Origin of the sequence: Streptomyces wedmorensis, from assembly GCF_000716445.1 — a bacterium.
Lineage (GTDB): Bacteria > Actinomycetota > Actinomycetes > Streptomycetales > Streptomycetaceae > Streptomyces > Streptomyces wedmorensis.
In genome coordinates, this window is record NZ_JNWK01000030.1 from 1 (window position 1) to 57,263 (window position 57,263).

Below are 57,263 nucleotides of genomic sequence, written 5' to 3' on the forward strand. Positions count from 1 at the left end.
CGTACGGTCGGGGGAGGGTTGATCGGGTCGATGGGAGGGGTGGGGGCTGTGGGGCGTGGGGTGCGGGTGTGGGTGGCGGGTGTGGGGGCGTTGGTGGCGGTGGTGGCGGTCGGGGGGTGTGGGGCGGGGGATGTCGAGGGGGCGCCGGTGGAGAGGAGGGTGTTCGAGTTCGCGGGGGAGGCGTTGACGGTGGATTCGGATGACTCGGAGTTGGTGATCACGGCGGCGGATGTGACGGGGGTGAGGGTGGAGAGGCAGGTGGACGGGTGGGTGTTCATGGGGTCGGGGCCGGAGGCGAGCTGGAAGTTGGTGGACGGGCGGCTGACGTTGCGGGTGGAGTGTGACGGGGTGGCGGCGAGCTGTGGGGCGGTGCACCGGATCCAGGTGCCGCGGGGGGTCGCGGTGACGGTGGAGGACGGCAACGGGGATGTGACGGCGGAGGGGTTCGACACGCCGTTGAAGGTGCGGTCGGACAACGGGGAGGTGCGGGTGCGGAGGGGCGGCGGGGCGCTCGACCTGGGGAGCGGGAACGGGGACGTGGTGGTCGAGGACGGGGTCACCGCGCCCGAGCTGGTCGCCCGGTCCGACAACGGGGACGTGAAGATCACGCTCGGGGCCGTACCGCGCAAGGTCGACGTCGTCACGGACAACGGTGATGTGAGCGTGTCGGTGCCGAGGGGCGAGTACGAGGTCGCCGGCGGCAGTGACAACGGGGACGTCCGGTTCGACGTGCCGCGTCGGGACGGAAGCGGACATGTCGTGAGCGTGCGCACGGACAACGGCGATGTCGTGGTGCGGACGGTGAACTGATCGGCCCGTGTGTTCGTCCTTACCGGGTGGGAGAATGAACCCGGACCGGGCACGGCGGACACAGCACGGGAGAGGTACGTGGCGGCGAGCGGGATGAGGGGTGGCGCGGCGCCTGGGGGGATGTCGACGTTGAGGTTGGCCCTCGCCTTGCCGTTGCTGGTGGGGGCGCTGCTGCCGCAGGCGTTCGCAAGTGGGGGGACGCGGCGGTGGTTCGGGGGGCGGGGGGAGAGTCAGCGGGCGGAGGCGCAGGCGGCGAAGGACGCTGCTGCGGCGGCGTTCTACGAGCTGGACACCGCTCAGCGTGGGCTGCGGATCTCCATCGAGACGATCACGGCGGTGGACAGTTCTCCGGAGGCACACCGGGCCGTCGAGGGGTTCGAGGCGCTGGGGCGCCGTATCGACGAGGTGAGTCACGCCTATATCGGTGCGGTCGACGCCCATGATCTCGACCGGGACGAGTTGGACGCGGCGACCGCGAACCGGGCCCGTGAGGAGCTGAACCGCGCCAAGGAGGAGCTGGAGCGGGTCAAGGGAGAGCTGGATCGGTTCGAGGAGGGGCTCGCGCCGCTTCTCGGGCGGGCCGAGACGCAGCTGGCGCGGCTCGCGCCGGCGGTCGAGCGGGCCCGGCAGGCGTTGCGCGGTGCGAGCGGCGCGCTCGACGCCGTGCGGGAGAAGGGCCTGCGTGCCGACGACCTCGCGCTGCGGCTCGCCCAGCTCGGACCCGAGCTGACCCGGCTCAACGAGGGTGCGGGGCGGCACGGCGTGCCCGAGACCCTCCAGCGGGCCGACCGGGTGTCGCGGGACGCCGAGGCGGTACGGGCCGAGGCCGAGCGGCTGCCAGAGCGGGCCGCCGAGATCGACCGGCGCCTGGTGTCCCTCCGTACCCGCACCGAGGCGCTCACCACTCGTACCGGCGGTGTCGAACCGGTCCTGTCCGAGCTGCGGCGGCGGTTCTCCGCGGCCTGCTGGCAGGACCTCCAGCACGTTCCCGAGCAGGCGGGCGAAACGCTCCGGCAGGCCGCGGAGCGGCTCGCCGAGGCCGGGAAGGCGCGGACCGAGCAGCGCTGGCCGGACGCGACCTCGCTGCTGTCCACGGTCCGCGCGCTGCTCGAATCGACAGACGAGGCCGTCTCGGCCGCCGGGGAGCGGCTGCGTCGTGTGGACGCCGTCGCGAAGGACCCGACGGCGGAGGTCGACCGCACCCGGTTCGCGGTGCGGGACGCCCAGCGGCTGGCGATGGCGGGCCGGAACACGCCCGACCCGCGCCATGCCCGGCCCCTCGACGAGGCCGTCGCCCGGCTCGACCGGGCCGTCGGCTCCCTGGAGGGCCGCCACCCGGACTACTGGCACTTCCTGACCGAGCTGGAAGCCGTCCGCGCCTCGGCCGCGCACGTCGTCGGCCTGATCCGGGAGGAGCGGGGCGCGGGCCACTGATGCCGGGCGCGTCCCGCCGTTAGCCTGTCTCCATGCCTCGTTACGAATTCCGCTGCCGCACCTGCGGCGACACCTTCGAGCTCAGCCGTCCGATGGCCGAGTCCTCCGCTCCTGCCTCCTGCCCCGCCGGGCACGACGACACCGTGAAGCTGCTCTCGGCCGTGGCCGTCGGCGGCAGCAGCACCGCCGCCCCCGCCCCGAGCGCGGGTGGCGGCGGTGGCGGTGGCGGCTGCTGTGGTGGGGGCTGCTGCGGCTGACCCCGGCGGAGCGGGCCGGATCCGAGCGGGCCGGATGCCCGGGAGTTCGTCTCCCGGGGATCCGGCCCGTTGTCTGTCGCCCGTTGCCTGTCGCCCGTTGCCGGAGTCCGTTGCCGGAGTCCGTTCCGTGCGGCTTCTCGTCTGCCGCGGGCGCGGGCGTGCCCCCGAGGGTCAGTACGTGGCTGCTGCGCGGAAGCGGCGGAGGATCTCCTCGCCGGCCGCGACGCCGCGTTCCGCGAGGACGTCGAGGTGGGGGGCGGTCCAGTCGCTGTCGGCCAGTTCACCGTGGCCGGGGCGCCAGGCCCGGTCCGCGGCGAGCAGCAGGTCGGCGTCGAGGAGGGAGTCCCCGGCGGCGAGGGTGAGGGTGGCGCCGGTGCGGCGGGCCACCTCGCGGACGGCCGCGCTCTTGGTGAGCGGCTTGGGGACGGCGTACACCTTGCGGCCCTGGAGCGAGACGGTCCAGCCGCGCTCGCCGGCCCAGTCGCCGAAGCGTCCCAGCCAGTCCTCGGGGAGCCGCTCCCGCTCGACGACGAGGTAGGCGAACAGGTCCTCGGCCACCCGGTGCTTACGCACCCAGGACAGGTCGGTGGTGGCGGTGAGGTAGGCGCGGATCTCGGAGAGCGGCGCGCACTCGTCGGCGAGCCGGCCCAGTACGGAGGCGTGCCAGTCGCGGTCGGTGACGCCGTCGACGAGGATGTGCCCGCCGTTGGCGCAGATCGCGTACTTCGGCGCCGTGCCCGGGAGTTGGATGCGCTGGTACTGCTTGCGCGTCCGGGTGGTGGTGGGGACGAAGACGGTCTCGGCGGTGAGCCGGGCGAGGAGGTCGGCCGCGTCCTCGGTCATGTAGGAGAGCGGCTTGGACTCGTGGACCTCGACGCAGAGCAGCCGGGGCGCCTGGGCGTCGGGCATGCCGAGGGAGAGGGCCGCCGTCGAGTAGATGAGGGTGCGGTCGAGGTCGCTCGCGACCAGCGTCGTGGTCGGCGTCGCGTCCGGCTTCGTGGTCGCCTTCGTGCTCACGGGGGTGCTCGCAGGCGTGCTCACTGGGACACCACCGCCTTGCCGTCGGCGCCCGTGGCGCCCCGTGTGTACTGGGGGTGGATCAGGCCCACGCAGCTGTACGGGAGTCCGTCGACCTCTTCGACCGGTACGCCGCGCTGTTCGGCGAGCAGGCGGACGTGTGCCAGGTCGGCGTCGGCGCCGCGCTTGGCGAGGATCTTCCAGGGGACGCGCCGGAGGAGGACCCGGGTGGTCTCGCCGACGCCCGGCTTGACGAGGTTGACGTCGTGGATGCCGTACTCCTCGCTGATCCGCTCGACGGCGGCCCAGCCTTCCCAGGTGGGGGTGCGGTCGGTGGCGAGGAGTTCCTTGACGTCGGTGTCGACGGTCTCGGCGACTTCGTCGAAGCGGGCGGCGACGGCGTCGAGGAAGTCCGCGGAGACGTCGGCGCCGGCCAGCTCGCGGTAGAACTTGGCGCCGTGGAAGTCGTCCGGTCCGACGAGGTCGGAGCGGAGCACGGTGCGCGATATCAGGCCGGAGACCGTGGAGTTGAGGCAGGCGGAGGGGATGAGGAAGTCCTCGCGGGTGCCGTGGACGCGGACGCAGGAACCGGGGTCGGCGAGGACCGCGATCTCCGGGTCGAAGCCGGTGATCCCCTCGGTCGCCTCGAACTCCTTGAGCGCGTCGGCGAGTTCGCGGGTGATGGCGCCCTTTCCGGTCCAGCCGTCGACGAACACGACGTCGGCCGGGTCGTGGTGGGCGGCGAGCCAGCGGAGCGCGTTGGCGTCGATGCCGCGGCCGCGCACGATGGACACGGCGTAGTGCGGGAGGTCGAGGTCGTGGCGGGCCAGGGCCCAGCGGCGCATGAGGACGCCGACGGGGGTGCCGGCGCGGGCGAGCGAGACCAGGACCGGGCGGCGGCCGGGCCGCTCCGCGAGGACGGTCTCGGTGACGGTGCCGACGGCGCGGGCGATGCGGGTGGCGGAGCTCTCCAGGGCGGTGTGGAACAGCTCCTGGTAGCGCTCGCTGGGCTGGTACTCGACGGGGAGCGACTCGGCGTAGTGCGCGCCGCCGCTCTGGATGGCTTCCTCGCGTTCCTCGGTGGGCGCCTCCAACTCGACGTCCGAGAGGTCCTGGAGCAGCCAGCCGACCTCCTCGGGTGCGTACGACGAGAAGGCGGGGCCGCGGAGGGGCTCGGGCAGCATGGAGCTCCTTTCGGGAGCTTCGGAGACCGTGGGCGTGTACGACGGGACCGTGGGCGTGTGCGACGGGACCGTGGGCGTGTGCGAGGGGACGACGGCGAGCACGACGCGCGGGATGTGCGCGGCGAGCCGGGCGAGCAGGCCGTCCGGGGCGTGCAGGGCCGGGGTGTCGGCGGTGGAGTCGACGACCGCGACGACGGCGTCGAAGCCGGCGCCGGCCACGTTGTACGCGTAGCGCTCACCGGGGCCGTCGGCGGGGTCGTCATGGGCGGGGAAGACGAGCCGGGTGCGTATCGCGTACCCGGGGTCGTCGACGGCGAGTACGGGAGAGCGGGTCGTGGTGGAGTAGCGGACGTCGTGCCCCGCCTCCTCCAGTGCCGTGCCGAGCCGCAGCGGCGCGTACATCAGCTCCTCGAACCCGAGCACGAGCACGCGGGGCGGCACGTGCGGCGGGACCGGGGTGGGCCGCTCCGTGTCGGCCGGGTCGGCCGTGTCGGCCGTGTCGGCCGGGTCGGCCGGGTCGGCCAGGCCACCCGGGGCGGCCGAGGCACCCGGGGCGGCCGGGGCGCGCAGGGCCTGCGCGATCCGGTCCGCCATGGCGGGCAGGGCCGCTTCGAGGCCGGTGCGGTGATCGGGCGTGAAGCCGTGCCGACCGCCGTCGGGCAGGCCCTCGGGCCAGCCGAGGTCGATACGGACGGGGGTCGCGCGAGGGGTACGCGGGAGGGCCGCGGGCGCGGGGGCCGCACCGGCCGCGAGGGAGGCGTCGGGGGCGCCCTCGGCCGCGGGGGAGGCGTCGGCACCGGTGGCGTCGGAGGCGGTCCGGGCCGCGTCGTGGGCGCGTTCCTGGGCGGCGACGAGGGCCTGGCCCTTCTCCAGGACGCCGTCGGGGAGGCGGACGGTGCCGGCGGCGCCGGCGACGAGGTCGACGCGGGCACCGATCTCGGCGGCGAAGGCGTCGAGGCGGCCGAGGTCGGCGGCGGAGCGCATGTCGACGAGGGCGACGACGACGTAGCGGTCGCGCGGGTAGCGCTCGTGGAGGGCGCGGACGGTGTTGAGGACGGTGTTGCCGGTGGAGAACTCGTCGTCGACGAGGACGAGGGGCCCGTCGCCGGCGAGGAGCTTGGGGTCCTCGGGCAGCAGCAGGTGCGAGGTGGCGTGGGAGTGGGACTCCTCGAAGCCGCCCGCACGGGCGACGCCGGCCACCGGCCGCCGGGTGGAGTGGAGGTACGGGGCGAGGCCGAGGCCGTCGGCGACGGCGTGCCCCAGGGCGGTGGCGGTCTCCGCGTAGCCGAGGACGACGGCTCGGGCGGCCTCCTCGTCGCCGAGGAGCGCCCGGACGCGGCGGCCGAGGTCGAGGCCGGAGCCGTACACGACCGAGGGGCGCTGCGGCACGTGCTTGCCGAGCACGCTGGAGACCAGCAGATGCGCCCGCTTGGGGTTGCGGCGCAGTGCGAGGCCCAACAGGGCCGGCAGCTCCTCGTCGCCGATCAGTTCGACGCCCAGTCGCTCCGCGACCCACGTTCCGGTCCACACCACGTCGTCGACGTCCCTTCGTCAGCCGGCAAGTCCGGCGGTGAGCAGATCCACGAAGCCGACGTCCTCCTTGGCGACGCCGAAGACCTCGGCGCGCTGGAGGGTGCGTTCGGCCCACGCGCGATGCGGCTTCACTTCGTTCATCTTGTTCGTGTAGGCGGAGCGGAGGACTCCGCCGCCGCCCTGTTCGGGCCGCAGGATGTCCTGGGCGTCGCTCCACTCCTCGTGGCTGACCACGGAGAGGGCGTGCACCGGCACCACGTGGGTGGGGTGGATGCAGGTCTTGCCGAGGAGGCCGTTGGCGCGGTCGAGCTCGATCTCGCGGAGCAGGCCGTCGAGGTCGTGTTCGATGAGGGCGGTGCGCAGGTCCTCGGCGCGACCCTCCAGGAACGGGCTGCGGCGCAGCTGGGGCTTGAACATGCGCTCGCCGGGCCGGAAGTACTCCCAGACGGGTCCGGTGACGGTGAAGCCGGTGCCGTCGGAGCGGCCGAGGACGTTGACGACGTCGGCGATGACGTTGGCGACGATCTTGACGTCGTACGCGGTCATGTCGGGCGAGCGGCGCAGCCCGTAGGCGGAGCAGAAGTCGGTGACGCCGAGGCGCAGGGCGAGGACGCGGTCGCGGTACTTGTCGGTGATCGAGGCGATTCCGGCGAGGGTCTCGGCCCGGGTCTCCAGGTGGAGGAGCTCGGGGGACTCGAGGACGGGCATGGCGAAGAGGCGCCTGCCGCTGGTCCGCTCGGCCTGGGTGAGCGCTTCGAGGAAGGCGCGGCCGCGGGTCTCGTCGAACTTGGGCAGCACGAATCCGGACAGCAGCCGCACCGTGTCGCCCAGGCGGGTGACGAGGTCGGTGATCTGGCGCGGTTCGCGGACGCGGATGAAGAGCAGGGGCACGTCCGTGGCGGTGTCGGCGTCCGTCACGGTGCCCGCGGCGAGGTCGGCGAACTGGCGGACGAGGTTGGCCTCGCCTGCCTCGACGTCGCCGTCGCTGATGGAGTCCTCCAGGCAGAGCACCATGGAGACCACTCCGCGGGCTGCCTGCTTGCGCACGTCGTCGGCGAGCCGCGGCCGGGTGGCCGGGCTGTAGAGCGTGGCACCGAGCGCTACGGCGAGCGTGCGCGCGGGTGAGTCGGCCGTGAAGTCGGCCGGCTCGCGGTGGAACAGCCCGGCCCGCGTTGCGGACGGGATGTGCCCGAAATGACGCATGTAAGTCCCCCGTCTGCCTCTCTGGGCCCTGACGACATGTGGCCGGTAATAGTACGTAGGTGCGGGTGTCCGTAGTTCCCTCGGTGCATGAAATTCAGGTAACTCGTCAGCATCCGTCGTCTCGGCCCGGTATCGGTGGTGCCCCCGCGTTGTCCGCGGGTCGGCCGGGAGGGCAGGATGACGGTCATGACGCACGCGATGCTGAAGGGCTCCAACGTCCCTCTCGACACCGCGGCCGTACGGGCCGTGCTCCGCTGGACCCCGGGCCCCGGGGTCCCCGACGTGGATGCCTCGGCCCTGCTGCTGGGGCCCTCCGGGCGTGTGCGGTCCGACGAGGACTTCGTCTTCTACAACCAGCCGCGCCACCCTTCGGGCCTGGTGCGGCGGCTGCCGAAGAAGCGGGTCGCCGAGGGCCTGACGGACACCGTGGAGGCCGATCTGGCCGGTCTCGACGGGTCGGTCGACCGGGTGGTGATCGCGGCCTCCTCGGACGGCGGCACGTTCCGCTCCGTCTCCGACCTCCGCATCCTCGTGTTCGACGCGACGGCCGGGCCTGAGCGCGAGCCGCTGGCCCGCTTCGACGTGACGGCGGAGACCGGCGAGGAGACGGCGGTCATCTGCGGCGAGCTGTACCGGCGCGGGGACGGCTGGAAGTTCCGCGCGGTGGGACAGGGCTATCCGACGGGTCTGATCGGCCTCGCGACCGACTTCGGCATCTCGGTGGACGAGGACGCCGCCCAGGAGGCCGCGCAGGGGGCCCAGGACGCCGCCGCGGGCGCCCAGGAGGGCGCCACTGCCGGCGACCCGGATCTGGACCTGACCCTGGTCCACACGCCCGTTCCCGTGCCGCCGCAGCCGACGGTGCCGCCCGTGCCGGACCGCGCGCCCGGCTACGGCTACCCGCAGCCGCCCACGCACGCCCCGGCCCCGGCGTACGGCTACCCGCAGCCCGTGGCGGCCGCCGAGCAGAACCCGGCGCCCGACTTCCGGATGCCGCCGATGGGTCCGCAGTTCGTCAGGTCGTCCTGAGGCCGGCACCGGCGGCCGTCCCGGGGACGCCGCCGGTCCCACGGGCGTCCCCGGGGGCAACGGCTACGCCTTGGTCTTGTAGCCGCGCCCCCACTGGAGTCCCCAGCCGTACAGCCGGTCCAGCTCGGCCTGGAAGCCGTATACGAACCGCACCTCGCGGCGGACGGTCAGCTCGCCCTTGACGTTCTCCATGGAGAAGACCGCGCAGGAGCGGGCCTGCGGGGCGCGCTCGTCGAGTTCGATCTCGATCCGCGGGCCGTTGCTCGGGTAGAGCGTGACCTTGGCGTGCGTGCGGTCGAAGGCCGGGGTCTGGTCGTAGATGTACGCGAAGAACAGCAGCCGCTTGATCGAGTCACGGTGGTCCAGGTTGACGAAGATCGTCTCGCCGGAGGAGCCCCCGAAGCGGTCGTCGCCGCTCAGCTTCACGTACGGGGCCGCGTTCAGGTCGCCGAAGAACCCGCCCAGCGGCTGCACCACTCCCTTGCTGCCGTCGGCGAGCTCGTAGAGGCAGCCCAGGTCGAGGTCGACGTTGACCATGCCCTGGGTATGGGCCTGGACGACCTCGGGCTTGAAGAGCTGGGAGGGGTTCCGCAGCAGCCGCCCGCTCTGCCGTGAGCGGCCCTCGATGTCGGAGGTCCGCATCCGCCAGGAGAGGTTCACCCGGAGGTTTCCCGTCGCGGCGCCCTGCTTGGTGAGCGACACGGACGGGCGCCGTTTCGTCAGGTCGATCGCGTTCGACACGGCATTGCCCGAGTCGAACGGTGCCGCCCTTCCCGGAAAAAGGTTGTCCCAGAAGGCCATGACGCCTTCACCCCCCACTGATCGCCGGCCCCACTGATCGCCGGCACCGCTGATCACCGACACCGCACATGCCTGCGGGGCGGCCGGGTGCACCGACCGCCCCGCAGTGAAGCGTTCCTCATTGCCGGGGTTGTCACACCCCGGACGACACCTCGGTCTTGTCCCCCGAGGGACCCGACCCGCCCTCGGCCGCCGCGAGCGCCTTGTTGCGCCGTACGGAGGACCAGAAGGACCAGGCGATGAGGGCGACACCGATGAGACCGGTGACCACCTCGGGGATCTGGTAGCGGATGGAGACCATGAGGATCAGGGCCAGCGCGCCGATCGCGTAGTGCGCGCCGTGCTCCAGGTAGACGTAGTCGTCGAGGGTGCCCTGGCGGACCAGGTAGACCGTCAGCGAACGGACGTACATGGCGCCGACGCCGAGGCCGAGCGCCATCAGGACGATGTCGTTGGTGATGGCGAAGGCGCCGATGACACCGTCGAAGGAGAAGGAGGCGTCGAGGACCTCCAGGTAGAGGAACATGAAGAAGGCGGCCTTGCCGGCCAGCTGCACGACGCCGACCTGCTTGCCGCTGCGCTTGGCCTCTTCCTCGGCCTCGTGCTCGCGCTCCTCCTCCTCCTCCAGCTTGTTCTCGAAGTAACCGGAGAGACCGCCGACGACGAGGTACGTGATGAGGCCGAAGACGCCCGAGAGCAGAACCGTCGACGCCGCGTCGACGTGCGTGCCGCCGTGCTGGTGGGCCTGGGTCGCGAAGGTCATGGCGCTGATCGCCAGGACGACCAGGGCGATGCAGACCGACAGCATGTCGACCTTGCCGAGCTTCGCCAGCGGGCGCTCCAGCCAGCCGAGCCACTTGATGTCACGGTCCTCGAAGATGAAGTCGAGGAAGATCATCAGCAGGAACATCCCGCCGAAGGCCGCGATCGAGGGGTGGGCGTCGGTGACGAGCTGTTCGTAGCGCTCGGCGTCGTTGAGTGCGAGATCGACCGCCTCGATGGGGCCGATCTTGGCACTGATCGCCACGATCACGACGGGGAAGACCAGCCTCATGCCGAAGACGGCGATGAGCACACCGATGGTGAGGAAGATCTTCTGCCAGAAGGCATTCATCTTCTTCAGGATTCCGGCGTTGACCACTGCATTGTCGAAGGACAGCGAGATCTCGAGGACGCACAGGATCGCGACGATCCCGAACGCCTCCCACCCCCCGTAGAGCACCGCTGCGACCAGGCCGAGTGCCGTGATGGCGAACGACCAGCCGAAGGTTTTCAGAACCACTGTTTGCCCCATCGTGAATCACATGGCTTTACGAAACGTTGACCCCGAAGTCTAGAGCGATGCCCCTCAGCCCCGACGCGTACCCCTGACCGACCGCACGGAACTTCCATTCGCCGTTGTAGCGGTAGAGCTCGCCGAAGATCATCGCGGTCTCGGTGGACGCGTCCTCGGAGAGGTCGTACCGGGCGAGTTCCTGACCGTCCAGCTGGTTCACGACGCGAATGAAAGCATTGCTGACCTGGCCGAAGCTCTGGCCGCGGTTGTCGGCGTCATGGATCGACACCGGAAAGACGATCTTGTCGCAGTGCGCCGGAACCTTGTCGAGGTCCACGATCAGGGACTCGTCGTCGCCGTCACCCTCGCCGGTGAGGTTGTCGCCGGTGTGTTCGACGGAGCCCTCGGGGCTGCGCAGCTGGTTGTAGAAGACGAAGTACTCGTCCCCGAGCACCCGGCCGGCCTGGCACAGCAGGGCGCTGGCGTCGAGGTCGAAGGGGGCTCCGGTGGTGGAGCGCGCGTCCCAGCCGAGTCCGACGAGGACCTTGGTGAGGTTGGGTGCGGCCTTGGAGAGGGAGACGTTGCCTCCCTTGGCGAGCGTGACGCCCATGATGCGGTTCCTCCCCGGTGGTGATGAGGCACGTCCGGCGCCGCACGGAGGTGCGGCGCCGGACGGTTCGAACTATTCGGCTCAGACGTTGACGCCGAAGTCCTGCGCGATGCCGCGCAGGCCGGAGGCGTAGCCCTGGCCGACGGCGCGGAACTTCCACTCGGCACCGTGGCGGTACAGCTCGCCGAAGACCATGGCGGTCTCGGTCGAGGCGTCCTCGGAGAGGTCGTACCGCGCGATCTCGGCGCCGCCGGCCTGGTTCACGACGCGGATGAACGCGTTGCGCACCTGGCCGAAGGACTGCTGGCGGTTCTCGGCGTCGTAGATCGACACCGGGAAGACGATCTTGGCCACGTCGGCCGGCACGGTGGCCAGGCTGACCTTGACCTGCTCGTCGTCGCCCTCGCCCTCGCCGGTGAGGTTGTCACCGGTGTGCTCGACCGAGCCGTCGGCGCTCTTCAGGTTGTTGAAGAAGACGAAGTCCTGGTCGTTGCGGACCTTGCCCTCCTCGCTCACCAGGATGGCGCTGGCGTCGAGGTCGAAGTCCGTACCGGTGGTGGTGCGGACGTCCCAGCCCAGACCGACGGTCACGGCGGTGAGGCCAGGGGCCTCCTTGGTCAGCGAGACGTTGCCGCCCTTGCTGAGGCTGACTCCCACGAGTCCCTCCATACGTTTTCAGGGGCAGCGCCCCAGTCGTGCGTTGGCATCGGATCAACGACTGGATCCTAGTGACGGGTTCCCGGTCGAAACAGTCGATTCGACCGGTGATTCCGAGGGTGTCGGCCCCGGACCGGCTCAGATGGCGTCGAGGGCCTTCAGGTAGTCGCCGAGGTCACGGGCGTCCGACAGGGCGTTGACGACGGTCCAGCGGACGACGCCCTGCCGGTCGATGACGAAGGTGCCGCGGACCGCGCAGCCCTTCTCCTCGTCGAAGACGCCGTAGGCGCGGGAGGCCTCGCCGTGCTTCCAGAAGTCGGAGAGCAGCGGGAAGTCCAGGTCCTCCTGGTCGGCGAAGACCCGCAGGGTGTGGATCGAGTCGTTGGAGACGGCCAGGAGCTGGGTGTCGTCGTTGACGAAGCTCGGCAGGTGGTCGCGCAGCTCGCGCAGCTCGCCGGTGCAGACGCCGGTGAACGCGAACGGGTAGAAGAGCAGCACCACGTTCTTCTCGCCGCGGAAGTCCGAGAGCCTCACGGTGCGGCCGTGGTTGTCCTTCAGCTCGAACTCCGGGGCCTCGGTGCCGACCTCGACGGCCATCGCGTCACACATCCCTTCGACGGACCCGGTCCCTGGGCCGAATCGGTGAGGCCCAGCCTACGGCCTGTGCACGAAAGCCCCCGCCGGCGGGCCGGCGGGGGCTTCTCGCAGCGTGGTGATCAGCGCTTGGGGGCGGTCAGGCGGGTGCCCGTCCAGTCCTTGGCGACGCTGATGCTCTTGGTCTGGGAGAGACCAGCAGTCTGCGCGGCATCGTTGATGTCGGACGGCTCGATGTAGCCGTCGCGGCCGGTCTTCGGCGTCAGCAGCCAGATCATGCCGCCGTCCTCCAGAAGACCGATGGAGTCCACCAGGGCGTCGGTGAGGTCACCGTCCTCGTCACGGAACCAGAGCACGACGGCGTCGGCGACGTCGTCGTAGTCCTCGTCCACGAGGTCGGCCCCGATGATGGACTCGATGCCTTCACGGAGATCCTGGTCGACGTCGTCGTCGTAGCCGATCTCCTGGACCACCTGTCCGGGCTCGAACCCCAGCCTGCCGGCCGGGTTGGTCCGCTCCTCCGCGTGGTCCGCGGTCGCGCTCACGGCTTGCCTCCTGCTCATTCGGAAAATGCTGTGGGCCACGCGTGGGCGCGTGGCGCTGGCCGTAGTCCACACGTGCCGGGGCTGATCGCGCAAGTACCGGGCCGCGGAGACCGCCGAAACGGTGACGTTTGGGGCCGTCTCGCCCCAACTTTCGGCAGGCTCGTACCCTCCTTCGTGATCAGACACACATGGTTCGTCCCGGTTTACCGGCTTCTGCGGTTTCAGTCTGCCGAACGCCCGGACGAAACGCATGCGCGACTTGGGCGTAAGGTTGCGATTTGACCGCACCCGAACACACACCCGGAGAGGTGGAGGACACCCCTGGGGGTTACCCCTCGGTAAGTGTGACGTCTGGCGTCGGCGGGGTACACGATGGACATCCCGACCACTCCGTGGCCCGTGGGCACCACCGAACAGCGAAGGAAGAGCGTGGCTCCCGGATCCGATCGCAACCCGATCATCATTGGCGGCCTTCCCAGCCAGGTCCCGGATTTCGACCCGGAAGAGACCCAGGAATGGCTCGACTCCCTCGACGCGGCCGTCGACGAGCGGGGCCGTGAGCGAGCCCGCTACCTCATGCTCCGTCTGATCGAGCGGGCCCGCGAGAAGCGCGTGGCCGTGCCCGAGATGCGGAGCTCGGACTACGTCAACACCATCGCCACCAAGGACGAGCCCTTCTTCCCCGGCAACGAGGAGATCGAGCGCAAGGTTCTCAACGCCACCCGGTGGAACGCGGCCGTCATGGTCTCGCGCGCCCAGCGCCCGGGCATCGGCGTCGGCGGTCACATCGCGACCTTCGCCTCCTCGGCCTCGCTCTACGACGTGGGCTTCAACCACTTCTTCCGCGGCAAGGACGAGGGCGACGGCGGCGACCAGATCTTCTTCCAGGGGCACGCCTCCCCCGGCATCTACGCCCGCGCCTACCTCCTGGACCGGCTGAACGACACCCAGCTCGACGGCTTCCGCCAGGAGAAGTCGAAGTTCCCCAACGGCCTCTCGTCGTACCCGCACCCGCGGCTGATGCCGGACTTCTGGGAGTTCCCGACCGTCTCGATGGGCCTCGGCCCGCTCGGCGCGATCTACCAGGCCCGGATGAACCGGTACATGGAGGCGCGCGGCATCGCCGACACCTCCAAGTCCCACGTCTGGGCGTTCCTCGGCGACGGCGAGATGGACGAGGTCGAGTCGCTCGGCCAGCTCTCCATCGCCGCTCGCGAGGGCCTGGACAACCTGACCTTCGTCGTCAACTGCAACCTCCAGCGCCTCGACGGCCCGGTGCGCGGCAACGGCAAGATCATCCAGGAGCTGGAGTCGATCTTCCGGGGCAACGGCTGGAACGTCATCAAGCTGATCTGGGACCGCTCCTGGGACCCGCTGCTCGCACAGGACCGCGACGGCATCCTCGTCAACAAGCTGAACACCACACCGGACGGCCAGTTCCAGACGTACGCCACGGAGACCGGCGGCTACATCCGGGACCACTTCTTCGGCGACGACCACCGGCTGCGGGCGATGGTCGAGGGCATGTCGGACCAGCAGATCCTGCACCTGGGCCGCGGCGGCCACGACCACAAGAAGATCTACGCGGCCTACGCGGCGGCCAAGGCCCACGCGGGCCAGCCGACCGTGATCCTCGCGCAGACCGTCAAGGGCTGGACCCTCGGCCCGAACTTCGAGGGCCGCAACGCGACCCACCAGATGAAGAAGCTGACGGTCGACGACCTCAAGCGCTTCCGCGACCGGCTGCACATCCCGGTGACTGACCGGCAGTTGGAGGACGGCCTGCCGCCGTACTACCACCCGGGCCGGAACTCCGAGGAGATCCAGTACATGCACGACCGCCGCGAGGCGCTCGGCGGGTACGTGCCGACCCGCGTCGTGCGGGCGAAGCCGCTGGCCCTCCCCGACGACAAGACCTACGAGGCGGCCAAGAAGGGCTCCGGGCAGCAGTCGATCGCCACCACCATGGCGTTCGTCCGCATCCTGAAGGACCTCATGCGGGACAAGGAGATCGGCCGGCGCTTCGTGCTGATCGCCCCCGACGAGTACCGCACCTTCGGCATGGACGCGTTCTTCCCGAGCGCCAAGATCTACAACCCGCTGGGCCAGCAGTACGAGGCGGTCGACCGCGAACTCCTGCTCGCCTACAAGGAGTCCCCGACCGGCCAGATGCTCCACGACGGCATCTCCGAGGCCGGCTGCACGGCCTCGCTGATCGCCGCCGGTTCGGCGTACGCCACGCACGGCGAGCCGCTGATCCCGGTGTACGTCTTCTACTCGATGTTCGGTTTCCAGCGGACCGGCGACCAGTTCTGGCAGATGGCCGACCAGCTGGCGCGCGGCTTCGTGCTCGGCGCCACCGCCGGCCGCACCACGCTGACCGGCGAGGGCCTCCAGCACGCGGACGGCCACTCGCACCTGATCGCCTCGACCAACCCGGCCTGCATCGCCTACGACCCGGCGTACGGCTTCGAGATCGCGCACATCGTCAAGGACGGCCTGCGGCGGATGTACGGCCCCGCCGCCGAGGACGTCTTCTACTACCTGACCGTCTACAACGAGCCGATCCAGCACCCGGCCGAGCCCGCGGACGTGGACGTGGACGGCATCCTCCAGGGCATCCACCGCCTCAAGCCGGCCGAGGCCGGCGCCATCCCGGCGCAGATCATGGCCTCGGGTGTCGCCGTGCCGTGGGCGATCGAGGCGCAGCGGATCCTCGCCGAGGAGTGGAACGTGCGGGCCGACGTCTGGTCCGCGACCTCCTGGACCGAGCTGCGCCGCGAGGCCGTGGCCGTCGAGGAGCACAACCTGCTCCACCCGGACGAGGAGCTCCGCGTCCCGTACGTCACCCGCAAGCTCCAGGGCGCCGAGGGCCCGTTCGTGGCGGTCTCGGACTGGATGCGGGCGGTGCCGGACCAGATCTCCCGCTGGGTGCCGGGCACGTACACCTCGCTGGGCGCGGACGGCTTCGGCTTCGCGGACACGCGGGGTGCGGCCCGCCGCTACTTCCACATCGACGCCCAGTCGATCGTGCTGGCCGTGCTGACCGAGCTCGCCCGCGCGGGCAAGGTCGACCGTTCGGCCCTGAAGCAGGCCGTGGACCGCTACCAGCTGCTCGACGTGGCGGCCGCCGACCCCGGCGCCGCGGGCGGCGACGCCTGAGCCCGTGGGGTGTCCTGTCGATCGGAACGGGCTCCAGATGCCTGGTCGACGAGACACCCCTAGCGCATAGCACCTGGTGAGGGCGGTGGGGCCGGTGGTCTCGCCGCCCTTCGGCGTTCTCTACGATGCCCGGCATGAAGGATCGCTGGGAAGAGCGCACGCAGGTGCCGCTGCTTGTGCTGGCCGTGGCGTTCGGCATCGCGTACGCCGTGCCGATCGTCGCTCCCGGCGCCGACCCGTGGGTGCACCGGCTGTGCACCCACGTCGAGTGGGGCGTGTGGGCCGCCTTCGCCCTCGACTACCTGGTCCGTCTCGCGATCGCCCCGGCCCGGTGGCCCTTCATCCGCTCCCACCCCGTCGATCTGCTCGCGGTCCTGCTGCCGATGGTGCAGCCGCTGCGACTGCTCCGGGTCGTGTCCACGCTCCTCCTGGTCGGCCGGCGGGCCCGGATGGCCCCGCAGATAACGCTCACCACCTATGTGGCGGGCGCGGTGGTCGGGCTGATGATGTTCGGCTCACTCGCCGTGCTGCACGTGGAACGGGACGCCCCGGACGGCAACATCAAGACGCTCGGGGACGCGGTCTGGTGGTCGTTCACCACGATGACCACGGTCGGGTACGGCGACCACGCCCCGACCACCGGCCTCGGCCGGGTCCTCGCGGTGGGCCTGATGCTCTCGGGCATCGCCCTGCTCGGTGTCGTCACGGCCAACATCGCCGCCTGGTTCATCTCCCGCTTCGACCGGGACGACGCCGTGGAACGCCGGCAGACCGAGCTCCTGGAGGCACTGACGCTGGAGGTCCGCCAGCTGCGTGCGGAGGTGGCCAGGCTCTCGGATCCGGTGCGGGCGCCCGCACCGGATCCCTCCCACGACGTCCCCGCGCAGGACCTTCCCGCGCAGGATGCCCCCGCCCACGACGTCCCCGTGCGGGACTCCCAGGCGCAGGGCTCGCCCGCCCAGGGCCTCCCCGCGTCTACCGCTCCCAGATCTTGAACGCTCTGACCTCGTAGGGCGCCTGCGGGACCCAGGTGCCGCGGCCCGGGTAGGTCTCGAACTCCCCCGCCTCCGCGCACTCGGCGGACTGGTAGGTGGTGACCGGCCGGCCCGTGCGGTTCGCCAGGGACTGGGCCGAGGTGCCCGGCGGCAGGGCGACGCAGCTGTCGATGTCCGTGGTGGCCAGTTCGTGGGTCCGCGCCTTGCCCTTGAAGTCGGGCTTGGACCAGAGGCAGAGCCGGCCCGGTCCGCAGGCCCCCAGAAGGGTCCCGGCCGGCGCCGAGGCCGCTGAGGCCGTCGAAGCCGCCGGGCCCGTCCGGGCCGCCGAAGCCACCTGGGACGCCCGGGCCGCCGGGCCCGCATGGGCCGCCGGGGTCGCCAGGAGGGTGGTCGTGGCGGTGGCGGTCAGGACGGCCGCCGCGGCGAGAAGAGTCTTTGTGTACATGCTGATGAACCCCCGTTTCGTCACTCTCTGTAATCGCGATCATGACGGAGGTGCCCTCGGCGACGGAAGAGGGGCCGCCCCCGTTCACGCGAACGGGTGACGGCCCCCTACGGGAACCCTGAGGGGCGTCAGATGTGACCGCCCATGCCGCCCGCCTCCGCGTTCTCGCCGCGCTTGGTGAGCGTGGCGACGAGGGCCGCGACGACGGCGACCCCGCCTGCGACGGTGAAGGCCAGGCCCATGCCGTCGAGGAAGGTGTCGTGGATGACTCCGGAGATCTTGTCGAAGAGGTCGGGGGTCATCCCCGGCGCCTTCGCCAGCTCCGGCGGGGCCATGCCGAACTCGGCCGCCTGCTCCAGGCGCGGGTCGGCCGGGACCGGGATGCCGGCCTCCTTCCAGTTCTCCGCGAAGGCGCCGGAGACCTTGGAGGACATGACGGCGCCGAGCACCGCCGTGCCGAGCGCGCCGCCGACCTGCATCGCGGCCTGCTGCAGACCGCCGGCGACGCCGGACAGCTCCAGCGGCGCGTTGCCCACGATGACCTCGGTGGCGCCGACCATGACCGGGGCGAGGCCCAGGCCGAGCAGGGCGAACCAGAGGGACATGGCGAACGTGCCGGTACCCGGCGAGAGCGTGATCATGCCGAACATCGCGACGGCCGTGCAGACCATGCCGCCGACCAACGGCACGCGCGGGCCGAACTTGGTGATCAGCGCGCCGGCCAGCGGCGAGGAGACGATCATCATCGCGGTCAGCGGCAGCAGGTGCAGACCGCTGTCGACCGGGCTGAGCCCCTTCACGCCCTGGAGGTAGAAGGTCACGAAGAACAGGCCGCCCATGAAGGCGAAGGCCATCAGGACCATCAGGACGACACCGGCCGACAGCGGCACGGAGCGGAACATGCCCAGCGGGATCAGCGGCTCCTTGACCTTCGTCTCCCAGAAGGCGAACAGCGCGAACAGGACCAGCGCGCCGATCAGGCAGCCCCAGGTCTTGCCGCTGGTCCAGCCCCAGGACTCGCCGGCCTTGATGAGGCTCCAGACGAGCGAGGCCATGGCGCCGGAGAGCAGCAGGATGCCGACGACGTCGAAGGAACGCGGCGCGTTCTCGGCGCGGTGGTCCTTGAGGATGAGCAGGCCGAGGACGAGCGCGACGACGCCGACAGGCACGTTGACGAAGAAGACGGACTGCCAGCTGACGTGCTCGACGAGCAGGCCGCCGACGATCGGGCCGCCGGCCGTGGAGGCACCGATGACCATGCCCCAGATGCCGATCGCCATGTTCAGCTTCTCGGCCGGGAAGGTGGCGCGCAGCAGGCCGAGCGCGGCCGGCATCAGCAGGGCGCCGAAGAGGCCCTGCAGGACGCGGAAGGCGATCACGGCCCCGATCGAGTCGGAGAGGCCGATCGCGCCGGAGGCGGCGGCGAAGCCGGCGATGCCGATGAGGAAGGTCTGCCGGTGGCCGAAGCGGTCGCCGAGCTTGCCCGCTGTGATCAGGGCGACGGCGAGCGCGAGCAGGTAGCCGTTGGTGATCCATTGGACCTGGGCGAGCGTGGCGCCGAGGTCGGTCTTGATGGCGGGGTTGGCGATGGCGACGATCGTGCCGTCGAGCGCCACCATCATCACGCCCACGGCGACGCCGAACAGGGTCAGCCACGGGTGGCCGCGCAGTCCCTTCGCCGGGACCGGGACGGGTTCCCGGACGCCCCCCTGACCCTGCGGGGTCTTTTCCACGGTGGTCTGACTAGTCATGCGAACGAGGCTAATGACAGTCACTGACAATTGACAAAGTGATTCACGCGTCGGTAACTGTCACGTAGCTCACAGGTACCCTGAGCCGTACGGAACGCGGGAGAAGAGGACCTTGACTTGACCGTGCCCGGCCTGCGCGAACGGAAGAAGCAGCGCACACGAGACGCGCTGATCCGGGTGGCCCTGGAGCGCTTCACGGACCAGGGGTACGAGGGGACCACCGTCGACGAGATCGTCGAGGAGGTCGAGGTCTCCCAGCGCACCTTCTTCCGGTACTTCTCCTCGAAGGAGGAGGTCGCCTTCGCCGTCCAGCAGATGGTGGAGGAGCGTTTCGTCCGCACCCTCGGGGAGCGGCCGCCGGACGAGGGCCCGTTCGACGCGATGCGCAACGCCGTGCTCGGATCCTGGGACTCCATCGGCGACGCGATCACCGAGGTCGTGCCGGTCGAGCTGTACCTGCGCACCTTCCGGATGATCGAGTCGACGCCCGCGCTGCTCGCCGTGCACCTGCGCCGGTCCACGGAGATGGAGGAGACGATCTCCCGGATCATCGCCGACCGCGAGGGCCTCGACGTCGACGAGGACCCGCGCCCCCGGATCGCGGTGGCGGCCTTCAGCGGTGTCATGCGGGTGACCGGGCAGCTGTGGGGCCGGGGCACCGACCAGAGCCTGGACGCCATCCGCGCCCTCACCGAGCAGTACCTCGACCAGCTCGGCCCGGCGCTGGCCCCGCGCTGGCGCGGCCCGGACGGCGAGGGGCCCGGCGCGGCACCGTAAGCGCGAAGGCCCGGCGGCCCGGACGGCGAGAAGCGAGACCACCCGGCGGCCCCGACCGTGAGAAGTGACACCGCCCCGGCGCCCGCGACGGCGAGAGTCCCGGCGCCGCACCGCAGGCGCAAGGGCCCGGCGGCCCCGACCGTGAGAAGTGACACCGCCCCGGCGCCCGTGACGGCGAGGGGGCCCGCCCGCCGCGTCACGTTCGCCCCGTAGGGTGGCGCCCCGTGACCTCAGCCGATGCCTCTCCCAGCCTGACCGTCGTGCGCGCCCTGCTCGCGCTGGGCGTGGTGTTCGTGCTCCTCGCGACCACCGGGTGGACGACGATCCGGCACCGGCCGGTGCCGGGGCCGTCGCGGGGGGCCGCGCTCACCGCCTGGGCACACGACCGGATCGACCACCGTCCGCTGCCCGACCCGGCCACCACACCCGCGCGTGCCGTCGCCGCGTTCTTCGCCGGACTCGGCACCGCGCGCGGAGCGCAGCTCGCCGAGCGGCACCCGCTCGTCGTCGGCAACCTCAACGGCGCCCCGGTCGCCCTGCGCTACCGCGCCAACCGGATCACGCTCGGCCGGGCGCTCGCCACCGAGCGGGCCAGGATCGACGACGCCCGGCTCTCGGCGGAGGGCCGGCACGAGGCGCGCCGCCGGGTCGACCGCTTCGCGTCCCTGATGAGGCCGGACCGCCAGATCCTGGCCTTCGACCCGACCGGAACGGGACGGACCGCGGAGGTCCTCGGCGACCTGGAGCGGGCCCGGCGCGTCTCGGTGGTCGTGCCCGGCGTCGACACCAACCTCCTCACGTTCCAGAAGACCCGCGGCCGGTACGGGGCCCCGGAGGGCATGGCCAGCGCCCTCTACGCCGCCGAACGGGAGGCCGCGCCCCGCACCCGGGTCGCCGTGATCGCCTGGGCCGACTACACGGCACCCGCCGTGGTGGGCGTCGACGCGGTGACGGGCCGGCTGGCCGAGGCCGGGGCCGTACGGCTCGTGGAGCTGACCGGGGCCCTGCCGGGGGACGCGCGCGTGGCGCTGTTCTGCCACAGCTACGGCTCCGTGCTGTGCGGGGTCGCCGCGCCCCGGCTGCCGGCCCGGGTGACGGACCTGGCCGTGGCCGGGAGCCCCGGCATGCGGGTGCGGACCGCGGCCGAACTCTCCACCCACGCGCGCGTGTGGGCGATGCGGGACGCCGACGACTGGATCGCCGACGTGCCGCACCTGGAGCTGGGCGGGGTGGGGCACGGCGCCGATCCGGTGGCTCCGGAGTTCGGGGCGCGACTGCTCTCGGCGGACGGGGCAGGCGGTCACAGTGGCTATTTCGAGCCGGGCACCGAGAGCCTCGGGAACTTCGCCGCCATAGGGGTCGGCGCCTTCCCGAGCCTCGTCTGCGCACGTGCCGACAGCGCTTGCCACGACGGAATATCCGGCGCGGAAGGGCCCTGACGCGCGTAGATCCCGCGATTTCCGGACCTTTCACAGGGGCGACGCAGCGGCACGCGCCGCTTACGATGAGGCGTATGGGTGATGTGCTGGCCGGAAATCATGCCACCTGGGAGTTCGAGAGCGACGCCCTCCTCATCCGTTTCGATCGGGGGAACCGCACGCCGAAGCTCCTCAGTGTGCTGCGCGAACGACGAGTACCGCACGAGGCGTTGGCGTCCGTGACGCTCACGCCCGGCAAGCGGGGCACCGTGGTCCTGCACGCCGTGCCGAGACCGGGCGCCGATCCGCTGATGGAAGCGGCTGCGGGACAGCTCAAGGAGGCCTGCGACCCGTACCGGCTCGTGCTGCCGGCGGACCGCGAGACGCTCGCCGAGTACTACCGGGACGAGCTGCGGGCGCGCCTCCCGGCGGACGCCATGGGCCCGGTGGACACCGGGGCCGCCGTCGGCCCGGTCGGCGCCCTCGGCCCGGTCGGCGCCATGGGCTCGGTCGGCGCCCTCGGCTCGATCGACTCGCCGGACGTGACGGACGTCGGGGCGGCGGGGGCCCCGGCGCACGTCGACAGCGTCCTGACGGCTCCGACGCCCGTCGACCGCTTCCTGGTGGCGCCGCCGCAGGGGCCGCAGTCCTTCAAGACGTACGACGGGAGGGCGAGCTTCGACGGCGTCTCGGAGGTCTCGTTCCGCTGGTCCTGGACGGGGGCGTCCACCGAGAAGTGGAAGGCGGGCGACCAGACCTTCTCGGTACGGGACCTCTGCGGGGTGGAGTGGCGCTCCCCCGAGGTCCTCGACGGATACCTGCGCCTGGTGCCCCGGGGCGGCGCGCCGCGCCCTCCGCAGCCGGACCTGGACCCGGCGTCCGTGGTCTTCGGCCTCGGCTACGGGCCGGTGCACCTGTCGCTTCCCTTCGCCGCGGCGGTCCTCGCCGCGATCCGGGGCCGGGCCGCGGATCGCGTACCCGTCCACGCCGCGGCTCCGGCCGGGATGCGGGACGGTGCGAGCCGCGACCCCGGGGCGGTCGCGGAGAGGATCCGGCACCTGGGCGAGCTGCACCAGGCGGGGCTCGTGACCGACGCGGAGTTCTCGGCGAAGAAGGCGGAGCTCCTCGCGGAGCTGTGACGGGGCCGCGCGGGAAACCGGGACCGGGACGCCCGGAGGACCGGGACCGGGACGCCCGGAGGACCGGGACCGGGATGCGGCCCGCGGCCGGTGTCATACCCCGGTATCAGGACCGGGCCCGGTCCCCGGTATGACGCCGGGGGCCGGGGCCGCTGCCTACCCTGAGCGGGTCATGGCTACCGAATCGCGGCCCGAGCCGCCCACCGACGACCGGCCCGAGACGCGCACCGACCGCGGTGCCGAGCCCGCCACCGACCACCAGCCCGAGCCAACCGCCGACCACAGGCCCGAGGCGCCGACCGACCCCAGCCCCGAGCCGACCGCCGACGACCGGCGGTCCGGCCGGCCCACCGGCGGCCGTCGGCGGCGGATCCGGCAGCTCGGTGCCCGGACGAGCGACGTGTTCCAGGGGCTGGGGTCGGCGCTGACGACGCCGGCGACGCCGGGGGCCCCGTTGCTGGCGGACGCGTCGTCGCGGTGGGTGCGGCTGCTGCCGTACGTCGTCGCGCTCGCGTTCGTGGCGGCGCTGCTTCCGTCCACGGTCGTGCTGTTGATCGGGGACTACCACGTCAACGGGGCCCTCGCGGGGGCGCTCGGCACCGCGCAGACGCTGCCGCTGCTGCTGGCCGTGGCCCGGCCGCTGCAGGCCTGGTGGATCGTCTTCGTCGCGGACGTGCTGGGCGCGCTGGTGCTGCTGGGTGCGGAGGGCGGGCGGGCGGACTACTGGCCGTGGCCGCCCACGGTCCTGGTGGGCTACTGCGCGTTGATGGTGGCGCTCGGCCTGCGCGAGTCACGCCGGGCGCTGTTCGGGGTCTGGCTCGCCACCGGTGTGGCGGGGTACGTCCTGGAGGCGTTCCGGCCGGCCGGGTACACGAGCATCCACACCCTGCTGCTGGTCCTGAGCGGGGTGCTGCTGCTCCTGACGTCGGCGGTACGAGCCCGGGGCGACGCGCAGCGGCGGCTCGTGGAGCAGGAGACGATCAGCGAGGCGGAGCGGGCCCGCCGCACGCTCCTGGAGGAGCGGGCGAGGATCGCGCGCGAGTTGCACGACGTGGTGGCCCACCACATGTCGGTGATCACCGTGCAGGCCGACTCGGCCCCGTACCGGATTCCGGAGCTTCCGGAGGCGGCCCGCGAGGAGTTCACGTCGATCGCGGCGAGCGCGCGCGAGTCGCTGGCGGAGATGCGGCGGCTGCTGTCCGTGCTGCGCAGTGACGGCAGTGAGGGCGAGCGGGCGCCGCAGCCGGGCCTGGACCGGGTGCAGCAGCTGGTCGAGGCGACGGTGCGGGCCGGGGTGCCGGCCGAGCTGCGGCTCGCCGCCGACCTCGGGGACGTACCGCAGGCGGTCGACCTGTCGGCGTACCGGATCGTGCAGGAGGCGCTGGCCAACGTCGTCCGGCACGCGCCGGGGGCGTCCACCCGGGTGTCGGTCCGGGCGGACGACGGATGGCTGACGGTCCTCGTCGTCAACGGGCCCGCGACGGAGCCGGGTTCCGCGGTGGAGCGCGGCGCGGCGGGCACCGGGCACGGGCTCGTCGGCATGCGGGAGCGCGTACGGTTGACGGGCGGCTCGCTCGACACCGGGCCGCTGCCGGACGGCGGTTTCCGGGTGGCCGCCCGGCTGCCCCTGGCGCCGGACCCGGCCCCGCCCGCGGACCCGGCCTGATCGGCGCACGCCGCGGGCCGGTGCCCGCCACGACCCCGGAGGACCCCGAGTGACCATCCGCGTGATCATCGTCGACGACCAGGCCATGGTGCGGGCCGGTTTCGCCGCGCTGCTCGCCGCCCAGCCCGACATCGACGTGGTCGGCGAGGCCCCGGACGGCCGCCAGGGCGTGGAGGTGGCCCGGTCGACGCACCCGGACGTGGTCCTGATGGACGTGCGGATGCCGGAGCTGGACGGGCTCGCGGCGGCGCGGGAGATCCTGCACCCGCCGGCCGGCGTCGTCCACCGGCCGAAGGTGCTGATGCTGACCACCTTCGACGTCGACGACTACGTGTACGAGGCGCTGCGGGCCGGCGCGTCCGGCTTCCTCCTGAAGGACGCGCCGCCCGCCGATCTCATCGCGGCGGTACGGGTGGTGGCGGCCGGCGAGGCGCTGCTCGCCCCCTCGGTGACCCGTCGCCTCATCGCCGACTTCGCCGCGTCCCGCCCGGCGCCGCGCCGCGACACCACCGCGTTGCGTCTGAACGGGCTCACCCCGCGTGAGACCGAGGTCCTGGAGCTGATCGCCCGGGGCCTGTCCAACCAGGAGATCGCGGACCATCTGGTGCTCGCCGAGCAGACGGTGAAGACCCACATCGGGCGCGTCCTCGCCAAGCTGGACCTCCGCGACCGGGCGCAGGCGGTGGTCTTCGCGTACGAGTCGGGCCTGGTGACCCCGGGCGCGAGCTGAGCGGCCGCGGCTCGTCACACCCGCGCCATCGCCCTGCCCGTCACCCGGCACCCGTCACCCGTCACCGAGCACCCGGCACCGAGCACCCGGCACCGAGCACCCGGCACCCGGGGGAAAACCCCACCCCCTCCATGGGGTTGGCCGCTCCTCCACCCCCTACCCCGGTATCAGACGGGAGTTGGCCCCGCGGTGTGACGTGCCGTCACCCTTCGTCTTCCTACCTTCCTCTCGCCGAAGAACGAGCGAGTACCGGAGAGGGAGGGCGACCCCATGCGCCGCTTTGCGAGGACCCTGACCACCGTGGCCCTGGTGGCCACCGCGATCGCGGGGACGGCCGGCTGGGCGTCGGGGAACGCCCAGGAGGCCGTGACGGGGGCGCCGGCCGGGACCGGGGCGTGGCGGGCGGCCGGGCTGCCGGACCCGGAGCGGATGGGGCCGGGCGAGGTGGCGCGGTACTTCGCGGGCCTGGGCCCCGTACGGCAGAGGGAACTGGCCCGGACGTACCCGACGGTGGTCGGGAACCTGGACGGTGCGCCGCTGGAGCTGCGGTACGAGGCCAACGAGCGTTCCGTACGCGGGGAGTTCGGCGGGGCGCGGGTGCTCGCCCTCGATCCGCGCGGCCGGGGGCAGGTGGCCCTGGTGTACGGGGACCTGGCGCGGGCGGAACACGTGGCCGTGATCGTGCCCGGGTCCGACGTCGACGCCGGGCACGTCCGGCCGCTCGCGGACATGGCGACCGCGCTGCGCCGGGCGACCGGCGGCCGTACGGCGGTCGTCGCCTGGGCCGGGTACACGACCCCCGTCGGGGTGGGCCTCGACGCTGCGACCGGCCGGCTCGCGGAGGCCGGGGCGGGCCGGCTGACCCGGTTCGCGGACGGTCTCGCGGCCGTCGGCGCGGCCGAGCCGTCGGTGTTCTGCCACAGTTACGGCTCCGTCGTCTGCGGCCTCGCCGCCCGCGACCTGAAGGCCAAGGACCTCGTCGTCTTCGGTTCTCCCGGGATGCGCGCGGAGAGCGTCGCCGAGCTCGGCACCTCCGCCCGCGTCTGGGCCGCGAAGGACCCCACCGACTGGATCGACCGGATCCCGAACGTCGAGTTCGGGGGGCTCGGGCACGGCATCGACCCCACCGACCCGGCCTTCGGGGCCCGCCGGATCCCGGCCGACGACGCCGCGGGCCACGGCGGCTACTTCGCGGCCGGCACCGGCTCCCTGCGCGCCTTCGCCGCGATCGCCGAGGGGGACGTCCGATGAGCACGCTGACGACGCTGGCCCGCAGGACGGCATCGAGGATCGAGTCCGGTACGCCCGCGCACCGTGACCGGGCGATCGACGGACTCCGCGCCCTCGCGCTGCTCGCCGTGCCGACCGGGCACTGGCTGCTCGGCGGGTTCACGCTCTCCGCCGACGGGGCGATCCACAACGCCAGCCCGCTGGGCGCCTTCGCCGGGCTCGCCCCGGTCAGCTGGATCCTCCAGATGCTGGGGATCTTCTTCCTCGTCGGCGGTTACGCGTCGGTCCTGTCGTACCGGCGCCGCAAGGGCTCCACAGGGGCATGGCTGAAGGGCCGGCTCGCCCGGCTCGGCCGTCCGGTGCTCGGGGTCACCGCCGTGTGGGCGGCGCTGCTGCCGCTGCTCCACTTCGGCGTCGGGGTGCCCGTGGACACCCTGCGGACGGCGTCGACGCTGGTGATCCAGCCGCTGTGGTTCGTCGGCGTGTACACGGTGGTCACCGCGCTCACCCCGTACTGCGTGCGGGTCGCCGGCCGGCTCGGCGTCTGGGCCGCGGCGCCGCTGCTCGGCTCGGTGGCCGTCGTCGACTTCCTGCGGTACGGGCCGTACGCGGACGCCGTGCCGTCCTGGCTGAGCCTGCTGAACATCCTGCCCGGCTGGCTCTTCGCCTATCAGCTCGGCGTCTCGTGGGGCGAGGGCCGGGTCACCCGGCGCCACGCCTGGGCGCTGCTGCTCGGCGGTGCCGCGCTGTTCGCCACCCTCCTGGTGTTCTTCGGCTACCCGGCGTCGATGGTCGGCGTCCCCGGCGAGGCCCGCACCAACTCGCACCCGCCGTCGCTGCTGGTGCTCGCCCTGGCAGCCGCGCAGAGCGGCGCGGCGATCCTGCTCCGCGACCGGCTCGGCCGGTTCCTGCGGCGGCCCGCGCTGTGGGCGCCCGTCGTGATCGTCAACCTGTCGGCGATGACGGTCCTGTGCTGGCACCAGACGGCGATGCTGGCGGCCGCGGTCCCGGCCTCGTACCTCGGCGAGGTCCCCGGCCTGGTCGGGGCGCCGGACTCGGTCGGCTGGATCCTCGCCCGGCTGGCGTGGATGCCGGTCTTCGCCGGGCTCCTCGTCCTCATCGGGCGGTACGCGCGGGGCTTCGAGTCCCCGTGGGCGAAGACCGGCCCGGCCCGCCGCACCGCGGCGGGGCTGCTCGCGGCGGGCTTCGCGGTCTTCGCCCTGGGGCTGGCGTGAACGCCCGGGTGCTACGCCTCGCGGGCCGCCGAGGTGTGGCTCATGTCCGGGTAGCGGTCGCCCGCCACCAGCCCGGCGATCGGCTCCAGTTCGGCCAGTTCGGCGGCGGTGAGGGTGATGCGGGTGGCGGCGGCGTTCTCCAGGAGGCGGGAGCGCTTGCGGGTGCCGGGGATGGGGACGACCGTGAGGCCGTGGACGGAGGCCCGCTGGTGGACCCAGGCGAGGGCGATCTGCGCCGGGGTCGCCCCGTGCGCGGCGGCGATCTTGCGGACCGGGTCGAGGAGGGCCGCGTTCCGCTCGGCGTTCTCGCCGGTGAAGCGGGGCTGGTAGGCGCGGTAGTCGCCGCCCGACAGGTCCTTGGTGGCGTCCGCGAACGCCCCGGTCAGGAAGCCGCGGCCGAGCGGCGAGTACGGCACGAAGGTCACGCCGAGCTCGGCGGCGGCGCCGACGGCGCTGCGCTCGACGTCCCGGGAGAAGAGCGACCACTCCGACTGGAGGGCGGTGATCGGGTGCACCGCGTGGGCCTCGCGCAGCTCGGGCCCGGTGACCTCGCTCAGGCCCAGGTGGCGGACCTTGCCCTCCCGGACGAGTTCGGCCATCGCGCCGACGGACTCGGCGAGGGGGACCTCCGGGTCGCGGCGGTGCATGTAGTAGAGGTCGATGGTCTCGATGCCGAGGCGGCGGAGGCTGTCCTCGGCGGCCTTCCTGATGTACGCGGGGTCGTTGCGGATGCCCCGGTGGGTGGGGTCGTCGGCGCGCCGCTCGATGGCGAACTTGGTGGCGAGGACGACCTCGTCGCGGTGGGCGGCGAGGAAGGGTGCGAGGAACTCCTCGTTGGCGCCGCTGCCGTAGATGTCGGCGGTGTCGATGAGGGTGACGCCGGCCTCGAGGGCCGCGTCGAGCGTGTCGCGGGCGGCGGCCTCGTCGGTGTCGCCGTAGAACTCGCTGATGCCCATGGCGCCGAAGCCCTGGACGCCGATCCGGGGGCCGTCCTGGCCGAGGCGTACGGTGTCGATCCTGGTCACGCTGGTCATGAAGGTGTGCCTCCGCATGCAGTGCCGTAATGGCCGATCTTGATGTCGAGCACGGCGAGCGTGTCCTGGAGTTCGGTGATCCGGGCGAGGACGTCGCGCCGCGTGGTCTCCAGGAGTTCGCGCCGCTCGTCGCGGGTGTGGTCGCCCTCGCGGACCAGCTCGGCGTACCGGACCATGTCGGCGACCGGCATCCCGGTCAGCCGCAGCTTGCCGACGAAGGCGAGCCAGCCGAGGTCGCGTTCGGTGAAGCGCCGCTGGCCGGTGTGCGAACGGTCGACGTGCGGCATCAGGCCGATCCGCTCGTACCAGCGCAGGGTGTGCGCCGAGAGGCCGGTCAGGGCGGCGACCTCGCTGATGGTGTAGTGCGCCCGGGTGCCGCTGGTACGCGGGTCCGTGCTCGCGATCACGCTCATGCCCCCACGCTAAAACGTTGGAGTGCACTCGAAGCAAGTAGGCTCGGCCCCATGCAGAGCACCGTGCCGAGCCTGGCGTCGATCGAGAACTGGCCCGTCCCCACCGCGGCGGCCGCCGCCGTCCGCGCGGACGGCACCGTCGCCGGGTCGCACGGACCCACCGGGCAGCGCTTCCCGCTGGCCTCCGTGACCAAGCCGCTCGCGGCGTACGCCGTCCTCGTCGCGTACGAGGAGGGGGCGATCGACCTCGACGAGCCCGCCGGGCCCGAGGGCTCGACCGTCCGCCACCTGCTCGCGCACACCTCCGGGCTCGCCTTCGACGAGAACCGGGTGATGGCCGCGCCCGGCGCCCGCCGGATCTACTCCAACACCGGCTTCGAGGCGCTCGGCGACCATGTCGCCAAGGCGACCGACATCCCCTTCGCCGAGTACCTGCACCAGGCGGTCCTGGAGCCGCTCGGCATGACGTCGACGACCCTGGAGGGTTCGCCCGCGAAGGACGGCGTGTCGACCGTGGACGACCTCGTGCGGTTCGCCGCCGAGGTGCAGGCGCCGCGGCTGCTCGACGCCCGGACCGTCCTGGACGCCATGACCGTCACGTACCCCGGCCTCACCGGCATCCTGCCCGGCTACGGGCACCAGAAGCCGAACGACTGGGGTCTCGGCTTCGAGATCCGCGACTCGAAGTCGCCGCACTGGACGGGCGCCACGTCCTCGCCCCGCACCTTCGGGCACTTCGGGCAGGCCGGCACCTTCCTGTGGATCGACCCGGACGCGGCGGCCGCCTGCGTCGCCCTCACCGACCGGCCCTTCGGGCCCTGGGCGGTCGAGGCCTGGCCGCCCTTCACGGACGCGGTCCTGGCGGAGCTGCGCGCACGCTGAGCGGGGCAGCCCGGCGGCGGCCTTCGTCGGACCCGCCGGCCGCCGCCGCATGCCGGTCGGTCGCCGCTCTCGCACGCCGGTCGCCGGTCGCCGCTCTCGCACGCCGGTCGCCGGTTGCCGGTCACGCACGCCGGTCGCCGTCGCCGTCGCCGGTTCAGGCGTCGCAGCGGGCCGCCGGAAGGGTGCCGTCGGGGCCGAGCAGGGACACCTCGACCATCCCGACCGGGTCCTCCGCGTAGACGGTCGTGCAGACCAGCTGCTGGATGGCCGCGTCCGTCAGGTCCCCGACGGGGAACGGAACCCTCAGCCGGAGGTGACGGCGACCCTCTGCGACCGCCTTCGACGGGTCTCCCTCGATGTGCGGGACGGTCTCGGAGCGCGGCAGGCCGGTGGTCATGCCGACGGCGACCTCGCCTGCGACCGGGCCGTTCACCAGCATGAAGAGCACCTTGTCGATGCCGACCCTCCCGCTCCGCGTCTCGACGCCCGTGCCGCTGCCGCTCGTGTGGTCCGGGTTCGCCCACGGCTCGCCACGGGAGGAGAACGGCCCGTCGAGGTCGCGGACCGACGGCAGCAGCCGGCCGTCCGGCCCGAGGAAGTAGAGCACCACCCGGTTGCCGCCGGGTGCGGGGTGGACGGCGACGGTCGCCGCGCCGCCCGCCTCGACGACGTCGCTGTCCTGGATGCCGCAGCCGGTCAGCGTCAGCAGCGCCGCGGACCCCAGCAGCGCGGCGACGGCCTTCGTCCGGCGGTTCACAGCGGCATCCGTACGGTGAAGACCGCGCCGCCCGCGGGGTGGTTGGCGGCCTCGACGGTGCCGCCGTGCAGGCGCACGTTCTCCAGGGTGATCGCCAGGCCGAGACCGCTGCCCGCCGAGCGGGTGCGGGCCCGGTCGGCCTTGTAGAAGCGGTCGAAGACGTGCGGCAGGACGTCCGGGGGGATGCCCGGCCCCCGGTCGGCGACCTCGGTCACGAGCCGGTCCCCCTCGGCGTACAGCCTCACGGTCACCGGCGCCGCGCCGTGCCGCAGGGCGTTGCCGACGAGGTTGGCGACGACGACGTCGAAGCGGCGCGGGTCGAGACGGGCCCTGATGCCCTCGTCGAGGTACGTCACGACCTGCGCCGGATCGGTCCAGTGCCGGTGCTGGAGGGTCTTGCGCACGCAGTCGGCGGCGTCCACCTCGTCCGGGTGGAGCTCGGCGGCGCGCGCGTCGAAGCGGGAGATCTCCATCAGGTCCTCGACGAGCACGGCGAGCTTGCCGGTCTCCGAGCTGATCAGACGGACCGCGCGGGCCGTGTCGGTGTCGAGGAGGCCGGCGTCCTCGTCGAGGACCTCGGTGACCGCGAGCATGCCGGCGAGCGGGGTGCGCAGTTCGTGCGAGACGTCGGAGGCGAAGCGGCGGGCCCGGGCCTCGGCGTCCCGTAGCTCGGCGACGGAACGTTCCAGCGCCGCGGCGGACTCGTTGAACGTGCGGGCGAGGTCGGCGAGTTCGTCGCTTCCCTTGGCGTGGATACGGGTGTCGAGGCGGCCGCGCCCCATGCTGTGGGCCGCGTGGCGCAGCTCCCGCACGGGGCGGAGCACCCCGCGGGCGGCGATCAGCGCGGGGATCAGCGCGACGGCGAGGGCGGGCAGGGCGCCGTCGCGGGCGGCCTCCACCATGGCCTCGATGTTGGCCTCCTCCTCGTCGAGCTCCATGACGGCGTAGAAGACGAGGCCCGTGGGCTGGGCCGTCCCCTCGGTCGCATGGGTCCGGAAGACGGCCGGGACCGCCATCGTCAGGTACGGCGTGCCGTTCTTCACCACGCGCTGGAAGCTGCCGTGCGCGGTGGCCGTCCCGGCCGTCGCGCGGGCCCGCAGTTCGGGGGTGACGACGGAGGAGGTGGGGCGGTCGGTCGAGGAGACCCGGACCTTGCCGTACTCGGCGTAGACCCGCCAGGGGCGGGGCTTGCCCTGCCGGGCGACGAGCATGAGCGAGTCCCGCAGCGAGTCGGCGTCGACCGGCAGGGTGACGCCCAGCGCGTCCACCTGCTCGCGGAACGCGGAGACCGCGGTGTCCTGCGTCTGCTCCAGGACGGCGTTGCGCGCGGCCCGGTACGTGAGCGCGGCCGTCGTGCCGCAGCCGACGGCCGCGACGAGCAGGAACGCGAGGATCAGCCGGGTCCGCAGGCCGAAGGGGTGCGGGCGCAGGCGCGGGGCGCGCGGCTTGCGGCGCCGGCGGGGTGCCGCGCCGGCGGCCTCCGTCGCCGCCCCTGCCGCCGTCGCCCTCGTCGTCCCGGGGGCCGCCGACACCTCGGGAGCCTCGTCCTCGGGGCTCACGCAGGCCTTCACAGCGGGCCGAAGCGGTAGCCGAAGCCCCGCAGGGTCTGGATGTAGCGGGGTTCGCCCGGGGTGTCCTCGATCTTGTTCCGCAGCCGCCGGACGCAGGCGTCGACCAGCCGGGCGTCTCCGTGGTAGCTGTGCTCCCAGACGTGTTCGAGGAGCTGCTGCCGGCTGAAGACCTGCTCGGGCGCGGCCGTCAGATGGAGCAGCAGCTTCAGCTCGGAGGGGGCGAGGGCGACGCGCTCGCCCGACTTCGCGACGGTCAGTCCGGCCCGGTCGATCGCCAGCTCCCCGTGGAACTCGACGGCCGACCGGCCCGATCCCGGCTCCTCGATGCGTCGCAGCACGGCCCGTATCCGCGCCTCGATGACCTCCGTACGGGCCGGCTTCACGATGTAGTCGTCCGCCCCCGCCTCCAGGCCGACCACCACGTCGAAATCGTCCCCGCGGGCGGTGAGCATGATGATCGGCAGCTGGCTGCTCTCCCTGACCCGGCGGCAGACCTGCACGCCGTTCATCCCCGGCAGCATCAGGTCGAGCAGGAGCAGGTCCGGCCTGAACTCCCCCAGCGCGGCCAGTCCCGCCTCGCCCGTGGGGGCGGTCCGCACGTCGTGGCCGCGGCGGCGCAGGCCGAGCTCCACGCCCTCCCTGACGGAGGGGTCGTCTTCTATCAGCAGCACGCGGGGCATGTCCGGAGTATCCCAAGGTCGATGACGTGTCCCTGCCGGGGCCCACGCACGGCGGCCCGCTCGGCGGGGGTCAGGGGCGGAGGCGGGTGAGGAGGGAGCGCAGGTCGGTGAGGCGGAGGGGGCCGGAGAGGAGGGCGAAGGTGGTGAGGAGGGTGAGGGCACCGGAGAGGCCGGCGACCACGGGACCGGCCACGTCGGTGAGGCCGACGGCGAAGAAGGCGTACCCGGTGGCCGGCACCGCGGCGAGGAGGAGCCGCGCCAGCGCGGGGGCCGTACCGCCGGAGGACGTACCGCGCAGTCGCCGTCGCAGGACGTACGCGGTGAGGGCCCAGCCCGCCCACAGGGCGAGGGAGTAGCCGGCGGCCATGCCGGCGACGGCCCAGTGGGCCGGGAGGAAGTGGTGGGCGGCGAGGGAGAGGCCCGCGTTGAGCCCGGCGATGACGAGGTTGAGGAGGAAGGGGGTGCGGGTGTCGCGGAGGGCGTAGAAGGCGCGGGTGCAGACGTACTGGCCGGAGAGGGCGACGAGGCCGGGGGCGAAGGCCATGAGGATCCAGGCCATGGAGCGGATGTCGTCGCCGGTGGTGGCGCCGTACCGGAAGACGACGGTCATCAGCGGCACGGCGAGCGCGAGGAGCGCGCATGCGGCGGGGACGATCGCGGCCGAGCTGGTCCGCAGGGCGTGGGAGACGTCCCGGCGGACGCCCGCGAGGTCGCCGTCGGCGGCCGCGCCGCTCATGCGGGGCAGCAGGGCGGTGACGAGGGAGACGGTGATGATGCCGTGCGGGACGGTCCAGAGCAGGTAGGCGTTGTTGTACGCGGCGAGGCCTGATCCGCCGGAGGTGACGGCGCCGGCCGAGGTGGCCAGCCAGGTGGTGACCCAGTAGGCGCCCTGGTTGGTGAGGACGAGCAGCACGAGCCAGCCGGCCGAGCGCAGCGGGGCGGCGAGGCCGCTGCCGCGCCAGTCGAGCCGGGGGCGCCAGCGGAAGCCGGCGGCGCGCAGCGAGGGGACGAGGGCGAGGGCCTGGAGGGCGATGCCGGCGGTGGTGCCCCAGCCGAGGAGCGCGGTCTCGCCGGGGGTGAGGGTGCCGCCGTCGCTGACGGCGAGGAAGAGCGTGAAGACGGCGACGACGACCACGTTGTTGAGGACGGGGGTCCACATCATGGCGCCGAACCGGCCGCGGGCGTTGAGGACCTGGCCGAGGAGCGTGAACAGTCCGAGGAAGAGGATCTGCGGCAGGCAGGCGCGGGTGAAGGCGAGGGTCATCGCGCGTTGCGCGCCCGTGTAGTCGGTGTAGACGTCGACGATCAGGGGCGCGGCGAGGACCGCGGCCGCGGTCAGGGCGGTGAGGGCGAGCGCGCAGAGGGTGAGGAGGCGGTCGGTGTAGGCGACGCCGCCGTCCTCGTGTTCCTTGGCGGCCTTGACGAGTTCGGGGACGAAGACGGCGTTGAGGGCGCCGCCGAGGAGCAGCATGTAGACGATGGTGGGGACGGAGTTGCCGACCGCGTAGCCGTCGGCGACGTACCCGGCGCCGAGGGCGGCGGCGACGACGGAGGCGCGGACGAAGCCGGTGGCGCGGGAGACGAGGGAGCCGGCGGCCATGAGCGCGCCGCTGCGGAGGACCGAGGCCTTGGGCTCGGCGGGTGTCGCGGTGAGCGTGGCGGTCATCGGCGGGCCAGATAGGCCTGGAAGGCGCGGAAGAGCGCCTGGTTGGTCGTGCCCGGCATCGGAATCTCCCACTCGCCCAGTGTCTCGACGACCTGTCCGCCCGTGCCGAGCTTCCAGCGCAGGAGCCCGTGGGCGCGGTCGTCCGGATCGAGGGTGGAGGGTACCCCGCGCAGGTCGTAGACGGCGGCGCCGGCGGCGTGGGCGTCGAGCAGCATGCGCCACTGGAGGGCGTTGGAGGGGCGGACCTCGCGGCGGTGGTCGGCCGAGGCACCGGTCTGGTACCAGACGCGCCCGCCGACGGTGACCATGGTGTGGGCGGCGAGTATCTCGCCCTCGTGGCGGGCGAGATAGAGCTTCATGCGGCCGGGCTGTTCGGCGTTGAGGGCGGCGTACTGGCGCTCGTAGTAGGCGAGGGAGCGGCCGAGGCGGAAGCCGTCGCGTTCCTCGGTGACCCGGAGCAGCCGGTAGAAGTCGGGGAGGTCGGCGGCGGAGCCGACGGTGATCTCGACGCCGGACTTGCGGGCCTTGCGGACGTTGCGCCGCCATTCCTGGTTGAGGCCGGCCCAGAGGTCGTCGGTGGAGCGGCCGGTGAGGGGGACCTGGAAGACGTGCCTCGGCTGGGCGTCGGCGCCGTCCCCTGAGTCGCCGCCGCAGCGGCGCCAGCCGCGGGCCCGGAGCCGGTCGACGACGACGGTGCCGAGCGGGTCGACCTCGTCGGCGAGTACGTCGGCCAGTCGTCGTCCGGTTCCGGTGCGGGCCTTGAGGGTCGCGGCGTTCCACCGGCGGTAGGCGGGTCCGGGTCCGATGCGCACGGCGAAGGCGCCGGAGGCCCGCAGATGGCCGAGGAGCGGTCCGAGCCAGCCGTCGAGGTCCGGGTCGGCCCAGTCGGCGAAGGGTCCTTCGGGGAGGTACGCGAAGTACTTGCGGGTGCCGGGGAAAGGGCGCAGGAGGACGAGGGCGACGCCGGTGAGCTCGCCGGACTCGGGCCCCCAGCCGACGAGTTGGTGGCACCAGCCGTCCTTCACCTGCGCCCAGGAGGGGAGTTGGAGGAAGCTGGGGCCGTCGGCGCCGGCGGACCGGGACGCGAGGAACGCGCGGTAGGCCTCGGGGGTCACGGGGCCGACCCTGACCGGGCCGAGCGGGGCACGACGGTCGGCGGGTGCGGCCGTCAGGAGCAGAGCGGACACGACGGGAGCCTCCTGGTTCCGCCCCTCGGTGGTGGGGCGCACAGCAGGCTCACAGCCGAATTCGACGGGGCCGCGCGTCGTATGTGACCGGACCGTGACCGTTGTGCCGCAGCCCTTGTCACATGGCCGTTCGGCGCCCCACGGGCGCCGCGGCCGACCTACAGTCCGGACATCCCACCCTTCTTCCCTCTCCACGGAGGTCTTCCGTGCTGCCGATACGCACACGCCCGCGTTCCACCCGTCCCGGCCTCGCGGCCGTCGCGCTCGTCGTCTCGCTCACCGCCTGTACGGCCCAGGCCGCGGACGGCGGCGGCCGGTCGGGGGCGCGGGACCACGGTTCCGCCGCGCCCGCGGCGAAGGTGACGGTCGTGTCCCCGGCGGCCGGGAGCCCCGTGACCGTGAACGCGTCGGGCGGCACGATCGCCGCGGTGCGGGTCGTCGACGCGGAGGGCGGGACGCTGAAGGGGCGTACGGGCGCGGGCGGCACCAGCTGGGTGTCGGACCGCAAGGCGGTGCCGGGGACCTCGTACACGGTGGAGGTGACCTCCCGGGCCGGCGACGGCGCGGAGTCGACGACCCGGTCCTCCTTCACCACTCCCGAGCCGGAGAAGGTCAACAAGCTGACGCTGGCGCCCGGCAAGAACACCACCGTGGGCGTCGGGCATCCGCTGTCGATCGTCTTCGACCTGCCGGTGACGCGGAAGGCGGACGTGGAGCGGCAGCTCAAGGTCACCACCTCGAACGCGACCGAGGGCTCCTGGGGCTGGGTCAAGGACCACTCGGGCCGGGACCGGGCCGACTGGCGGCCGAAGGAGTACTGGAAGCCGGGCACGAAGGTGACCCTGGAGGCCGACCTGAACGGCACCGACTCGGGCGGCGGCTGGTTCGTGCGGGACTACCGCACCGGCTTCACCGTCGGCGCCTCGCAGGTCGTCAAGGTCGACCTCGACGCCCACCGGCTGACCGTCGTACGGGACGGGCGTACGGTCCGCACCATCCCGGTCTCCGGCGGCACCCCGGGCGGCGACAAGCGGTCCTGGCGCGGCACGGCCGTCCTGATGGCGAAGGAGGGCACCATCAACATGAACTCGGAGACGGTCGGCCTCGGCGACGCCTACGACAAGATGGTCGACTACTCGATGCGGCTGACCTGGTCGGGCATGTACGCCCACGCGGCTCCGTGGAACGCGGCGTACTTCGGCAACGCCAACCGCAGCTCGGGCTGCATCGGCATGAGCGACGAGAACGCCGCCTCCTTCTACGCCTCCGTGAACGTCGGCGACCCCTTCGAGATCACCGGCCGCGAGACGAAGGGCACGGTCGCCGAGGGCAACGGCTACGGGGCGTGGAACCTGAGCTGGGAGCAGTGGCGGGCGAAGAGCGCGCTGAGCTGACGGTCCGGTACGGGCACCGGCGCCGGCCCCGTCAGCCCAGCGCCCTTCGCCAGTCCCGCATCTCCCACATCAGCACCTCCGCGGCGGCGGTCGCCCGGAGCTCCGCGGCGCCGGCGTCGGTGAGCCGGGCAGCGTCGCCGGGGCCGAGCTCCTCGCCGTCGAGGCGTACCGTCCCCCGGGCCACGTGGACGTAGACGAAGTCGGCGTCCGGTACGGCGGCGCGGGCGCCCGGTCCGAGCCGGCGGACGTGCAGCCGGGCGTCCGCGGCCGGCAGGTCGTACGGGACCGGGTCGACGGTCCCACGCACCACCTCGTACGCGGGGTCGCCGCCCGGGGTCAGCGGTGCGAGCCACATCTGGACGAAGACCAGGGGCACGTCGGCGTCGTTGCGCTCGACGTGGCGGACGCCCCCGGCCGAGCTCAGCCGCTGGAGGTCGCCGGGGCGGACGACCGTCTCGTGACCGGCGGTGTCGCGGTGGGTGAGTTCGCCCTCGACGACCCAGGTGACGATCTCGGTGTGGCTGTGGGGGTGCTCGTCGAAGCCGGCCCCGGGTGCGAGCCGCTCCTCGTTGACGGCGAGGAGGGCGCCGAAGCGGAGGTTGTCGGGGTCGTAGTGCGGGCCGAACGAGAGCGCGTGCCGGGTCTCGATCCCGGCCGCCGGGTCGCCGCCGGGGTAGCGCTCTCCGGCGCGCTGGATGCGTATCACGGGCCCACCGTAGTGCCCGTGCCGAGGGGGTGCCCGGGAAGTCCCGCCCGGCCTCCGGCGCCTGGCGCGCATGCCCGCGCCGGAGGCGGATCCCCACCCGCGCCGGACACGAATCCCCGCCCGCGGCGCCGCGGCCCGGCCCCCCGCGACGCCCGCCGGCGGAGGCGAACCCGCCCCGACCCCGCATGCCGGCGTCCCGATAAGGCAGTCTTGTCCCCGTGCCAGAACCCGTGAACGCCGCTCATCCGCACTCCGCGACCCTGAAGCGCCTCGAACAGTCCTCCGGTCGGCTCGCCGCCGGTGCCATCGCCCGCATGGACGAGACGCTGCCCTGGTACCGCGCGATGCCGCCCGAGAACCGGTCGTGGATCGGCCTGGTCGCCCAGGCCGGAATCGCCGCGTTCACCGAGTGGTTCCGGCACCCCGAGACGCCACAGGCGATCTCGACGGACGTCTTCGGCACCGCGCCCCGCGAACTGACCCGGGCGATCACGCTGCGGCAGACCGTGGAGATGGTCCGCACCACGATCGAGGTCATGGAGTCGGCGATCGAGGAGGTCGCCGCCCCCGGCGACGAGTCCGTGCTCCGCGAGGCACTCCTCGTCTACGCCCGGGAGATCGCCTTCGCCACCGCCCAGGTGTACGCGCAGGCCGCCGAGGCCCGGGGCGCGTGGGACGCGCGTCTCGAGTCGCTCGTGGTGAACGCGGTGCTCTCCGGCGAGGCCGACGAGGGCGCCGTCTCCCGGGCCGCCGCGCTCGGCTGGAACTCGCCCGAGCACGTGTGCGTGGTCCTCGGCACCGCCCCCGACGGGGACAGCGAGCTGACGGTGGAGGCGATCCGGCGGGCCGCGCGGCACGCCAAGCTCCAGGTCCTCACCGGGGTCCTCGGCAACCGCCTCGTCGTCATCGCGGGCGGCAACGACAACCCGCTGGCCGTGGCGAAGGCGCTGATCGGGCCGTACGCGGCGGGTCCCGTCGTGGCCGGGCCCGTCGTTCCCGACCTGCTCGCGGCGACCCGCTCCGCGCAGGCCGCGGCGGCCGGCCTCAAGGCCTGTTCGGCGTGGCAGGACGCTCCCCGCCCGGTTCTGGCGGACGATCTCCTCCCGGAGCGCGCCATCGCCTCCGACCCTTCGGCGCGCGAACAGCTGGTGGAGGAGATCTACAGACCGCTGGAGGAAGCGGGCTCGGCGCTGCTGGAAACTCTCAGTGTCTATCTGGAGCAGGCGAGCAGCCTGGAAGGCGCGGCCCGAATGCTCTTCGTCCACCCGAACACCGTGCGCTACCGGCTTCGACGTGTGACCGACGTCACCGGCTGGTCACCCTCCGACGTGCGCTCGGCCTTCACCCTGCGGATCGCCCTCATCCTGGGGCGCTTGGCTGACGGAGATCCGCAGTCCTAGACTTTTGTCGAAGACCAACAATTCCCCCGACGGTTCTTCGTCCTTGTCCCCACGGGCGCCGGGAGCCGTCCGCAAGAGAGAGTGTGAGGGTGCTCGTACTCGTCGCTCCCGGCCAAGGCGCTCAGACGCCCGGCTTCCTGACTCCCTGGCTCGAACTCCCCGGCGCCGCCGACCGCATCGCGGCCTGGTCCGACGCCATCGGACTCGACCTCGCCCACTACGGCACGAAGGCGGACGCGGACGAGATCCGTGACACCGCCGTGGCACAGCCGCTCCTCGTCGCCGCCGGCCTGCTGTCGGCCGCGGCGCTCGGCGACGTATCGCCCGGCGTCGTCGCCGGTCACAGCGTCGGCGAGTTCACCGCCGCCGCGTTCGCGGGCGTGCTCGACGACACCGCCGCGCTGCGTCTCGTCCGGACCCGCGGGCTCGCGATGGCCGAGGCCGCCGCGATCACCGCGACCGGCATGTCCGCGCTGCTCGGCGGCGACCCCGAGGTCACCGTCCCGCACCTCGAGAAGCTCGGCCTCACCGCGGCCAACGTGAACGGCGCCGGCCAGATCGTGGCCGCCGGCACCCTGGAGCAGCTGGCCGCCCTGGAGGCGGACAAGCCCGAGGGCGTCCGCCGGGTCGTCGCGCTCAAGGTCGCCGGTGCCTTCCACACGCACCACATGGCCCCGGCCGTGGCGAAGCTGGAGGAGGCCGCGGCGCAGCTGTCCCCGGCCGCCCCGACCACGCGCTACGTCTCCAACAAGGACGGGCAGGTCGTCGCCGACGGCGCCGAGGTCCTGGCCCGTCTGGTCGGCCAGGTCGCGAACCCGGTCCGCTGGGACCTGTGCATGGAGACCTTCCAGGAGCTCGGTGCCACGGCGCTGATCGAGGTGTGCCCCGGAGGCACCCTGACCGGCCTCGCCAAGCGCGCCCTTCCGGGCGTCGCGACCGTCGCCCTCAAGACTCCCGACGACCTCGACGCGGCCCGTACGCTCATCGCTGAGCACGCGGCCGTCTGACAAGGAGTGTCGAGAAGCATGTCGAAGATCAAGCCCAGCAAGGGCGCCCCGTATGCGCGGATCCTCGGTGTCGGCGGCTACCGCCCCACCAGGGTCGTGCCGAACGAGGTGATCCTCGAGAAGATCGACTCGTCCGACGAGTGGATCCGCTCGCGCTCCGGCATCTCCACCCGCCACTGGGCCTCGCCGGAGGAGACCGTCACCGCGATGTCGGTGGAGGCCTCGGGCAAGGCCATCGCGGACGCCGGTATCACCGCCGAGCAGATCGGTGCCGTGATCGTCTCCACGGTCTCGCACTTCAAGCAGACTCCGGCCGTCGCCACCGAGATCGCCGACAAGGTGGGCGCGGGCAAGCCGGCCGCGTTCGACATCTCCGCCGGCTGCGCGGGCTTCGGCTACGGCCTGACGCTCGCCAAGGGCATGATCGTCGAGGGTTCGGCGGAGTACGTCCTCGTCATCGGCGTGGAGCGGCTCAGTGACCTGACCGACCTGGAGGACCGCGCGACGGCCTTCCTGTTCGGCGACGGCGCCGGCGCCGTGATCGTCGGCCCCTCGGACGAGCCGCACATCGGCCCGACCGTCTGGGGTTCCGAGGGCGACAAGTCCGAGACGATCAAGCAGACCGTCCCGTGGAACGACTTCCGCGTGGGCGACGTCTCGAAGCTGCCGCTCAACGAGCAGGGCGAGGTCAAGTTCCCCGCCATCACGCAGGAGGGTCAGGCGGTCTTCCGCTGGGCCGTCTTCGAGATGGCGAAGGTCGCCCAGCAGGCGCTGGACGCCGCCGGCATCACGGCGGACGACCTCGACGTCTTCATCCCGCACCAGGCGAACATGCGGATCATCGACTCGATGGTGAAGACTCTGAAGCTGCCGGAGCACGTCACGGTCGCCCGTGACGTGGAGACCACCGGCAACACCTCGGCCGCCTCGATCCCGCTCGCCATGGAGCGGCTCCTGGCGACCGGGCAGGCGAAGAGCGGCGACACCGCGCTCGTCATCGGCTTCGGGGCGGGTCTCGTCTACGCCGCGACGGTCGTTACTCTCCCCTAGGCACACCGGATCCTTCCGGAAGCCCCCCTTTTTTTACCGAAGTAACCGCAAGAAGGAGCGCCACTATGGCTCACACCCAGGAGCAGATCGTCGAGGGTCTCGCCGAGATCGTCAACGAGATCGCCGGTATCCCGACCGAGGACGTCCAGCTGGACAAGTCCTTCACCGACGACCTGGACGTCGACTCGCTGTCCATGGTCGAGGTCGTCGTCGCCGCCGAAGAGCGCTTCGACGTCAAGATCCCCGACGAGGACGTCAAGAACCTCAAGACGGTGGGCGACGCTGCCGACTACATCCTGAAGCACCAGGACGGCGGCATCTCGAAGGGCTGAATCGGCCCTTGTTGACTCGGTACGCCACCCGGCGGTGGCGCCGTATTCCGACCATCACACACATGGAGAACGAATTCCTGTGAACTCGACCAATCGCACCGTGGTCGTTACCGGTATCGGCGCAACCACACCGCTGGGTGGCGACTCCGCGTCGACCTGGGAAGGTCTGCTCGCGGGACGCTCCGGCGTCAAGCCCCTCGAGGGCGAGCGCTTCGCCGAACTGCCCGTGCAGATCGCCGCGACGGCCGCCGTCGACCCCGGTGACGTCCTGCCCCGCCCGCTGGCCCGCAAGCTGGACCGCTCGGCGCAGTTCGCGCTGATCGCGGCCCGCGAGGCGTGGGCCGACGCGGGCTACACCGCCCCCGCCGGCGAGGACGAGAAGATCGTGCCCGAGCGGCTCGGCTCCGTCATCGCCTCCGGCATCGGCGGCGTAACGACTCTGCTCGACCAGTACGACGTGCTGAAGGAGAAGGGCGTCCGCCGCGTCTCTCCGCACACCGTGCCCATGCTCATGCCGAACAGCCCCTCCGCCAACGTGGGTCTGGAGGTGAACGCCCGGGCGGGCGTCCACACCCCGGTCTCCGCGTGCGCGTCGGGTGCCGAGGCGATCGGCTACGCCGTCGAGATGATCCGTACCGGCCGTGCCGACGTGGTCATCGCCGGCGGTACCGAGGCCGCGATCCACCCGCTGCCGATCGCCGCCTTCGCCAACATGATGGCGATGTCCAAGAACAACGACGAGCCGACGAAGGCCTCCCGCCCGTACGACACCGGCCGTGACGGCTTCGTGCTCGGCGAGGGCGCGGGCGTCGTGATCCTGGAGTCCGAGGAGCACGCGAGGGCGCGCGGCGCGCGCATCTACTGCGAGGTCCTCGGCCAGGGCCTGTCGGCCGACAGCCACCACATCGCGCAGCCCGAGCCGACCGGCCGGGGCATCGCCGCCGCGATGCAGAACCTGCTCGACTCGACGGACCTCAAGCCGTCCGAGGTCGTCCACCTCAACGCGCACGCCACGTCGACGCCGCAGGGCGACGTCGCCGAGATCAAGGCGCTGCGGAAGGTCCTGGGCGACGACCTCGACCACGTCGCGATCTCCGCGACCAAGTCGATGACCGGCCACCTCCTCGGCGGCGCCGGCGGCATCGAGACCGTCGCCACCGTCCTGGCGCTCCACAACCGCCTCGCCCCGCCGACGATCAACGTCGACGAACTCGACCCCGACGTCGAGGCGGACATCGTCCGCGGCGAGCCCCGCGAGCTCCCCCAGGGCACCATCGCCGCGATCAACAACAGCTTCGGCTTCGGCGGCCACAACGTCGTCCTGGCGTTCCGCACCGTCTGATCCACGGCTCACGCTAAAGGCCCGCCCCCGTCCGGGGCGGGCCTTTCGCATGGGTCAGCGGAGGGCGTAGGCCGCGGGTTCCGCCTGCATCAGGATCTGGTTGAGGACGACGTGCCCGTCGGGGACGGGGACGAGTTCGGGGTAGATGGAGATGCCGACGGTCTTGCCGGTGTCGGGTTCGACGCGGGTGGCGACCTTGCCGGTGGCGCGGTCGAGCAGGGCGATCCGGCCCGAGCCGTGGTTCTCGAGCACGGCGATGCGGCCGTCGGGTTCCACCGCGAGCGCCATCGTCTGGCTCTCCGCGTGGTACGACCACGCCTTCCGGCCGTCCTCCAGGGAGTACGCGACGGCGTAAGTGGGCACCATCGACTCCCGCTGGGCGAGAGTGACGAGGAGGCCGTCTCGGACGACGGGCCGGAGGAAGTCCTGTGCGGCGACGCCTTCGGGCGCGGAGAGGATCCCTTCGGCCCCGGAGAGGGGCACGGTCACGGTCGGCGCACCCTTGTCGTCGAAGACCAGGAAGGCGTGGGTGCCGCGCTTGTCCGCCTCGTCGACCGCGAGGACGACCGGGGAGACGGAGACCACCGCCGCCGTGGCGTCCGACTCGACGGGCAGGTCGCGGGTCCACCGCTGTGCGCCGGTACGGGTGTCGAGGGCGAGGAGCCGAGCGCCCTTGCCGCACTGCTCGGCGAGCAGGGTACGGGTGGCGTCGGCGTCGACCGCCAGGGTCTCGCAGTCCTTGGGCACCGCGCGCTGCCAGCGCTGCTCACCCGATTCGGTGGAGCGGGCCCGGACGACTCCTTCCTCGGCGCTGAGCGCGGTGGTGCCGCCGACGGCGAGAGTGCCCTCGACGAGTCCCTCTCCGCCGAGGTTCCGCTTCCACAGGACCTTGCCGTCGGAGACGCGGACGGCGAGCAGGGTGGCGCAGGGCTTGTCGTGGCGGCCGTACGCGATGAGCCCGACGCCCTCCTCGACGTCCGGGGTCATGGCGCACAGGGCCTCGCGGGTGGGTGCGGCCACGCCCCACCGGACGTGGCCGTCGGTGCCGTCGTACGCGAAGAGTCCGTCGATCCGGCCTTGCGCGACGGCGGAGCCGAGACCCCAGAAGCCGACCGATCTGTCGTGGTTCTGGCCCACACCCGGGATCGACCACGCGACGGCCGGCCGGGTGTCGAGGGACGCGGTGGGCGCGGGCTTCGCGGGCGCCTTGCCCGTCGCCTCGGTGTCGTCGCCGTCGTCGTCGACCCAGACGCCGGCGGCGATCAGCGCGAGCGTCCACACCGCGGCCGCGGCCACGATCGAGGCCCGTCCCGACGCCGCGGTACGGGGTTCGGCGTCGGTCTTGTCGGGACCGGTGCGCGGGGCGCGGGTGTCGGTGTCGTTCGTGCCGGAGCTCGGGAGCGGTGCCGCGTCCCGGACCTCCGGGGCGGTACGGCGGCCGCGCCGGGCCGCGAGGACGGTGGCCCCCAGCGCCGCGCACACGAGGGCGCACACGGCCGCGGCCCGGCCCGTGGGCCAGGAGCCGCCGAGCACCCCCGCTGCCAGGAAGACCGTCGCGGCGCCGAACAAGGCGCCGGACACACCGTCACGCGTCATCTCTCAACCCCCTCCGGCGCACCCCCTGCGCGCCCGGGCGGGAATCTACAGCGTGTCGGTGAAGGGCTGTCAGACGACCTGGTGCAGCCAGCGGACGGGGGCGCCTTCGCCCGCGTACCGGAAGGGTTCCAGTTCGTCGTCCCAGGGCTTGCCGAGGAGTTTGGCGACCTCGGCCTCCAGCTGGGTCTCGCCCTGGAGGGAGCGCGCGAGGGCGGCCCGCAGCCGGTCCTCGGGGATCAGGATGTCCCCGTGCATGCCGGTGACGGCGTGGAAGATGCCCAGGTCGGGGGTGGCGCTGTAGCGCTCGCCCTCGGCGGTGGGGCAGGGTTCCGCGGTGACCTCGAAGCGGAGCATCTGCCAGCCGCGCAGCGCGGAGGCGAGCTTGGAGGCGGTGCCGGTCTGGCCCTGCCAGGAGAACTCGGCTCTCCAGGTGCCGGGGGACGCCGGCTGGCGGATCCAGTCGAGCTGGACCCTCGCACCGAGGACGCCCGCCACCGCCCATTCGACGTGCGGGCAGAGCGCGCGCGGTGCGGAGTGAACGTACAGGACTCCACGTGTCGTCACCGGGACCTCCAGTGTGGGACGAGGTTCGCCTTTCCCAGCGGCCTCAGTAAACAGCATCAGGAGTAAAACATCACAAACCGTCAAAAAGGGGACAGGAAGTGACGTGATGTAATTTACCGGAGCCGGTCGGCAAAGGTACCTCTGGTTCGACGGGGGAAAAGCTACCGTGCCGCACCGTCGTCGGTGTGACGTACGGTCGGTCCGGGGGCGGGTGAACACGAAGCTTTCACTCGCGAGGACGCCGAAGGAGGGGCCGGGGATGCGCGGCCGACGCCGATTCCGTACCGCTGCCGCCGCCACGACGGCGGCGCTGCTGTGCGCGGGAGCACTCGCCGGCTGCACGGCCGTGGAGCCGGCGGCGAAGGTCCCCTCGGCGAGACCGGCACCGAAGGCGGAGCCCCTGTGGGACGTCTCCCCCGCCTCCGTCGCGGCCGTCGGCGACTCCGTCACCCGCGCCTTCGACGCGTGTTCGGTCCTGGCGGACTGCCCCGAGGTGTCCTGGGCGACCGGGACGGACGCCGCGGTGAACAGCCTGGCGCTGCGGCTGCTCGGCCCGGCGAAGGTGGCCACCCACAGCTGGAACCTGGCGCGGACGGGCGCCCGGATGGCGGAACTTCCGGAGCAGATGGCGGGGGCGGCGGCCGAGAAGCCCGAGCTGGTGACGGTGATGATGGGCGCGAACGACGCCTGCCGGCCGACGCCCGGCCTGATGACCCCGGTCGCCGACTTCCGCGCCTCCTTCGAGACGGCGCTGGCCCGGCTGCGGGCGGGCGCCCCGAAGGCGCAGGTGTACGTGTCGAGCGTGCCGGACCTGCGGCACCTCTGGTCGACGGGGCGGGTCAGCCCGGTCGGCGTCCAGGTGTGGAAGCTGGGGATCTGCGGCTCGATGCTCGCGGACGCCGAGGACCTCGGCCCCGCGGCGGAGCGGCGCCGGGCCGAGGTGCGGGACCGGGTGGTGGCGTACAACCGGGTCCTGGAGGAGGTCTGCGCCGGGGACGCGCGCTGCCGGTACGACGGCGGGGCGGTGTTCGGCTTCCGGTTCGACGGCGGTCAGTTGAGCCCCTGGGACTGGTTCCATCCGAGCAAGGACGGGCAGGCGCGGCTCGCGGAGCTGGCGTACCGGCGGATCACGAAGGAGTGAGGACCCCGGGGCGGTTGTCAGGTGCCGCCCCGGGGCCGGTCGTGAGGACGCCCGGGATCAGATGTCGAGGGCGGTCGTCAGGCGGGCATCCGAGAGGGAGTGGGCGGCCACGACCTCGTAGGCGCCGGTGACGAGGGTCCAGTCGCCCTTCTCCTCGTCCCAGATCTCGAAGGCGCGGCGGGGCAGCGCGATCGAGGCCTCGACGCTCTCGCCGGGGGCGGCCTCGACGCTCGCGAAGCCGGCGAGCCAGCGGACCGGCCGCTCGACGGTGGTGCTCCGCGCGCCGTCCGGCTCGGGGGCCACGGGTGCGAGGTAGATCTGCACGACCTCGCGGCCGGGGCGGTCGCCGGTGTTGGCGACCCGGACGGTGACCCTGTCCGGGGTCGCGATCAGCGAGTCGTACGACCAGGTGGTGTAGCCGAGGCCGTGGCCGAAGGGGTACGCGGGGACGGCGCCGGCCCTGTCCCAGGCGCGGTAGCCGATGAAGACGCCCTCGGCGTAGTCGAGTTCGCCGTCGGTGGGGGTGACCTCGGTGACGGGGGCGTCGGCGAGGGCGACGGGCCAGGTGGTGGGGAGGCGACCGCCGGGCTCCTCGGCGCCGGTGAGGACGTCGGCGAGGGCGGCGCCGCCCTCCTGGCCGGGGAACCAGCCGAGGAGGATCGCGGCCACGTCCTCGCGCCAGGGCAGTTCGACCGGGGAGCCGGCGTTGACCACGACGACGGTGTTCGGGTTGACGGCGGCCACGGCCCGTACGAGGTCGTCCTGGCGGCCGGGGAGGGCGAGGTCCTTGCGGTCGAAGCCCTCGGACTCGACGCGCTCGGTGGTCGCGACGACCACGACGGCGGTGTCGGCGGCGCGGGCGGCCTCGACGGCTTCGGCGATCAGTTCGTCGGGGTCACGGCGCGGACCGAGGTGGACGAAGGAGAACATGACGGCCGGCAACGGGGCCGCGAACTCCTTGTCGAGGGTGTGCAGGAGGGAGACCTCGACGGTCTCGCCGGCGGTGAGGGCGACCTTGGCGCGCTCGACCGGCGAGCCGAAGAAGGCCTCGAAGGGGTCGGTCTCGGGGCCCATCGCCTGGACGCCGTCGAAGACGGTCTCGCCGGCGACGGAGAGGGTGTAGGCGCCGAGGCCGCGGGTGCCGAAGGAGTGCTCGCCGGTCTCGCGCGGGGTGAAGGTGCCGACGACCTCGACGGAGGCGAGGGTGTCGTGGGTGACGCCGGCCGGCAGGTCGTTCCCGATCCACTGGACCTGGCCGTTGGGCAGGGAGCCCTCGCCGAGGAGCCGGCCCTCGGCGTCGCGGCAGCGGGCGCGCAGGACGAAGCCGGGTGAGACGGAGCCGGCGGGTACGAGCTCCTCGCTGGGGTCGGCGCCGACCGTGAAGGTCAGGGCTCCGTCGGGCAGGGCGCCGGTGAGGCCGTCGAGCGGGGAGACGACGTGGTCGGGGAAGACCTGGGCGGAGCCGCCGCCGAGGACGCGGGCGTCGCGGGCGGCGGCGCCGGAGAGGGCGACGGTGGACCCGGCCGCGAGGGGCAGGGCCGCGTTCTCGTTCCGTACGAGGACGAAGCCGCGACGGGCGATCTCGCGGGCGAGGGCGTCGCCGTCGATCGCGGCCGGGTGCTCGGTGACGACCGGCGGGGCGCCTTCGAGGGCGCCGACGCGGGCGGCGAGCCGCAGCACGTTGCGCACGGCGGTGTCGACGGTGGACTCCTCGACCTCGCCGGCGCGGACGGCGGCGGCGAGGGCCTCGCCGTAGACGGTGTCGGGGCCGGGCATGGCGACGTCGAGGCCGCCCTCGATGTCGCCGACGGTGGAGCGGGCGGCCACCCAGTCGGAGACGTTGCAGCCGTCGAAGCCCCACTCGCCGCGCAGGACCTCGTTGACGAGGTGGTGGTGCTCGGTCATCGTCACGCCGTTGACCTGGTTGTAGGCGGTCATGATGCCCCACGGGTGGGCGTTCTCGACGATGGCCTCGAAGGGGGCGAGGTAGACCTCGCGGAGCGGGCGCGGGGCGACCTTGTTGTCGACGGTGAAGCGGTCGGTCTCGGCGTCGTTGGCGACGAAGTGCTTGACGGTGGTGCCGACGCCGCCGTCCTGGACGCCCCGCACGTAGCCGGTGCCGATCGCGCCGGTGAGGAAGGGGTCCTCGCTGTACGCCTCGAAGTGACGGCCGCCGAGCGGGGTGCGGTGCAGGTTGACCGTGGGCGCGAGGAGGACGTGGACGCCCTTGCGGCGGGCCTCCTGGGCGAGGAGGCGGCCGGCCCGGCGGGCGAGCGCGGGGTCCCAGGCGGCGGCGAGCGCGGTCGGGGACGGCAGGGCGACGGACGGGTCGTCGGCGGTCCAGCGGACGCCGCGGACGCCGATGGGCCCGTCGGACATGACCAGGGACTTCAGGCCGATCTCCGGCAGGGCGGGCAGGGACCACATGTCCTGGCCGCCGAGCAGCCGCGTCTTGGCGTCCAGGTCGAGCTTGCCGAGCGCCGCCTCGACGGCCGCGTTCCTCACGGTCTCCGCGCTGGTCTCCGCCATGGCCGTACCTCCTCGTTGACGTACCGATGACCCCGATGCGCCCATCGTGCACCCACCTACCTGTAGATCGGTAGGTTACGTTATGAGTTAGTTACTTCCAGAGGTGGGCGAAGGGGTACCGTCCTGTCGGACGAACCTGCGAGAGGAGGCCACGGCGATGGTGCGGGCCAGGAGCGAGGAGCGGCGCGCGGACATCCTGCGCGCCGCGCTCGAAGTGATCGCCGAGCGCGGCTACCGGGGGGCCACCCTCGGCTCCGTCGCCGAGCGCGTCGGGCTGACCCAGCAGGGGCTGCTGCACTACTTCCCCACGAAGGAGGCGCTGCTCGTCGCCGTCCTGGAGGAGCGCGACCGCTGGGACACCAGCGGCGGCCGGGACCGTGAGGGCTGGCGGCTCGACCTGCTGGAATCCCTCGTCGAGTACAACGCGATGCGGCCCGGGATCGTACAGACCTTCTCCGCACTGCTCGGCGAGAGCGTCACCGACGGACACCCCGCACGGACCTTCTTCACCGAACGGTACGCGCAGGTCAGAGCCAACATGGCGGACGTACTGCGGCTCGAGTTCGGCGACCGGCTGGCCGGGGGCCTCACCCCGGAGCAGGCGGCCCCGCTGCTCACCGCGGTCATGGACGGCCTCCAGTACCAGTGGCTCCTGGACCCCTCGGCGGTGGACATGCCGGGCGCCTTCCGCGACTTCCTGCGCCTGCTCCGGGGCGGCGAGGAGCAGAGCCAGGGCCCGTCCGGAACGTAGAGCCGCCTACCCGGCGAGCCGGGCGGGACCTTCCGGACGCGTCCGCCGCGAAGCTCGACCTGGACCGCGTCCAACGGCTCGACGCCCCCGAGGACCGCTTCAAGCCGGCCGAGCACTCCGCCGTCGGCACCCCCTAGCCGGCGACCGCCGCCAGGTCCTCCGCCAGCAGGGCCGGGTCCTCCGTCAGGGCCGAGTGGACGGCCTCCAGGAGGGGCAGCTTCGCCAGCGCGGTCGCCAGGGCGACGTCCTTCGCGGCCAGGGCGACCGGGAAGTACGAGCCGGTGGCGGTGGCCCGCCCGACGGCTCCCGCGAGGGGGCCCGCGCCGAGGGTGCGGAGCGCGAGGTCGCGGGGCAGGCCGAGGGCGCCGGCGAGCGTGAGGGCCTCGGCGACGAGGGCGACCCCGCCGATGGCCGCGTTGATGAGGACCAGCTTCAGCGCGGCGCCCGTACCGGGCCCGCCGCACGGGGTGGTGGCGCCGAGCCGGTCGAGGACGGCGGCGACGGGCGCGGTGTCGCCGCCCGCGAGGATCAGGAGCTCACCGGTGGCGGCCCGGTCGACGCTGCCCATGACGGGCGCGTCGATCAGGGTGACCCCGTCGGGGAGCCGGGCGGCCAGGGCGGTGACGGTGTCCGGGCCGACCGTCGAGGTGTCGATCCAGTGGGTGCCGGGGCGCAGCGCCGGGATCAGCAGGTCCGCGACGGCGAGCGCGGCGGCCGGGTCCGAGAGCATCGTGACGACGACGTCGGCGTCCCGGACGGCCTCGGCGGGGCTCGTGGCGAGGACGGCTCCGTCGGCGACGAGGGGGTCGGCCTTGGCGGGCGTGCGGTTCCAGACGGTCAGGGGGTGTCCGGCGTCGAGGAGCCGGCGGGCCATCGGCAGGCCCATGGATCCGAGGCCGATGAAGGCGATCTTCTGCGGGGCGGTGTTCTCCATGCCCTCGACGCTAGGACCGCCAGATTCATGCGACAAGCGAATGTCTAGCATGGCAGCCATGCATGTCTCGCATGGTCTGTACGAGGCGTTCCTCGCCGTCGCCCGCGCGGGTTCCTTCACCGCCGCCGCCCACACCCTCGGCTACACGCAGTCCGCGGTCTCCCGCCAGGTCCAGTCCCTGGAGGACGAGATGGGGGCGGAGCTGTTCGAGCGGCTGCCGCGCGGGGTACGGCTCACGGAGGCGGGCCGGGTGCTGCTTCCGCACGCCGAGGCGGTACGGGACCGGCTGGCCGCCGCCCGGGCCGAACTCGCCTCGCTGCGCACGCTCGACGGCGGACTGCTGCGGCTCGGGGCCTTCTCCAGTGCCACCGCCTCCCTCGTACCGCGTGCGCAGGCCGCGTTCCGCGCGCGGCATCCGGGGGTCGTGGTCACGCGCGTCGAGGGGCCGTCGGTCAAGCACCTCGGGCTCGTCGCGGCCGGGGAGGAGGACCTCGCGGTGGTCGGTCCGGCGCCCGCCGCTCCCCCGCCGCCGGGTGTGACGCTGCACCACCTGCTCGACGAGCCGATGCTGGTGGCCCTTGCGCAGGGGCATCCGCACGCGGGGCGGCGGGCGGTGCGGCTGGCCGAACTCGCCGACGAGGAGTGGATCGTGGGCCACGAGCGCCTGGAGGACACCCTCTTCCGTCCGGCCGTCGCCGCCGGGTTCCGGCCGCGCACCGGGCTGCTCGCGCACGACTGGATCGCCAAGCTGGGGGCGGTCGCGGCGGGCCTCGGGGTCACGCTGGTGCCGGCGCTCGCGGCGGCCTCGGTCCGCCGGGACGTCGCGCTCGTCACGATCCACCCGGACGACGTCCCGTATCGCCGGATCTGCGCGGCCGCGCCGAGCGCCCCGACGGTGGCGGCGACCGCGTTCCTCGGCCTGCTGCGCGAGACGGCCGACGAACTAATACCCCCGACCCGATCTTGACCCTTACAGAGGGGCGCGGGATGATGGCCGCCGTGATCACCGCAGCCACCCAGTTCGCCCCGGTCGCCGGGGACATCGACGCCAACGTCCGTACGATCGCCGGTCTGGTACGGGCGGCCGGAGCGGAGGGGGCCCGCGTGGTCGTCTTCGCCGAGCTCTGCCTGACCGGGTACGAGCCCTCCCTGATCCGGGACACCCCGGGCCTGGTCCTCACCGAGGACGACCCCCGCCTCGCCCCCGTCCGGGAGGCGTGCCGGGCCGCCGGCGCGGCGGCCGTGGTCAACGGACCGGTGCGCACCGGCGGGACGGGGGTCGGGATCACCACGCTCGTGATCGGTCCGGACGGTTCGCTCCTCGCCCGCTACGACAAGCGGAACCTGTACGGGGTCGAGGCCGAGGTCTTCGAACCGGGCGCCGTCGACGGGCGGTTCACGCTCGACGGGGTCCGGTTCGCCACGGCCACCTGCTACGACAACCGCTTCCCCGAGCTGGCCGCGCGGGCGGCGGCCGACGGCTGCGCGGTGTACCTGGCGAGTTCGGTGCTGTCCGCCGACAACGACTCGTTCGACGAGGTGTACCCGGCGCGGGCCCGCGACTTCGGCCTGTACGTGGTCCTCGGCAACGTCCTGGGACCCAACGAGGACGGGGTGGGCGCCGGCCGGGCCGGAGCCTGGGGCCCGGACGGCGAGCGGATCGCCGACGCGGGCGACGCCGCTCCGGGCTTCGTGCTCGCCGAGGTCGGCTGAGCGCACGGGAGCGGGCCGGTCCACTCGGAAGCGGACCGGCCCGCGCGGAAGCCGGGCGGCCGTGGGACATACGGCCGCCCGGCTCCGGAACGCCGTCACGGAACCCCCGGTCCATGACGGCGCCCCGCCCCCGTGACGGGGTGCTCGTCCCCTTAGGGGGCGCTCAGGCCCAGCGTGTACGCTCCGGAGCCGCTGTACGCGTGGACCACGTACCGGTAGTAGCCCGCGGTGCCGTAGTAGCTGGTGTTCTCGTCGGCGCTCGCCGTGCCTCCGACGGCCACGTCCGCCCAGGTCGACCCGTTCCACTTCTGCAGGTAGAGGTCGAAGTCGGCGCCGGCCGGGCCGCGCAGGCAGCCGACGTGGGTGCCGGCGGTGGCGGAGTAGTAGTACGAGCCGTCCGGCTGGGCCTGGGCCTGACCGGAGGACAGGGTGCCCTGGTAGGTGTACTCCGCGTTGTCACAGCCGGTGGGCGGGGTCGTCGAGCCGACCGACAGCTGGTACGTGACCGTGTGGGTGGCGGAGCCCGTACCGGTGACGGTGATCGGGTACGTGCCGTTGGCCGTGCCCGCCGCGACCTGGACGGTCATGGTGGACGAGGAGCCCGAGGTCACCGAGGACGGGCTGAAGGAGACGGTGACGCCGCTCGGCGCGCCGCTCGCGGAGAGCTGGACGGTCTGCGCGCTGCCGCCGGTGGTGGAGGTGTTCACCGTGGAGGTGACCGACGCGCCCGGCTGCACCGAACCCGAGGACGGGTTCAGGGCGAGCGAGAAGTCCGGGGTGGTGGTGCCGCCGCAGTCGGTCTCGCCGGACTGGGCCGGGACGCCGACCGCGTTCCAGGCCGCCTTCACCGCGTTGCACTCGGCGCTGCCGTAGGTGTTCTTGGCCGTGCTCAGCGTCGCCTTGCGGGCGGCGGGGTGGTTCCAGGAGGAGGTCTTCATCAGCAGCGCGCCCATGAAGATCTTGCCGGCCTTCTGGATGCCGATGCCGGTCACCGAGGACGGACCGCCGGAACATATGGGGCTGTTGGGCTTGCCGCCGCCCGGGTTGGAGCCCTCGGCGAGCAGGTAGAACCAGTGGTTCTGCGGGCCGGCCGCCGCGTGCACCTCGGTGCCCGAGGTCAACTGGGTGTAGCAGTTGGGGTCGTTGTTGACGAGCGAGGGGTTGTACATGTTCCGGATCGGCTTGCCGTCGCCGAAGAAGTTGACCTCCTCGCCGACCGTGTAGTCCGGGGTGTCGTTCGGGTTGTTGGCGTAGTGCTCGGTGAGCGCGCCGAAGATGTCGCCGGTGGACTCGTTCATGCCGCCGTTCTCGTTGGACGAGCCGGCGGAGCCCGGGGTCCGGTCGAAGATCTCGTGGCCGTACTCGTGGGCCACGACGTCGATGCCGGTGAGCTGGTTGGAGCCGGTCTGGGCGCGCCCGTAGGTCGTCTTCGTGCCGTCGTAGTACGCGTTGACCTCGTTGAGTCCGGCGCGGGCCGGGACCATGCCGCCCTGGCCGTTCTGGCCGTTGTAGCCGAACCACTCCTTGAGCATGGAGTGTTCCTTCTGCGCCGCGTACATGATGTCGACGCAGGCGGTCACCAGGTCGTTGGCGCCGTTGTTGCCCCACGGCGAGGAGCCCGTGTAGGCGCTGCCGTTCTGGCCGCCGCACTTGAAGCCGCCGCGGCTGGTGTCGGTCATGGAACCGGCGGCGGTGTCGATGGTGACGTTGCCGTTGTGGTACCCGCGGCCGTCGGCGTGCAGGATCTTGTCGGTGGCGCGGGCGACGGACCCGGTGCGCGCGTCGACGAAGGTGTCGAGCGAGCTCGGCGCGCCCTGCGCCGTCCGGCCGATGACCAGGGTGTGCCAGGTCAGAACGGCCTTGCCGCCCTTGAGGAGGACGGTCAGCTCCGGGGCGCTCGCGCTCTCGACCGACGCCAGCTGCGCGCGGGCCGTGGCGAGGGCCGCGTCGGCGGTCACCTTGGCCCGGGTCGAGACCTTGATCGCCGGGACGGGGGCGCCGGTGACCTCGCGGACCTTGCCGGAACTGTCGGAGACGACGACGGCGTCGCCGCCGACGACCGGGAGGCCGCGGTAGCTGCGCTCGTACGACGCGTAGTACAGACCGTTCGCCCAGGGGGTGACGGACGTCCGGACGAGGTCCTCCTCGGCGCCGTGCCGCAGCTCGTCGAGACCGCTCGCCGCGGCGCCGTCGGCGGCCGCGAGCGCGAGGGACTTGCCGTGGCCCGGGGGTACGGGCTGCGCCTGCGGGGCCGCGGTGGCGGTGCCGGCGAGGGCGGTCGCGAGGCTCGCCGACAGGGCCAGGGCGGCCACGGTCGCCGTGAGTCTGGTGGGGTGCAACGTCTGCTCCGATCGGGGTGGGGATCGTGGTGGGGGAGACGGATCGTCGCGCCGAGTATGGGCGTGTACATGGCCGGTTCGGGACATCTCACGCGGCATAAGACGCGGGTTATGGTGCGCCCGCGCCGTGCTGCGTACGCTGCTGAAATGCAGCTGGAGTTGAGGCATCTAGAGGCCGTCTGCCGGATAGCGGAAGCGGGCAGTCTGGGGCGCGCGGCCGGGCGGCTCGGGGTCTCCCAGCCGGCCCTCTCGGCGCAGCTGCGCCGCATCGAACGGGTCGCGGGCGGGGAGCTGTTCCTCCGCGGCCGGCACGGCGTGGAGCCCACTCCGCTGGGCGAGTTCGTCCTCTCCAAGGCACGCCTCGTCCTCGGCGAGATGGACGCGCTGGCCGCCGGCGCCCGGGCCGTCGCCCCGCACACCCCGCTGCGCCTCGGCTGCATCCTGCTCGTCCTCGTCGACCGGCTGCTCGGGGAACTGGAGCAGGTCATGGCGGACCTGGGCACGGCGGGCCAGGACGTGTCGGTGACCGTCGAGCACTCGGCGACGACCCTGACCCGGCAGCTCGGCGCGGGGCGCTACGACGCCGTCCTGTACGGGGAGGTCAACGACCACGAGGTGGCGCTGCCCGAGGGGACCACGGCCCGGACGCTGGTCCCCAAGGAGCCCTTCTGCGTACGGCTCTCGGCGGCGCACCCACTGGCCGGGAAGGACCGGATCGCGCTGGCCGAGCTGGCCGGCGAGTCCTGGATGACGCTGGTGGAGGACGACGACGGCGGCCCCGAGGCGCTCGTCGCCGCCTGCGCGAAGGCCGGCTTCACGCCCGTGCTGCGGCACCGGGTGGCCGACCGGCAGATGCACTACGGCCTGATCGCGGCCGGCCGTGCGGTGTCGATGAGCCAGCCCACGGCCCCGTACGCCGAGGGCACGGTCCTGCGCCCCCTGGAGGGCGACCCGGTCACCGGCCGGATCCGGCTCGCCTGGAACCGGGCCGCGGTCCCCGCCCGGCACGCGGAGCTGATGTACCGGGCCGCGGCCCGCGCCTACCTGGCGAACGTCGACAACAACGCCTTCTACCGGACCTGGTGGGACGCGCGCCCGGAGCTGCACCCGGTCCTCGAGGGCTGAGCCCCCGGGGACCGGGCGCGGCCCTGCGGCCTACCGGTACGAGAGGTCGCCGGCCGAGTATCGGCAGGTGGTGCCGTCCGGGCCGGTGCCGATCTCCCGGGGCTCCTTGCCGGTGTCGTTGCCGGTGAAGCGGGTGCACGGCTTGAGCTTCTTCTTGGCGTCGCCGTGGATCCGGATGTTCCGCAGGGTCGCGGTGTCCCCGTAGTTGGCGTTGACGCCGACGATCGACTTGCCGGGCGCGGTGACGTCCACGTCGTTGATCAGGATCGTCCGCTTGTACTGCTTCCTGCAGTTGCCGCAGGAGCGGACCAGCTTGCCGAAGTCGGAGACCTGGAACTTCGTCACGACCAGCTTGCCGGCGCCGTTGAACTGGAAGACCTTGTCGGAGGCGCTCTTCGCGCCGCCGCCGTAGACCGCGTACACCGCGGACGGCGAGGTGCCCTTGAAGGTGGCGGCGTCCTCGCCGACGTTCTCCCACCAGACGTTCTGGAGGGTGCAGCTGCCGAGGCAGTGGACCCCGTCGGCGGCCGGGGTGCCGATGACGACGTTCTTGAGGACGGCGCCGTCCTTGAGGACGAAGACCGGCTTCTGGCTCTCGCTCTGGCCGTCGGAGCCGAGGTCGCCGGTGCCGTGGAAGCGCTGGAGCTTGCCGTCGTAGGTGCCGGAGACCTCGATGGTGGCGGCGACCGGCTTGTCGCCCTTCGCCTGCGGCCAGGCGGGGACGGCGCCCGCGGCGCCCGCCGGGGCGAGCAGGCTGCCGGCGACGACGGCCGCGCCGGTGACGGCGAGGGCGCTCAGGCCGCCGATGACCGCGCGACGGCGGCCGGTCTTCCGCTTGTGTGACGTCATGTGTTCCTTCTTCAGTGGGGGAGGTGGTGCACCCCCTGGTCGCCACCGGTGGCGGGAAGGTTGCCGCCTTCTTGATCGTTCTTCTCGGGGCCGTCGGCGGCGGACGTCTCGCCGCGCAGGTCGCGGACCATCAGGGTGGCGCCCGCGACGGCCCCCGGCATCAGGAAGACGGCGACGAACGGGACCAGGAAGGCGAGCGTCAGCGGTACGCCGAAGCCGAGGACGGCGAGCCGGCGCCCGCGGAGGAGGGTCAGCCGCTCCTTGAGCTCGACGCCCCGGCGCTGGAGCGCCACGGCCGTCAGCTCCTCGGCGAGGAAGAAGCCGGAGACGCAGAAGCCGAGGGCGGGCACGACGGTCTGGCCGACGACCGGGATGAAGCCGCAGGCGAAGAGCAGGACGCCGTAGAACGCGACCCGCAGCAGGACCCGCAGGCTGTCCCGGGCGGAGATCCACAGCTCGCGCCAGAGCGGAAGTCCGGACTCGGGCACCTCGCCGCCCTCGCTGCGGTCGACCGCCTCGGAGAGGGACTCGTAGAAGGGCTGGCCGACGAGCAGGGTCACGGCGGTGAAGGTGATGACCGCGAGGAACAGCCCGAAGACGAAGACGAGCCCCGTCAGGGTGCCGCGGAGGATCCCGAGCCAGGGCGAGGTCCAGTCGTCGGCGAACGGCGTCGCCCAGGCGGCCAGGTCGTCGGCACCGTATCCGAGACCGATGAGCGCGCCGATGTAGAGGACGAGGGTCACCAGGCCGGGCAACAGCCCGAAACCGAACCACCGCCCGTGCCGGCCCACCCACTTCTGGCC

Annotated in this window: 51 protein-coding genes (1 of these 51 running past the window's edge); 25 read left to right on the top strand and 26 right to left on the bottom strand. The window is 72.7% G+C overall.

Features of this window, described 5'->3' with window-relative positions:
* The 3 genes from OO54_RS48360 to OO54_RS22790 all read left to right on the top strand — a co-directional run.
* Positions 1-810: DUF4097 family beta strand repeat-containing protein (locus OO54_RS48360; protein WP_342450924.1), on the top strand; the 810-nt coding region annotated here is incomplete at its 5' end.
* A gap of 120 nt (positions 811-930) precedes the next feature.
* The gene (locus tag OO54_RS22785) at positions 931-2,244 is read left to right on the top strand and encodes a coiled-coil domain-containing protein (protein ID WP_234439388.1); all 1,314 of its coding nucleotides are present in this window, start codon (positions 931-933) and stop codon (positions 2,242-2,244) included.
* Positions 2,245-2,276: 32 nt separating this feature from the next.
* Complete coding sequence (locus OO54_RS22790; RefSeq protein WP_017239112.1) at positions 2,277-2,501, top strand: FmdB family zinc ribbon protein; 225 nt, start codon at positions 2,277-2,279, stop codon at positions 2,499-2,501.
* Between the two features lie 171 nt (positions 2,502-2,672).
* Here OO54_RS22790 and OO54_RS22795 read toward each other — a convergent pair whose 3' ends face one another.
* Genes OO54_RS22795 through OO54_RS22805 form a run of 3 tightly spaced genes read right to left on the bottom strand, consistent with a single transcriptional unit; the run spans position 2,673 to position 7,438 of the window.
* A complete protein-coding gene (locus OO54_RS22795; RefSeq protein ID WP_234439389.1) occupies positions 2,673-3,518 on the bottom strand; it encodes an HAD family hydrolase in 846 nt (281 codons plus the stop codon).
* 20 nt (positions 3,519-3,538) lie between these two features.
* Positions 3,539-6,235 carry a phosphoribosyltransferase gene (locus OO54_RS22800; protein ID WP_033205929.1) on the bottom strand — a complete coding sequence of 899 codons (2,697 nt, stop codon included), beginning with the start codon at positions 6,233-6,235 and terminating at the stop codon, positions 3,539-3,541.
* A gap of 18 nt (positions 6,236-6,253) precedes the next feature.
* Positions 6,254-7,438 carry an HpcH/HpaI aldolase/citrate lyase family protein gene (locus OO54_RS22805; protein ID WP_033205930.1) on the bottom strand — a complete coding sequence of 395 codons (1,185 nt, stop codon included), beginning with the start codon at positions 7,436-7,438 and terminating at the stop codon, positions 6,254-6,256.
* Positions 7,439-7,615: 177 nt separating this feature from the next.
* Here OO54_RS22805 and OO54_RS22810 point away from each other — a divergent pair, with 177 nt between their 5' ends.
* Positions 7,616-8,467, top strand: coding sequence for a TerD family protein (locus tag OO54_RS22810; RefSeq protein WP_033205932.1), 852 nt, complete (start codon positions 7,616-7,618; stop codon positions 8,465-8,467).
* A gap of 63 nt (positions 8,468-8,530) precedes the next feature.
* Here OO54_RS22810 and OO54_RS22815 read toward each other — a convergent pair whose 3' ends face one another.
* The 6 genes from OO54_RS22815 to OO54_RS22840 form a co-directional block, all read right to left on the bottom strand.
* Positions 8,531-9,268 (bottom strand): TerD family protein, encoded by a 738-nt coding sequence (locus tag OO54_RS22815; protein WP_033205933.1) that lies wholly within the window; start codon positions 9,266-9,268, stop codon positions 8,531-8,533.
* Positions 9,269-9,401: 133 nt separating this feature from the next.
* A complete protein-coding gene (locus OO54_RS22820) occupies positions 9,402-10,550 on the bottom strand; it encodes a DUF475 domain-containing protein (protein WP_033205934.1) in 1,149 nt (382 codons plus the stop codon).
* A gap of 28 nt (positions 10,551-10,578) precedes the next feature.
* The gene (locus tag OO54_RS22825) at positions 10,579-11,154 is read right to left on the bottom strand and encodes a TerD family protein (RefSeq protein ID WP_033205936.1); all 576 of its coding nucleotides are present in this window, start codon (positions 11,152-11,154) and stop codon (positions 10,579-10,581) included.
* Positions 11,155-11,235: 81 nt separating this feature from the next.
* Entirely contained in the window at positions 11,236-11,811 is a 576-nt protein-coding gene (locus tag OO54_RS22830) for a TerD family protein (protein ID WP_026058190.1), read from the bottom strand.
* A 138-nt stretch (positions 11,812-11,949) separates the two neighbouring features.
* Positions 11,950-12,408, bottom strand: a complete 459-nt coding sequence (locus OO54_RS22835) for a peroxiredoxin (RefSeq protein ID WP_017239120.1) — start codon at positions 12,406-12,408, stop codon at positions 11,950-11,952.
* Between the two features lie 119 nt (positions 12,409-12,527).
* Positions 12,528-12,950 (bottom strand): DUF3052 domain-containing protein, encoded by a 423-nt coding sequence (locus OO54_RS22840; protein ID WP_017239121.1) that lies wholly within the window; start codon positions 12,948-12,950, stop codon positions 12,528-12,530.
* A gap of 429 nt (positions 12,951-13,379) precedes the next feature.
* Between OO54_RS22840 and aceE the strand changes: the two genes are divergently transcribed.
* Positions 13,380-16,112, top strand: coding sequence for a pyruvate dehydrogenase (acetyl-transferring), homodimeric type (gene aceE / locus OO54_RS22845; protein WP_033205938.1), 2,733 nt, complete (start codon positions 13,380-13,382; stop codon positions 16,110-16,112).
* Between the two features lie 125 nt (positions 16,113-16,237).
* Complete coding sequence (locus OO54_RS22850) at positions 16,238-17,107, top strand: potassium channel family protein (protein ID WP_033205939.1); 870 nt, start codon at positions 16,238-16,240, stop codon at positions 17,105-17,107.
* On the opposite strand, the gene OO54_RS22855 is transcribed toward OO54_RS22850, so the two are convergent.
* Complete coding sequence (locus tag OO54_RS22855) at positions 17,088-17,552, bottom strand: peptidase inhibitor family I36 protein (RefSeq protein ID WP_078905304.1); 465 nt, start codon at positions 17,550-17,552, stop codon at positions 17,088-17,090. The genes OO54_RS22850 and OO54_RS22855 overlap by 20 nt on opposite strands.
* Positions 17,553-17,680: 128 nt before the next feature.
* Positions 17,681-19,303, bottom strand: a complete 1,623-nt coding sequence (locus OO54_RS22860) for an MFS transporter (RefSeq protein WP_033205940.1) — start codon at positions 19,301-19,303, stop codon at positions 17,681-17,683.
* Between the two features lie 117 nt (positions 19,304-19,420).
* Here OO54_RS22860 and OO54_RS22865 point away from each other — a divergent pair, with 117 nt between their 5' ends.
* From OO54_RS22865 to OO54_RS22895, 7 genes are all read left to right on the top strand, one after another.
* The gene (locus OO54_RS22865) at positions 19,421-20,080 is read left to right on the top strand and encodes a TetR/AcrR family transcriptional regulator (protein ID WP_017239126.1); all 660 of its coding nucleotides are present in this window, start codon (positions 19,421-19,423) and stop codon (positions 20,078-20,080) included.
* Between the two features lie 224 nt (positions 20,081-20,304).
* Positions 20,305-21,519, top strand: coding sequence for an alpha/beta hydrolase (locus OO54_RS22870; RefSeq protein WP_033205941.1), 1,215 nt, complete (start codon positions 20,305-20,307; stop codon positions 21,517-21,519).
* 74 nt (positions 21,520-21,593) lie between these two features.
* Entirely contained in the window at positions 21,594-22,637 is a 1,044-nt protein-coding gene (locus OO54_RS22875) for a DUF4429 domain-containing protein (protein WP_033205942.1), read from the top strand.
* 172 nt (positions 22,638-22,809) lie between these two features.
* Positions 22,810-24,303, top strand: coding sequence for a histidine kinase (locus tag OO54_RS22880; protein WP_234439390.1), 1,494 nt, complete (start codon positions 22,810-22,812; stop codon positions 24,301-24,303).
* Positions 24,304-24,352: 49 nt separating this feature from the next.
* Positions 24,353-25,033: a response regulator gene (locus OO54_RS22885; protein WP_017239129.1), complete on the top strand. Its 681-nt coding sequence runs from the start codon at positions 24,353-24,355 to the stop codon at positions 25,031-25,033.
* 270 nt (positions 25,034-25,303) lie between these two features.
* Positions 25,304-26,284, top strand: a complete 981-nt coding sequence (locus OO54_RS22890; protein ID WP_033205944.1) for an alpha/beta hydrolase — start codon at positions 25,304-25,306, stop codon at positions 26,282-26,284.
* The gene (locus OO54_RS22895; protein ID WP_033205946.1) at positions 26,281-27,498 is read left to right on the top strand and encodes an acyltransferase family protein; all 1,218 of its coding nucleotides are present in this window, start codon (positions 26,281-26,283) and stop codon (positions 27,496-27,498) included. The genes OO54_RS22890 and OO54_RS22895 overlap by 4 nt, the downstream gene beginning before the upstream one ends.
* An 11-nt stretch (positions 27,499-27,509) precedes the next feature.
* Here the strand turns inward: OO54_RS22895 and OO54_RS22900 are convergent, their stop codons facing one another.
* Both OO54_RS22900 and OO54_RS22905 read right to left on the bottom strand, forming a co-directional pair.
* Positions 27,510-28,532 (bottom strand): aldo/keto reductase, encoded by a 1,023-nt coding sequence (locus OO54_RS22900; protein ID WP_033205948.1) that lies wholly within the window; start codon positions 28,530-28,532, stop codon positions 27,510-27,512.
* Entirely contained in the window at positions 28,529-28,945 is a 417-nt protein-coding gene (locus OO54_RS22905) for a MerR family transcriptional regulator (RefSeq protein WP_051034129.1), read from the bottom strand. The genes OO54_RS22900 and OO54_RS22905 overlap by 4 nt, the downstream gene beginning before the upstream one ends.
* Positions 28,946-28,996: 51 nt before the next feature.
* On the opposite strand from OO54_RS22905, the gene OO54_RS22910 reads away from it, so the two are divergent.
* A complete protein-coding gene (locus OO54_RS22910) occupies positions 28,997-29,827 on the top strand; it encodes a serine hydrolase domain-containing protein (RefSeq protein ID WP_033205950.1) in 831 nt (276 codons plus the stop codon).
* Between the two features lie 154 nt (positions 29,828-29,981).
* On the opposite strand, the gene OO54_RS22915 is transcribed toward OO54_RS22910, so the two are convergent.
* From OO54_RS22915 to OO54_RS22935, 5 genes are all read right to left on the bottom strand, one after another.
* The gene (locus OO54_RS22915) at positions 29,982-30,584 is read right to left on the bottom strand and encodes a hypothetical protein (RefSeq protein WP_033205954.1); all 603 of its coding nucleotides are present in this window, start codon (positions 30,582-30,584) and stop codon (positions 29,982-29,984) included.
* Positions 30,581-32,143, bottom strand: coding sequence for a sensor histidine kinase (locus OO54_RS22920; RefSeq protein WP_033205958.1), 1,563 nt, complete (start codon positions 32,141-32,143; stop codon positions 30,581-30,583). The genes OO54_RS22915 and OO54_RS22920 overlap by 4 nt, the downstream gene beginning before the upstream one ends.
* An 8-nt stretch (positions 32,144-32,151) precedes the next feature.
* Complete coding sequence (locus OO54_RS22925; protein WP_033205960.1) at positions 32,152-32,835, bottom strand: response regulator transcription factor; 684 nt, start codon at positions 32,833-32,835, stop codon at positions 32,152-32,154.
* A gap of 70 nt (positions 32,836-32,905) precedes the next feature.
* Complete coding sequence (gene murJ / locus OO54_RS22930; protein WP_033205962.1) at positions 32,906-34,501, bottom strand: murein biosynthesis integral membrane protein MurJ; 1,596 nt, start codon at positions 34,499-34,501, stop codon at positions 32,906-32,908.
* Positions 34,498-35,688: a lipid II:glycine glycyltransferase FemX gene (locus tag OO54_RS22935; protein WP_033206095.1), complete on the bottom strand. Its 1,191-nt coding sequence runs from the start codon at positions 35,686-35,688 to the stop codon at positions 34,498-34,500. The genes murJ and OO54_RS22935 overlap by 4 nt, the downstream gene beginning before the upstream one ends.
* Before the next feature lie 206 nt (positions 35,689-35,894).
* On the opposite strand from OO54_RS22935, the gene OO54_RS22940 reads away from it, so the two are divergent.
* Positions 35,895-37,082: a L,D-transpeptidase gene (locus OO54_RS22940; protein ID WP_033205965.1), complete on the top strand. Its 1,188-nt coding sequence runs from the start codon at positions 35,895-35,897 to the stop codon at positions 37,080-37,082.
* A gap of 31 nt (positions 37,083-37,113) precedes the next feature.
* Here OO54_RS22940 and OO54_RS22945 read toward each other — a convergent pair whose 3' ends face one another.
* The gene (locus OO54_RS22945; RefSeq protein ID WP_167348149.1) at positions 37,114-37,788 is read right to left on the bottom strand and encodes a pirin family protein; all 675 of its coding nucleotides are present in this window, start codon (positions 37,786-37,788) and stop codon (positions 37,114-37,116) included.
* Between the two features lie 218 nt (positions 37,789-38,006).
* Between OO54_RS22945 and fasR the strand changes: the two genes are divergently transcribed.
* The 5 genes from fasR (at position 38,007) to fabF (ending at position 42,919) form a co-directional block, all read left to right on the top strand.
* A complete protein-coding gene (fasR, locus tag OO54_RS22950) occupies positions 38,007-39,188 on the top strand; it encodes a fatty acid biosynthesis transcriptional regulator FasR (RefSeq protein WP_017239141.1) in 1,182 nt (393 codons plus the stop codon).
* Positions 39,189-39,277: 89 nt separating this feature from the next.
* Entirely contained in the window at positions 39,278-40,195 is a 918-nt protein-coding gene (locus tag OO54_RS22955) for an ACP S-malonyltransferase (protein WP_033205968.1), read from the top strand.
* 18 nt (positions 40,196-40,213) lie between these two features.
* Entirely contained in the window at positions 40,214-41,245 is a 1,032-nt protein-coding gene (locus tag OO54_RS22960) for a ketoacyl-ACP synthase III (protein WP_033205969.1), read from the top strand.
* Between the two features lie 65 nt (positions 41,246-41,310).
* Positions 41,311-41,577 (top strand): acyl carrier protein, encoded by a 267-nt coding sequence (locus OO54_RS22965; protein ID WP_033205970.1) that lies wholly within the window; start codon positions 41,311-41,313, stop codon positions 41,575-41,577.
* A 79-nt stretch (positions 41,578-41,656) separates the two neighbouring features.
* A complete protein-coding gene (fabF, locus tag OO54_RS22970; protein ID WP_017239145.1) occupies positions 41,657-42,919 on the top strand; it encodes a beta-ketoacyl-ACP synthase II in 1,263 nt (420 codons plus the stop codon).
* 54 nt (positions 42,920-42,973) lie between these two features.
* Here fabF and OO54_RS22975 read toward each other — a convergent pair whose 3' ends face one another.
* Together OO54_RS22975 and OO54_RS22980 are read right to left on the bottom strand one after the other, a co-directional pair.
* Positions 42,974-44,515 carry an outer membrane protein assembly factor BamB family protein gene (locus OO54_RS22975; RefSeq protein ID WP_033205971.1) on the bottom strand — a complete coding sequence of 514 codons (1,542 nt, stop codon included), beginning with the start codon at positions 44,513-44,515 and terminating at the stop codon, positions 42,974-42,976.
* Positions 44,516-44,584: 69 nt separating this feature from the next.
* Complete coding sequence (locus tag OO54_RS22980; RefSeq protein WP_033205972.1) at positions 44,585-45,079, bottom strand: DUF3145 domain-containing protein; 495 nt, start codon at positions 45,077-45,079, stop codon at positions 44,585-44,587.
* Positions 45,080-45,338: 259 nt separating this feature from the next.
* Between OO54_RS22980 and OO54_RS22985 the strand changes: the two genes are divergently transcribed.
* Entirely contained in the window at positions 45,339-46,220 is an 882-nt protein-coding gene (locus tag OO54_RS22985) for an SGNH/GDSL hydrolase family protein (RefSeq protein ID WP_033205975.1), read from the top strand.
* Positions 46,221-46,277: 57 nt separating this feature from the next.
* On the opposite strand, the gene OO54_RS22990 is transcribed toward OO54_RS22985, so the two are convergent.
* Positions 46,278-48,749: a glycoside hydrolase family 3 protein gene (locus OO54_RS22990; RefSeq protein ID WP_033205977.1), complete on the bottom strand. Its 2,472-nt coding sequence runs from the start codon at positions 48,747-48,749 to the stop codon at positions 46,278-46,280.
* Between the two features lie 157 nt (positions 48,750-48,906).
* Between OO54_RS22990 and OO54_RS22995 the strand changes: the two genes are divergently transcribed.
* On the top strand, positions 48,907-49,500 hold the full coding sequence (locus OO54_RS22995; RefSeq protein WP_033205979.1) for a TetR/AcrR family transcriptional regulator: 594 nt from the start codon (positions 48,907-48,909) through the stop codon (positions 49,498-49,500).
* A 133-nt stretch (positions 49,501-49,633) separates the two neighbouring features.
* On the opposite strand, the gene OO54_RS23000 is transcribed toward OO54_RS22995, so the two are convergent.
* Complete coding sequence (locus tag OO54_RS23000; protein WP_033205980.1) at positions 49,634-50,434, bottom strand: NAD(P)-dependent oxidoreductase; 801 nt, start codon at positions 50,432-50,434, stop codon at positions 49,634-49,636.
* A 49-nt stretch (positions 50,435-50,483) separates the two neighbouring features.
* Here OO54_RS23000 and OO54_RS23005 point away from each other — a divergent pair, with 49 nt between their 5' ends.
* A complete protein-coding gene (locus OO54_RS23005) occupies positions 50,484-51,401 on the top strand; it encodes a LysR family transcriptional regulator (RefSeq protein ID WP_051787114.1) in 918 nt (305 codons plus the stop codon).
* Between the two features lie 32 nt (positions 51,402-51,433).
* Entirely contained in the window at positions 51,434-52,147 is a 714-nt protein-coding gene (locus tag OO54_RS23010) for a carbon-nitrogen hydrolase family protein (RefSeq protein WP_234439391.1), read from the top strand.
* Between the two features lie 152 nt (positions 52,148-52,299).
* Here OO54_RS23010 and OO54_RS23015 read toward each other — a convergent pair whose 3' ends face one another.
* Entirely contained in the window at positions 52,300-54,486 is a 2,187-nt protein-coding gene (locus OO54_RS23015) for a M4 family metallopeptidase (protein ID WP_234439392.1), read from the bottom strand.
* Positions 54,487-54,633: 147 nt separating this feature from the next.
* Here OO54_RS23015 and OO54_RS23020 point away from each other — a divergent pair, with 147 nt between their 5' ends.
* A complete protein-coding gene (locus tag OO54_RS23020) occupies positions 54,634-55,611 on the top strand; it encodes a LysR family transcriptional regulator (RefSeq protein WP_026058203.1) in 978 nt (325 codons plus the stop codon).
* A 30-nt stretch (positions 55,612-55,641) separates the two neighbouring features.
* Here the strand turns inward: OO54_RS23020 and OO54_RS23025 are convergent, their stop codons facing one another.
* A complete protein-coding gene (locus OO54_RS23025; protein WP_033205983.1) occupies positions 55,642-56,460 on the bottom strand; it encodes a pectate lyase in 819 nt (272 codons plus the stop codon).
* 11 nt (positions 56,461-56,471) lie between these two features.
* Positions 56,472-57,263, bottom strand: the 3' portion of a protein-coding gene (locus OO54_RS23030; RefSeq protein ID WP_033205984.1) for an EI24 domain-containing protein. The gene runs 39 nt beyond the window's last position; the window shows 792 of its 831 coding nt (coding positions 40-831); its start codon lies beyond the right edge, outside the window; the stop codon is at positions 56,472-56,474.

Excerpts from the sequence above, each read along its gene's own strand:
- murJ (WP_033205962.1), bottom strand. The coding sequence starts at position 34,501 with ATGACCGCCACGCTCACCGCGACACCCGCCGAGCCCAAGGCCTCGGTC.
- OO54_RS22890 (WP_033205944.1), top strand. The coding sequence starts at position 25,304 with ATGCGCCGCTTTGCGAGGACCCTGACCACCGTGGCCCTGGTGGCCACC.
- OO54_RS22960 (WP_033205969.1), top strand. The coding sequence starts at position 40,214 with ATGTCGAAGATCAAGCCCAGCAAGGGCGCCCCGTATGCGCGGATCCTC.
- OO54_RS22995 (WP_033205979.1), top strand. The coding sequence starts at position 48,907 with ATGGTGCGGGCCAGGAGCGAGGAGCGGCGCGCGGACATCCTGCGCGCC.
- OO54_RS22925 (WP_033205960.1), bottom strand. The coding sequence starts at position 32,835 with ATGCCCCGCGTGCTGCTGATAGAAGACGACCCCTCCGTCAGGGAGGGC.
- OO54_RS22790 (WP_017239112.1), top strand. The coding sequence starts at position 2,277 with ATGCCTCGTTACGAATTCCGCTGCCGCACCTGCGGCGACACCTTCGAG.
- OO54_RS22855 (WP_078905304.1), bottom strand. The coding sequence starts at position 17,552 with ATGTACACAAAGACTCTTCTCGCCGCGGCGGCCGTCCTGACCGCCACC.
- OO54_RS22905 (WP_051034129.1), bottom strand. The coding sequence starts at position 28,945 with ATGAGCGTGATCGCGAGCACGGACCCGCGTACCAGCGGCACCCGGGCG.
- OO54_RS23020 (WP_026058203.1), top strand. The coding sequence starts at position 54,634 with ATGCAGCTGGAGTTGAGGCATCTAGAGGCCGTCTGCCGGATAGCGGAA.
- OO54_RS22815 (WP_033205933.1), bottom strand. The coding sequence starts at position 9,268 with ATGGCCTTCTGGGACAACCTTTTTCCGGGAAGGGCGGCACCGTTCGAC.
- OO54_RS22835 (WP_017239120.1), bottom strand. The coding sequence starts at position 12,408 with ATGGCCGTCGAGGTCGGCACCGAGGCCCCGGAGTTCGAGCTGAAGGAC.
- OO54_RS22975 (WP_033205971.1), bottom strand. The coding sequence starts at position 44,515 with ATGACGCGTGACGGTGTGTCCGGCGCCTTGTTCGGCGCCGCGACGGTC.
- OO54_RS22880 (WP_234439390.1), top strand. The coding sequence starts at position 22,810 with ATGGCTACCGAATCGCGGCCCGAGCCGCCCACCGACGACCGGCCCGAG.
- OO54_RS22785 (WP_234439388.1), top strand. The coding sequence starts at position 931 with ATGTCGACGTTGAGGTTGGCCCTCGCCTTGCCGTTGCTGGTGGGGGCG.
- OO54_RS22860 (WP_033205940.1), bottom strand. The coding sequence starts at position 19,303 with ATGACTAGTCAGACCACCGTGGAAAAGACCCCGCAGGGTCAGGGGGGC.
- OO54_RS22810 (WP_033205932.1), top strand. The coding sequence starts at position 7,616 with ATGACGGTCATGACGCACGCGATGCTGAAGGGCTCCAACGTCCCTCTC.
- OO54_RS22990 (WP_033205977.1), bottom strand. The coding sequence starts at position 48,749 with ATGGCGGAGACCAGCGCGGAGACCGTGAGGAACGCGGCCGTCGAGGCG.
- OO54_RS22850 (WP_033205939.1), top strand. The coding sequence starts at position 16,238 with ATGCCCGGCATGAAGGATCGCTGGGAAGAGCGCACGCAGGTGCCGCTG.
- OO54_RS23025 (WP_033205983.1), bottom strand. The coding sequence starts at position 56,460 with ATGACGTCACACAAGCGGAAGACCGGCCGCCGTCGCGCGGTCATCGGC.
- OO54_RS22805 (WP_033205930.1), bottom strand. The coding sequence starts at position 7,438 with ATGCGTCATTTCGGGCACATCCCGTCCGCAACGCGGGCCGGGCTGTTC.
- OO54_RS22985 (WP_033205975.1), top strand. The coding sequence starts at position 45,339 with ATGCGCGGCCGACGCCGATTCCGTACCGCTGCCGCCGCCACGACGGCG.
- OO54_RS22875 (WP_033205942.1), top strand. The coding sequence starts at position 21,594 with ATGGGTGATGTGCTGGCCGGAAATCATGCCACCTGGGAGTTCGAGAGC.
- OO54_RS22965 (WP_033205970.1), top strand. The coding sequence starts at position 41,311 with ATGGCTCACACCCAGGAGCAGATCGTCGAGGGTCTCGCCGAGATCGTC.
- OO54_RS23000 (WP_033205980.1), bottom strand. The coding sequence starts at position 50,434 with ATGGAGAACACCGCCCCGCAGAAGATCGCCTTCATCGGCCTCGGATCC.
- OO54_RS22825 (WP_033205936.1), bottom strand. The coding sequence starts at position 11,154 with ATGGGCGTCACGCTCGCCAAGGGAGGCAACGTCTCCCTCTCCAAGGCC.
- OO54_RS22900 (WP_033205948.1), bottom strand. The coding sequence starts at position 28,532 with ATGACCAGCGTGACCAGGATCGACACCGTACGCCTCGGCCAGGACGGC.
- OO54_RS22895 (WP_033205946.1), top strand. The coding sequence starts at position 26,281 with ATGAGCACGCTGACGACGCTGGCCCGCAGGACGGCATCGAGGATCGAG.
- OO54_RS23005 (WP_051787114.1), top strand. The coding sequence starts at position 50,484 with ATGGCAGCCATGCATGTCTCGCATGGTCTGTACGAGGCGTTCCTCGCC.
- OO54_RS22910 (WP_033205950.1), top strand. The coding sequence starts at position 28,997 with ATGCAGAGCACCGTGCCGAGCCTGGCGTCGATCGAGAACTGGCCCGTC.